Origin of the sequence: Microbacterium sp. NPDC056057, from assembly GCF_042266945.1 — a bacterium.
Taxonomy (GTDB): domain Bacteria; phylum Actinomycetota; class Actinomycetes; order Actinomycetales; family Microbacteriaceae; genus Microbacterium; species Microbacterium trichothecenolyticum_C.
Window position 1 is genome coordinate 343,878 of sequence record NZ_JBHJWS010000003.1, and the last position, 57,134, is coordinate 401,011.

A 57,134-nucleotide genomic window follows, 5' to 3' on the forward strand; every position below is an offset into this window, starting at 1 on the left:
CGGGCACGCAGGGTCCCGCTCGGCCGCGATTTCGGAAAGCTGTGGACCGCGGCCGCGTTCAGCAACCTCGCGGATGGCCTCGGACGCGTGGCGGTTCCACTCATCGCCACCACCCTGACCCGCGACCCGCTCGCGATCTCGGCGATCACCGCGCTCGCGTTCCTCCCGTGGCTCGTCTTCGGCCTGCCGGCCGGCATGCTCGTCGACCGGTTCGATCGCCGCTGGATCATGGCGATCGCCAACGGCATCCGTGGACTCGCTGCGGTCGGGCTCGCCCTGCTCACCGTCTCAGGCGCTCTCGACATCTGGTGGCTGTTCGCCGGCGTGCTGGTCTTCGGTCTCGGCGAGACGCTGTTCGACAACGCGACGAACGCGATCATGCCGGCGGTCGTCAAGCGCCCGGCGCTGGATCGCGCGAACGGCTGGATGCAGGCCGCGCAGATCACGATCGACAGCTTCATCTCGTCGCCGATCGGCGGCGTCCTGTTCGCGATCTCGCTCGCGCTGCCGCTCTGGGTGGGCGCCGCGGGCTACCTCATCCCGATCGTGCTCGCCGTGATGCTCCCGCTGTCGGCCGCTCGTCCGCTGCACGATGCGCGCGCCACGGCGGTGCGGGCCGAGGCGGCTGTCGCAGCCGGCGACCCGCTGGCGGCGTCCGAAGAGGCGGCGGAGACGGATGCTGCCGCCACCGCCCGTCCGAACGTCTCGGCTCGCGACGCCTTCGTGTACCTCTGGAATCACCGGTTCCTGCGCTCGATGGTGATCTTCACCTCGATCGTCGGTTCGGCCTTCGCGTTCGCCCAGGCACCGGTGTACCTGTACTTCCTCGACGTGCAGCACGTGCCGGCGGCCGCGATCGGCGTCGTGACCGCCGGAATCGGGCTCGGGGGACTCGCGGGGTCACTGGTGGCCTCATCGCTCGTCGCGAAGTTCGGCCGCGGCCCGGTGATGCTGGGCGCCAACGTCGTCGCGGCCATCAGCCTCGCGGCGGTGTGGGCGGCACCCGAGGCGATCACGGGAACGATCGCGTACGGCCTCATGGCCGCGGCCGTCTCCGTGTGGAACGTGCCGTGGGGCGCGCTGCGCCAGACGATCGTCCCGGGTCACATCTTCGGTCGCGTGCTGGGGATCACCCGCACCTTCACGTGGGGCATCTTCCCGTTCGCGACGCTTCTCGGCGGCTGGGTCGCCCGCATCGATCTGCGGCTGCCGTTCCTCATCGCCGCGGGCGTGACACTCGTCGCGACGCTGTTCGCCATCCGATTGCTCCTCTCGGCGTCGCATCACGACGCGCCCGAGGAATGAGCCGCTGAGGCTTATGCGAAGCCGTCGTCCGGATCGTGCCGGACGACGGCTTCGCCGTCGCCGTCCAGCGACACGGTCACTCCCGTGTCGAGCTCCGCGATCGGCTTGCCCTCCAGCCACGTGAGCGTCCAGCGCGGGCGCGGCTGACCGAGCTGGTCGGCGGGGATCGTCTCATCGACGGAACGGATGCCGCGCACCAGCGCGGCCGGGACGGCCTTCGGCGGTTCGTCGCCCGAGGTCCAGCGCGTTCCGAGCTGCATGTCACACCTCCTGCGGGGCGAGCTCGATCTCCGTGACGGAGACGGCGTCGGCCTCGACGTATTCGATCTCGGCGATCCGGCCGACCGCCTTGAGATCGCCTTCCGCGAGCCGCAGCGCATCGAGCGCGGCGGCCGGTCCGGCGAGGACGGCGCGGGCGACCGCGGTCTTCTGCGAGGCCTTCGCCTCGGTCTTCGCGCGGCGGATGCCGATGAGCGCCGCGCTCACGGCGGTCAGCACGGCGGGATCGCCCCACTCCTCCTCCGGTGCGACGGGCCAGTCTGCGGTGTGCACCGAGCCGTCGTTGAACCACGACCAGGCCTCTTCGGCCGTGAACGCCAGCACGGGGGCGAGGAGCCGCAGCAGCGCCGACATCGCCAGGCGCAGCGCGAGCGCGGCGGAGGCCTGACCGGCGTCCGTCTGGTTGTAGGCGCGCTCCTTGACGAGCTCGAGGTAGTCGTCGCAGAACGTCCAGAAGAACGACTCGGTCACCTCGAGCGCACGGGCGTGGTCGTAGTTCTCGAGCGCCTTCGTGGCGTCGCGCACGACGCCGTGGAGCGTCGCGAGCATCGATGCGTCGAGGGCATGGGTCACCTCGGCACCCTCGGGCACCGGGAACGACAGCACGAACTTCGCGGCGTTGAGAACCTTGATCGCGAGGCGGCGGCCGATCTTGATCTGCGTCGGGTTCTGCGGGTCGAACGCCGCGTCGGTGCCGAGGCGGCTCGAGGCCGCCCAGTACCGCACCGCGTCCGAGCCGTGCTGCGCCAGGATGTCAGCCGGCGTGACGACGTTGCCCTTCGACTTCGACATCTTCTTGCGGTCGGGGTCGACGATGAAGCCCGAGATCGCGGCATCCATCCACGGCGCACGGTCGTCCTCGAGGGCGCTGCGCAGCATCGTCGAGAACAGCCAGGTGCGGATGATGTCCTGACCCTGCGGGCGCATGTCGAACGGGGCAACGAGGTTCCAGAGCTCCGGATCGCGATCCCAGCCGCCTGCCAGCTGCGGCGTGAGCGACGAGGTCGCCCACGTGTCGAAGATGTCGTTCTCGCCGTCGAAGCCACCCGCGACGCCGCGCTGGTCTGCGCTGTAGCCCGGGGGCACGTCGGTCGACGGATCGACCGGAAGCGACGCCAGGTCGGGGGTGAGCACGCGGTCGTAGTCGCGCTCGCCGTTCTCGTCGAGCCCGTACCAGAGCGGGATCGGCACGCCGAAGAAGCGCTGGCGCGACACGAGCCAGTCGCCGGTGAGACCGTTGGTCCAGTTCTCGTAGCGGACCCGCATGAAATCGGGATGCCACGACATCTGCTGTCCGAGTGCGATGAGCTTGTCGCGCAGCTCGGCGTCGCGTGCGCCGTTGCGGATGTACCACTGGCGCGTCGAGACGATCTCCAGCGGACGGTCGCCCTTCTCGAAGAACTTCACCGCGTGGCTGAACGGCTTGCCGACGGCGGTGATGTCGCCGGTCTCCTGCAGCTTCTCGACGAGGGCCTTGCGGGCGGAGAAGACGGTCTTGCCCGCCATCTCGGCCTCGTACCACGCGCTCGCCTCGGCGTTCGCGACGATCGAGGGCGCCTGGGGCAGGAAGCGCCCGTCGAGGCCGATCGTGGTCATGTTCGGCAGGTGGCGGCCGTCGGTGGTGCGCAGCTCCCGCCACCACACGATGTCGGTCACGTCGCCGAAGGTGCAGACCATCGCCGCGCCCGTGCCCTTGTCGGGCTGGGCGAGGTGGTGGCCGTGGATCTCGATGTCGGCGCCGAAGAAGGGGCTCCGCACCTTCGTGCCGATGAGGTGCTTGTGGGGACCCTCGGGGTGGGTGACGATCGCGACGCACGCGGGCAGCAGCTCCGGACGAGTGGTCTCGATCGTGATCGCGCCCGAGCCGTCCGCGAACGGGAAGTCGATGGTGTGGAACGACGCCTGCTGTTCGCGGTCCTCGAGTTCTGCCTGGGCCACGGCGGTGCGGAAGTCGATGTCCCACATCGTCGGCGCGAGGTCCTGGTACGCCTCGCCGCGCTCGAGGTTGCGCAGGAACGCGCGCTGGCTCGTGCGGATCGTGTCGTCGGAGATGGTGCGGTAGGTCTGCGTCCAGTCGACACTGAGGCCCAACTGGCGGAAGAGCGCCTCGAACTGCTTCTCGTCCTCGACCGTGAGCTTCTCGCACAGCTCGATGAAGTTGCGGCGGCTGACGGGCACCTGGTCGGCGGCGCGGCTCGACTTGTTGTCGCCGCCCTCGAACGGCGGCGTGAAGTCGGCGTCGTAGGGCAGCGACGGGTCGCAGCGCACGCCGTAGTAGTTCTGCACGCGGCGCTCGGTGGGCAGACCGTTGTCGTCCCAGCCCATCGGGTAGAACACGGTCTTCCCGCGCATGCGCTCGTACCGCACCTTGAGGTCGGTGTGCGTGAACGAGAACACGTGCCCGATGTGCAGGCTCCCGGACGCCGTCGGCGGGGGAGTGTCGACCGAGTACACGCCGGCGCGACCGACCTGTGCCGCACGAGCACGGTCGAACAGGTACGTGCCCTGCCCGGACCAGGCGGCATCCCACTTCTCCTCGAGGCCCTCCAGCGCGGGCTTGTCCGGGATCTGACCCTGTGCGGGGCGGGCGTCGGTCATGGCGTCTCCTCGAGGCGATATGTGCGGCACTGTGTGAGCGTGCCTGAGTGTGGGATGTCGCTCGATTCTACCCGGGTGTCCATGCACCGGGAGAAGCGAGCGGATGCCGGGGGTTCCGGCATCCGCTCGCTTTCAGGCGACTTCGCTCAGGCGTAGGCCGTCGCGGTCGCCGGGTCGCTCGCGAGCTCGGGCTCCACGGTGCGCCGGGAGGCCAGCCACGCGGAGACCAGCGTGATGACCGACATGATCGCGAGGATCACGCCCGGGTGCCACCACGCGAAGCCCGTGGCCACGCCGAGCTCGAACGTGAGGTAGGGCACGAAGCCGCTGATCGTCGCCGCCAGGGCGTACGCGAACGACAGCGCCGAATAGCGGAAGCGATCAGGGAAGAGGTCGTTCATGAGACCTCCGAGCGCGGCCCAGGCCATCGTCGGCAGGATGCCGCCGACGAGCATCGTCGCGATGAGGATCGGGAAGGTCGCGAACTGGAGCAGGAAGTACATCGGGAAGGTGATGAGGAGCGTGCCCAGCGCGCCCCACACCACGACGTTCGCGGAGCCGACGCGGCTCGCCCATGCGCCGAAAACCGGGATGGTGACGAGCTGCAGCAGGCCGCCGATCGTGGTCGCGATGAGCAGGTCCTGGAAGCTGAAGCCCAGCTGCTCCACGCCGTAATTGACCGTGTACGTGTTCATCAGCGAGTACGACCCGATGCCGAGGAGGGCGGCGCCGATGGCGATGGCCATGGCACCGGGGCGCTTCGCGAACATCGTGAGGAAGGGGACGCGGTCGCGGCGCCCCTCGGAGACGACGCGCTCGAACACCGGCGTCTCGGTGATCGACCACCGCAGGTACAGCGACACCAGCAGCAGTGGGATCGCGAGGAGGAACGGGATGCGCCAGCCCCACGCCGCGATCTGGTCCGCCGGGAGGACGGTCGTCAGCACGATGAACACCGTCGCGGACAGGATCGAGCCGACGGGGGATCCGAGCTGGGGGACCGCGGCGTAGAAGGCGCGCTTGACGGGGCCGGAGTTCTCGGTGGCGATGAGGATCGAGCCGCCCCACTCGCCGCCGAGCGACAGGCCCTGCACGATGCGGAGGAGGATCAGCAGGATCGCGCCCAGCCAGCCCGCCTGCGCATAGGTGGGGAGGAGGCCGATGAGGCCGGTCGCGACACCCATGATGGCGACGGTCCACAGCAGGGTCGCTCGGCGGCCGAGCCGGTCGCCCATGTAGCCGAAGATCACGGCGCCGATCGGGCGCACGACGAACGCGAGGGCGATCGTGAGGAACGCCGCGCTGGTCGCGCCGAACTCGCCCAGCGGGTCGAAGAACAGCGGGCCGACGAAGAACGCCGAGAAGTAGGCGAACAGGTAGAAGTCGAAGGACTCGAGGGAGGTGCCCACCATCGACGCCCACGCGACGCGACGCGTCGGGGCGGTCTCGAGGGCGAGCGCGGGTTCGGGTGCTGCTGCGGTCACGGGCGTCAATCTTGGCACGAGTCCAGAAACCTCCACGACGGTCACCGCATTCCCTCTTGCACAGCCACGGTAGACTCGTCGGACCAGCGCGGATCCGGCCATCACCGGGGAGCTCTCGGAAGAACAGGACCCCACGCACGTGGCGCCCCAGTAGAACCGAGCGGGTCAGGCCCGTCACAGCCGCAGTGAGAGAGGGCGTCTCGGTCCCTGAGCCTGTCGAAGGGCCGAGCGTCAATGCAGGGTGGTACCGCGGTACGTCTGGTCAGGGATCCAGGCAGTGTCGTCCCCGCAGGAAGCACACGAGCGAGCACCTGCGAGAGAACATGACCTACCCCCGACCCTCCGCCTTCGGGCCCGCGGCCGACGCCGCGCCGGCCGCCGTCGTTCCGAGCCCCCGCTTCCCCGAGATCGAGCAGCAGACGCTCGCGTTCTGGGAGACCGACCGCACCTTCCGCGCGTCCATCGACCAGCGCGACGGCGCCGAGGAATGGGTCTTCTACGACGGCCCGCCCTTCGCCAACGGGCTGCCGCACTACGGCCACCTCCTGACCGGCTACGCGAAGGACGTCTTCCCGCGCTTCCAGACCATGCGCGGCAAGAAGGTCGATCGCGTCTTCGGCTGGGACACCCACGGCCTCCCGGCCGAGCTCGAGGCGATGAAGCAGCTCGGCATCACGGAGAAGAGCGAGATCGAGGCGATGGGCATCGCCACGTTCAACGCCAAGTCGCGCGAGTCGGTGCTGGCCTACACCCGGGAGTGGGAGGACTACGTCACCCGCCAGGCGCGCTGGGTCGACTTCGAGCGCGGGTACAAGACGCTCGACCTCACGTACATGGAATCCGTGCTGTGGGCGTTCAAGACGATCCACGACAAGGGCCTCGCCTACGAGGGGCACCGCGTGCTGCCGTACTGCTGGCGCGACGAGACGCCGCTCTCGGCCCACGAGCTGCGCATGGACGACGACGTCTACAAGATGCGCCAGGACCCGTCGGTCACGATCACGTTCCCGCTCACCGGCGTGAAGGCTGAGGCGCTCGGGCTCACCGGCGTGCGCGCCCTCGCGTGGACGACGACCCCGTGGACCCTGCCCACGAACCTCGCCCTCGCGGTGGGGCCCGACATCCGGTACGCCGTCGTTCCCGGTGGTCCGCTCGGGGCGGCCGACGTCCCGGCGGGGGACGACCCCGAGGGCGCCACCGCGCACCGGTACCTCCTGGCCGAGGATCTGCTCGCGGGCTACGCGAAGGACCTCGGGTACGACTCCGTCGAGGCCGCACGCGAGGCCGTCGAGCAGACGGTGCTGGGCGCCGACCTCGAGAACGTCACGTACGACCGCCTCTTCGACTACTACGCGGATGCCTCGATCTGGGGCACGCAGACCGCGTGGCGCATCCTCGTCGACGACTACGTCACGACCGGCGACGGCACGGGCATCGTCCACCAGGCACCGGCCTTCGGTGAGGACGATCAGCGCGTGACCGAGGCCGCCGGCATCCCGCTGATCATGAGCCTGGACGACGGCGGACGCTTCCTCCCGCAGGTGACGGATGTCGCCGGCGAGCTGTGGATGGACGCGAACCGTCCGCTCATCCGCCTGCTCAAGCAGGAGGGGCGCCTGCTGCGCGAGGCGAGCTACGAGCACTCGTACCCGCACTGCTGGCGCTGCCGGAACCCCCTCATCTACCGGGCGGTGTCGAGCTGGTTCGTGCGCGTCACCGACATCAAGGACCGCATGCTCGCGGGCAACGAGCAGATCACGTGGGTGCCCGAGAACGTCAAGCACGGCCAGTTCGGCAAGTGGCTCGACGGCGCACGTGACTGGTCGATCAGCCGCAACCGGTACTGGGGCTCGCCGATCCCGGTGTGGAAGAGCGACGACCCGGAGCACCCGCGCGTCGACGTCTACGGGTCGCTGGAGGAGCTCGAGCGCGACTTCGGGCGTCTCCCGACGAACGCGGACGGCGAGGTCGACCTGCACCGTCCGTACATCGACGACCTCACGCGCCCGAACCCGGACGACCCGACCGGCAAGAGCACGATGCGCCGGATCGAGGACGTGTTCGACGTCTGGTTCGACTCGGGGTCGATGCCGTACGCGCAGGTGCACTACCCGTTCGAGAACCAGCAGTGGTTCGACGAGCACTCGCCTGCCGACTTCATCGTCGAGTACATCGGGCAGACGCGCGGCTGGTTCTACGTGATGCACGTGCTCTCGACGGCGCTGTTCGACCGCCCGGCGTTCACCGGCGTGTCGTGCCACGGCATCGTCCTGGGCAGCGACGGGCTCAAGATGTCGAAGTCGCTGCGCAACTATCCCGACGTCAGCGAGGTGTTCGACCGCGACGGATCCGACGCGATGCGATGGTTCCTGATGTCGAGCTCGGTGCTGCGCGGCGGCAACCTCGTCGTGACCGAAGAGGGCATCCGCGCGGGCGTGCGGGAATTCCTGCTCCCGCTGTGGAACGCGTGGTACTTCTTCGCGACGTACGCCAATGCGGCCGGCGGCGCGGGTGGCGAGGGCTACCAGGCGTCGTGGCGCACCGACTCCACGGATGTGCTCGACCGCTACATCCTGGCGCTCACCGGCGACCTCGTGCGCGAGGTCGCCGCCGACCTCGAGGTGCTCGATTCGACGCTCGCCGCGGCGAAGGTCCGCGACTTCGCCGAGGCCCTGACCAACTGGTACATCCGTCGCTCGCGCGACCGGTTCTGGGTGGGCGTCTCCGCCGACGGCAGCCCCGATCACGCCAAGAGCCGCGAGGCGTTCGACACGCTCTACACCGTGCTCGAGACGCTCACACGCGTCGCCGCCCCGCTCATCCCGCTGGTCTCCGAGAAGATCTGGCAGGGCCTCACCGGCGGCCGCAGCGTCCACCTGCAGGACTGGCCCGACGCCGACGCCTTCCCCGCGGCGGACGACATCCGCGCCGCGATGGACGCTGTCCGCGAGGCATCCAGCGTCGCCAACGCCCTGCGCAAGAAGGAGGGCCGTCGCGTGCGCCTGCCGCTTCCCACCTTGACGGTGGCGGTTCCGGATGCTGCGTCCCTCGCGCAGTTCGACGGCATCCTGCGCGACGAGCTCAACGTGAAGTCGGTCGAGCTCATCGAGCTCGGCGACGACGTCTCGGAGCGCTACGGCATCAGCAAGCGACTCAGCGTGAACGCGCGCGCCGCGGGCCCGCGCCTGGGCAAGCAGGTCCAGCACGTGATCTCGGGCGCGAAGGCGGGCGTGTGGGAGGAGCGCGACGGTGTCGTGGTCGTCGACGGCATCGCCCTGGAGCCAGGGGAGTACGACCTCACGCTCGAGGCCGGCGGCATTGCCGACGGCACGGCGATCGCCCTCCTCGCGGGCGACGGCTTCGTCCTGCTCGACACGACGACGACGCCCGAGCTCGAGGCGGAAGGGCTGGCCCGCGACGTGATCCGCGCCGTCCAGGACACCCGTAAGGCGGCCGGGTTCGACGTGAGCGACCGCATCCGCCTCGGTCTCGTGTTCGACGACGAGGCCGACGGCGAGGCGGTGTCGGCAGCCTTCGACATCGCCGACGTGGCAGGCGAGACGCTCGCGCTCGCCCACAGCGTGCGCACGCGGACGGCCGAGCTCGCAGCATCCGGTGATTCCGGGACACCCATCGAGTTCGAGGCGGTGGTCGATGCGGGAACCTATGCGAACCGCGGCGCCTTCACCGTCTCGGTCGGCCGGACGGGGGCCACGGCATGAGCGATCGCGACCGCAAGCGCGCCGACGCCGTCTACGAGGCGCTCCTCGAGCGCCAGGGGGAGCGGTGGGTGCAGCCGCGAGTGGAGCGCACGCGGCGCGTGCTCGAGCTGCTCGACGATCCCCAGAAGACGTACCGCGTCGTCCACGTCACCGGAACCAACGGCAAGACGTCGACCAGCCGGATGATCGAGACCCTCGTGCGCGCGCACGGCCTGCGCACGGGTCTGTTCACCAGTCCCCACCTCGAACGGTTCACCGAGCGGATCATGGTCGACGGCGAGCCGATCGACGACGCGGCGGTCGCCGACGCGTGGGACGAGATCGCACCGTTCGTGGATCTGGTGGATGCGGAGCTCGCCGCCGCCGACGACGCGCCGCTGACGTTCTTCGAGCTGCTGACGGTGCTCGCGTTCGTCGCGTTCGCCGACGCGCCGATCGACGTGCTCGTGCTCGAGGTCGGCATGGGCGGGTCGTGGGACTCCACCAACACCGCCGACGGCGACGTGGCGGTGTTCGCGCCCATCGACCTCGACCACGCGGACCGGCTCGGCGACACGATCGCCGAGATCGCGCGCGTCAAGGCGGGCATCATCAAGGACGGCGCCGCGGTCGTGTCGGCACGGCAGGATGCCGCCGCCGAGGCGGTGCTGCGCGAAGCCGCGGCAGCCCACGACGCCTCGATCGCCTTCGAGGGCTCCGAGTTCGCACTCGCGCAGCAGCGACTCGCCGTCGGCGGGCAGCAGATCAGCGTGCGCGGCCTCGCCGCCACCTACGAGGACGAGTACCTGCCGCTCTACGGGGCCCACCAGGGCTTCAACGCGGCGCTCGCGATCGCGGCCGTCGAGTCGCTCGTCGGCGGCGCGTCGCAGCCGATCGCCGGGGACGTGCTGGCGGAAGGGCTCGCCGGAGTGACTTCACCCGGACGCCTCCAGCTCGTCGGCGCCGCCCCGACCGTGCTGGTCGACGCGGCGCACAATCCGCATGGCGCCCGCGCCCTCGTCACCGCGCTGCGCGAGGCGTTCGACTTCGACGAATGGGGTGTGGTGCTCGGCGTGCTCTCCGACAAGGATGCCGCCGGCATCGTGTCCGAGATCGCACCGGTCGCCGCCCACGTGTTCGCCACCGCCCCCGACTCCGAGCGGGCCGAGGACGCGGATGCCGTCGCCGACCTCGCGGAGGCTCACGATCTGCGCGTCTCCGTTCACCGCGACCTCGCCGATGCCGCGGAGGCGGCGCGCGCGTGGGCCTCAGCATCCGATCGACGTGCCGTCGTGATCGCGGGGTCGGTCGTGCTCGCGGGGGAGGCCCTCGCCCTCGCGGCGGACGAGGACTGGAAGGCCGGGTGGAACGCGTGACCGACGAGAAGCAGCCGAAGCCCCGGCGCCCCCGCGGTGCAGCGGAGTCGCTCGCGACGATCGTGCTCGGCTTCGAGTCGATCGTCGTCTTCCTCGGCGGCCTGGTCGTCTACGGTCTGAAGGCGCTTCCCGCGTCGATCGCGCCGTGGTGGGGGATCGTCGCCGGCGCCGGACTGGCCGTGCTGATGATCCTCACGACCCGGGTCGTGCGCTACCGGTGGGGCATCGTGCTCGGGTGGGTGCTGCAGGTCGTCGTCCTGCTGGGCGCCTTCCTCGTGCCGGCGCTCGCCATCGTCGCACTCATTTTCGGCGGCATGTACGGGTATGCGACGATCAAGGGGGCCGCTCTCGACCGGCGCAACGCGCGCCTCGCGGCGGATCCTCCTCCCCACGCCTGAACAGCAACGAAAGGTCCCGCATGCCCATCGAAGAGACCCTCGTCCTCGTCAAGCCCGACGGCGTCGCTCGCGGCCTCACCGGCGCGATCCTCGCCCGCATCGAGGCGAAGGGGTACGCCCTCGTCGACATCCGCCTCGTCGAGCCCGACCGCGAGACGCTCGAGCGCCACTATGCCGAGCACGAGGGCAAGCCCTTCTACGAGCCGCTGCTCGAGTTCATGATGTCGGGCCCGTCGGTCGCGATCCGCCTCGCCGGCAACCGCGTGATCGAGGGCTTCCGCTCGCTCGCGGGCACGACCGACCCTACGACGGCCGCGCCCGGCACGGTCCGCGGCGACTTCGGCCGCGACTGGGGCCTGAAGGTGCAGCAGAACCTCGTGCACGGCTCCGACAGCCCCGAGTCCGCCGCGCGCGAGCTCGAGATCTGGTTCGGCTGATCGCTCGGTCGGCTGACCCTGGACGCGCCTCCGGGGTCAGCCGAATAGCGTCTGCCAGATGTTCACGACGGCGTTCATCTCGAGCTGCGCCAGCAGCAGGATGATCGCGTAGCTCACGATCGCCGCCAGCGGGACCCACACCATCAGCCGATCGGCGATGTCGCGGACCCGGTCGGATGCCGGAACGAGGCCCGCACGGAGCATGTGGAGCGTGACCGCGTAGAACGTCGGGATCGTGACCGCCCAGGTCACCATGCACCACGGGCACAGCGTGTGCAGATTGGGCGCGTAGATGCTCTGGCTGATGAGCCAGATCACGAACCCGAACGCGAAGGCGATGCCGGCCCAGAAGCACCACCAGAACCACCGCGCGAACCGGGCCCGCGCGAGGAGCGCCGTGCCGACGACGATCGGGGCGACCCAGCCGGTGAGCCCGAGGATCGGATTCGGGAACCCGAACGCGCTGCCCTGCCACGACTCGAGGTTCGCGCTGCACTGCACCAGCACGCTCAGGTCGCACGATGCGATCGCGTCGGGGTTCGCGAGCTTCTCCAGCTTCTCCACCGTCAGAGAGAACGCCGCCCACCAGCCGATCGCCCCCGCGATGACGAGCCATACGGCGAGTCCGGTCGGACGGGTGTGGGTCTGCTGCTCGGGCATGCCTCGGATTATGACATCGAGTTCTGCACGGATGCCGCACCCCCGCGCCGTGGCAAATCGCCGATCCGCGGCGTGGGGAAGGCGCAGTCGCCGGGCGAATGGGCATTCTGGCGGTGTAAGTGCGATAATGGGGGGCGATGACTCACGGCCGCGCTGTGACGATCATCACCAGAAGACTTCAGGGCGACGAATGCCCTTGGCAGCGCGAGCATCCGCCTAGCGCCGGACGACCGCTGCAGACCGAGTGAGTTCGCGGCACCGCCCCGTCCGGAGGGGCATGGGCGGCGCTGCACGAGATTTCGCCGGGCGACGCGCGGTGTCGCCCCGCTAGGAGTACGCCAGTGATGGCTGATGGAAACGATGCAGAATTCACACCTCAGACCGAACCGGACGCGCCGCTGACCACAGCGGGCGACGAGGCGACACCCGCGGCAGACGCGGACTCGCCGGTCGAGGAGCCGCAGGAGACCGTCGAGGTCCCCGCGCAGACCGAGGAGAGCCCGGCCGAGGCGACCGACGCGGTGCCCGAGCCGGCCGCAGAGGCTGAGCCCGCCGCAGAGGCCGAGCCCGCCGCAGAGGCCGAGCCCGCCGCAGAGGCCGAGCCCGCCGCAGAGGCCGAGCCGGCCGCAGAGGCTGAGCCGGCCGCAGAGGCCGAGCCCGCTGCGGAGGCTGAGCCCGCCGCGGAGGCGGCGGCTGGGCCTGAGGGCGAGCCCGCGGCGGAGGCCGAGGCATCGGCCGACGGCGATGCCGAAGCCTCGTCCGGCGAGGCCGAAGCGCCCGTCGAGCCGGAAGCGCCTGCCGAGCCCGAAGCCGTGACCGCGGTGACCCTGGGGCTTCTCCCCGAGGTCTTCGTGTCGGCCGTGTCGACGCAGCTCATGTTCTACGCGCCCGAGATCGCGCCGCTTCCGGCACGTCCGGGCCGCCAGCAGCCCGAGCCGGAGCCCGAGGCCGCGGCGTCGTCGAGCACCTCGCGCCGCCGCAGCCGTCGTCGCGGCGAGGGCCGGGACGAGGCATCCGCGCCTTCCGAGCCGCCGCAGCCGCGTCAGCGCGCCGTCGAGCTCATCACCGAGCCGCAGCGCATCAAGGGATCGACGCGTCTCGAGGCCAAGAAGCAGCGCCGCCGCGACGGCCGCGAGGCAGGTCGCCGCCGTGCGGTCGTGACCGAGGCGGAGTTCCTCGCCCGCCGTGAGGCTGTCGACCGCGACATGATCGTGCGCTCGCGCAACGGCCGCATCCAGATCGCCGTGCTCGAGGACAACGTGCTCGTGGAGCACTACGTCGCGCGCAACCAGGACGCGTCGCTCATCGGCAACGTCTACCTCGGTCGCGTCCAGAACGTCCTGCCGAGCATGGAGGCCGCGTTCGTCGACATCGGCCGTGGCCGCAACGCCGTGCTGTACTCCGGCGAGGTCGACTGGGACGCCGTCGAGACCGGCAACCAGCCGCGCCGGATCGAGCTCGCGCTCAAGACCGGCGACCGCGTGCTCGTCCAGGTCACGAAGGACCCGGTCGGACACAAGGGTGCCCGCCTCACGAGCCAGATCTCGCTCCCCGGTCGCTACCTCGTGTACGTGCCGGGCGGCAACATGAACGGCATCTCGCGCAAGCTGCCCGACACCGAGCGTGCGCGCCTCAAGAAGATCCTCAAGGAGGTGCTGCCCGAGTCGTCGGGCGTCATCGTGCGCACCGCCGCCGAGGGCGCCACCGAGGACCAGCTGACGCGCGATGTGCAGCGCCTCACCAACCAGTGGGAGCACATCTCGAAGCAGATCGAGACGATCCAGGCGCCGGCGCTGCTGCACTCGGAGCCCGACCTGCTCGTCAAGATCGTCCGCGACGTCTTCAACGAGGACTTCTCGAAGATGCTCATCCAGGGCGACGACGCGCACCACACCATCTCGAAGTACCTCGAGTCCGTGGCGCCCGACCTGCTCGAGCGCGTCGAGCGGTACGAGGGCGAGCACGACCCGTTCGACGTGTTCCGCGTCACCGAGCAGATCGAGAAGGCCCTCGACCGCAAGGTGTGGCTGCCGTCCGGCGGCTCGCTGGTCATCGACCGCACCGAGGCGATGACCGTCGTCGACGTCAACACCGGAAAGTTCGTCGGCTCGGGCGGAAACCTCGAAGAGACGGTCACGAAGAACAACCTCGAGGCCGCGGAGGAGATCGTCCGCCAGCTGCGCCTGCGCGACATCGGCGGGATCATCGTCGTCGACTTCATCGACATGGTGCTCGAGTCCAACCGTGATCTCGTGCTGCGCCGTCTCGTCGAATGCCTGAGCCGCGACCGGACGAAGCACCAGGTCGCCGAGGTCACCTCGCTCGGTCTCGTGCAGATGACGCGCAAGAAGCTCGGACTGGGTCTCCTGGAGACGTTCAGCGAGGCGTGCGAGGTCTGCGCGGGGCGCGGCCTGATCGTGCACCACGACCCGGTCGTCAAGCACCGCGTGCCCGCCGCGAGCGGTGCGCCGTCATCCGGCCGTCGCCCGCGTGGCGGCGCGCAGGCTCCCGCTTCCGGCGGCGGCTCGAACGGCACGCACGTGATCACGGAGGGCGTGAAGTCGGCGCTCGCACAGATCGCGGCATCCACGATCCACCACAGCGAGGAGGCTCCGCACGTCGAGGCAGCCCCCGTCGTCGAGCAGGCTCCGGCGGAGCGCCCCAAGAAGCCGCGCAAGAAGCGTCAGGATTCCGGCGCGAAGAAGGAGAACCGCACCGAGAAGGACCTCCTCCTCGACTCGGTGCTGAACGCCCTTCCCGAGCCCAAGGCTCCGGGGCAGGGCCGCGCGCGTCGTCGCGTGACGACCGCGGCTCTCACGGGCACCCCGGTGCCCCACACGCCGTCGGAGGACTGAGCATCGCGCGCTGTCCCGGCCCAGGCCGGGGCAGCGCCCCTCTGTCGGCCCGCACACCCCCTCGATAGGCTGAATCCCGGGAGCTGGGGATCGGGGGCGCGATGGCGCGCTACGTGTTCGTGACGTGGGACGGCGGCGGCAACCGCATGCCCACCATCACCATCGCGCGTGCGCTCGTGAGGCGTGGGCACGACGTCCGCGTCCTCGGCCACGACTCCCAGGCGAGCGCCTACCGCGCCGCCGGTCTGTCCTTCACGGCGTTCGCGAGCGCACCCGGCTTCGTGCTCGATCCACGCCCCGCGGGCCTCTTCCGACTGTTCACCGACACCGGCCTCGCCGACGACACCGTGGCGCTGCTCGCGGCGTTCCCCGCCGACGTCGTCGTGGTCGACTGCACGCTGTTCGCGGTGATGGACGTCCTCGATCGGATGGATCAGCGCATCGTGGTGCTCGAGCACACGCTGCACGACTTCCTGGCCTCGGGCGCGCGCGTGGCGGGATCGGTGCTGTGGACGCGGGGGATACGGGTGCAGGCGCCGCGCCGACGCGCGGCACCGATCCTCGTGGCATCTGTGCCCGGGTTCGGGCTGCCGTTCCCTGCGCAACATGCGCTGTCGGCCGCGCCGGGCGAGGTCGTGTACACGGGAGCGATGACGCGCGCCGTCGCCGCACAACCCGCCGCGCCGACGGTCGTGCTGAGCCTCAGCACCTTCCGGTTCGCCGAGCTCGTCGGGACCTGGCAGCGGCTGCTCGACGCCGTCGACGGCCTCGACGTGCGGGTGATCGCCACACTCGGCCCGGCGGTCGCGGTGGGGGAGGTGCGCGTTCCCCGCGGCATCGAAGTGCACGAATGGATGCCGCACGACGAGCTCTTCCCCGAGGCCTCCCTCGTGGTGGGTCACGGCGGACACGGCACCACCCTGGCCGCGCTGGCCCACGGCGTACCGGTGCTCACGCTGCCCCTCGAGCCGACCTCCGACCAGCCGCGTATCGGCCGTGCCGTGGCCCGCGCGGGTGTGGGAGCGACGATGTCGCGGCGGACGGACCCCGCCACGATCCGTCGCGCGATCCGGCGGACGCTGGCCGATGGTCCCACCCGCGTGCGCGCCCAGCGGCTCGGCGACGCGATCCGCGCCTTCGACGGTCCCGGCCGCGCGGCCGACGTCCTCGAGCTGTCGGCGGCGGCAGCCCGGTGATTCAGCGGCGGTCGCGCCCCCGCACACGAAGACCGGATGCGATGAGGCGTCGCACCAGCTCGTGCCCGCTCACGTGCAGCGCGCCGGCCGCGACCAGACGCGCGTGCGCCTCTTCGGGCACGTCGTAGTGGTCGAGGTCGAAGCCGCGCGCAGGGATGCCGTTCGCAGCGGCGAAGGCGTGAAGCTCCGCGAGGTCGGTGTCGGTCACCAGATGCGCCCACAGCCGACCGTGCGCCGGCCACAGAGGATCGTCGATGAGGATCGCCACGTCCAGATCCTACGCACCCGATCCCGCGACACGGCCCGGCGCGCTTTCGCGGACTGTTCCGGCATCTGATAAAGTAGACCCTTGGTGCGTCGAGATATCCGCACCAAGTCTTCGTTGACGTCCCCGAGTGCGTGCGCGCGCTCCCAGAAGAAACAGGTGTGAAGTGGTTTACGCAGTTGTGCGCGCCGGCGGCCGGCAGGAGAAGGTCGAGGTCGGCACGATCGTCGTTCTCGACCGTCAGGCCGCGAAGATCGGCGACAAGATCGAGCTCCCCGCGGTGCTCTTCGTCGACGGTGACACGGTCACGACCGACGCCGACAAGCTCGCGAAGGTCACCGTGACCGCCGAGGTGCTCGGCGAGGAGCGCGGCCCCAAGATCGTGATCCAGAAGTTCAAGAACAAGACCGGTTACAAGAAGCGCCAGGGGCACCGTCAGGACCTCACGCGCGTCAAGGTCACCGGCATCAAGTAAAGCCACAGGAGACGCAGAGATGGCACACAAAAAGGGCGCAAGCTCCACCCGTAACGGTCGTGACTCCAACGCTCAGCGCCTCGGCGTGAAGCGCTTCGGCGGCCAGGCCGTCAACGCCGGCGAGATCCTCGTCCGCCAGCGCGGCACGCACTTCCACCCCGGCGCCAACGTCGGCCGCGGTGGCGACGACACGCTGTTCGCACTCGCTGCGGGCTCGGTCGAGTTCGGCCAGAAGGGCGGCCGCAAGGTCGTCAACATCGTGGCGGTCGCGGAGTAATCCAGCGAGTCTCACAGACTTCAGGAAGGGGCGGGCTTCGGCTCGCCCTTTCCCTTTATCTCCTTCCCGGCACACCGGGGAGCATCCAGACCTGAGGGGGACCCTATGGTCACGTTCGTCGACCGGGTGACACTGCACCTGCGTGCCGGCAAGGGCGGCAACGGCTGCGTGTCCGTCAAGCGCGAGAAGTTCAAGCCGCTGGCCGGCCCCGACGGCGGCAACGGCGGCCACGGCGGCGACGTCGTCCTCGTCGCCGACCCGCAGGTCACCACGCTGCTGTCCTACCACCACTCGCCGCACCGCTCGAGCGGCAACGGCGGCTTCGGCATGGGCGACCACCGATCGGGTGCCGCAGGTGAGCCGCTCGAGCTGCCCGTGCCCGTCGGCACCGTCGTGAAGGACACCTCCGGCGACGTGATCGTCGACATGATCGAGCCGGGCATGCGCTTCGTCGCCGCCCCCGGTGGTCTCGGCGGGCTCGGCAACGCCGCCCTCGCCAACCCCAAGCGCAAGGCGCCGGGCTTCGCACTGCTGGGCACGCCCGGCTGGGAGGGCGATGTCCTCCTCGAGCTGAAGACCGTCGCCGACGTCGCGCTCGTCGGCTTCCCTTCGGCCGGCAAGTCGAGCCTCATCGCCGCGGTCTCCGCCGCACGGCCCAAGATCGCCGAGTACCCGTTCACCACACTCCACCCGAACCTCGGGGTCGTTCAGGCGGGGGAGCAGCGCTTCACCGTCGCCGACGTGCCGGGGCTCATCGAGGGAGCGAGCGAGGGAAAGGGCCTGGGGCTGGAGTTCCTCCGCCACGTCGAGCGCTGCACGGCGCTCGTCCACGTCCTCGACTGCGCGACGCTCGAGCCGGGCCGCGACCCGCTCAGCGACCTCGACGTCATCCTCGCCGAGCTCGCCGCCTACCCCGTGCCCGACGGGCAGCTGCCGCTGCTCGAACGTCCGCAGCTGGTGGCGCTCAACAAGGTCGACGTCCCCGAGGCGAAGGATCTCGCCGACCTCGTCCGCCCCGACCTGGAGGCGCGCGGCTTCCGCGTGTTCGAGATCTCGACCGTGAGCCACGAGGGACTGCGTCAGCTCACCTTCGCACTCGGCGACATCGTCGCGAAGCACCGCGCCGAGCAGGCGGCGGCTCCCGCGCCCGAGCGCATCGTCATCCGGCCGAAGGGCTCGGAGAAGGAGTTCTCGGTCCGCGTCGAAGGCGGCACGTACGGCAACATCTACCGCATCCTGGGCGACAAGCCGCTCAAGTGGGTGCAGCAGACCGACTTCCAGAACGAGGAGGCCGTCGGCTACCTGGGTGACCGCCTCGAGAAGCTGGGCGTCGAGGTCGAGCTGTTCCGCGCCGGCGCGACCCCCGGCGCCACCGTCGTGATCGGCGAGGGCGACGGCATCGTCTTCGACTGGGAGCCCTCGATCTCGTCGAACGCGGAGCTGATGACCGCCCCGCGCGGCACCGACCCGCGACTGCTGCGCGACACCCGTCGCACCACGTCGGAGCGCCGCGAGCGGTACCACGACATGATGGACGCCAAGGCCGACGCGCGCGCCGAGCTCGAGGCCGAGCGGATCGCCGAGCGCTACCGCGACCACGAGGACGACGAGTGAGCGCGCGGGAGCGCAGCGACCTCCCGCTCGCCCGACGCGTCGTCGTCAAGGTCGGATCCTCTTCGATCAGCGGCGACAACGCCCACAAGATCAAGCCGATCGTCGACGCCCTCGCCGCTGCCCACGGGCGTGGCACCGAGGTCGTGCTCGTCTCATCGGGCGCCATCGCGACAGGGATGCCGTATCTGCTCCTCGACGAGCGACCGAGCGACCTCGCCACGCAGCAGGCCGCGGCTGCGGTGGGCCAGAACGTGCTCATCTACCGCTACCAGGAGTCGCTGCGGCCCTTCCGCATCGTCGCCGGCCAGGTGCTCCTCACCGCGGGCGACCTCGAGAACGCGACCCACCGCTCCAATGCGCGGCGCGCCATGGAGCGGCTCCTGGGCCTGCGCATCCTCCCGATCGTCAACGAGAACGACACCGTCGCCACGCACGAGATCCGCTTCGGCGACAACGACCGCCTTGCCGCGCTGGTCGCCCAGCTGATCGGCGCCGACGCCCTGGTGCTGTTGAGCGACATCGAGTGCCTCTACACGCGTCCGCCGGACGAGCCCGGCGCGCGGCCGATACCGCACGTCACGTACGGCGACGACCTGCACGGGTTCGAGTTCGGCTCGGTCGTCGTCAACAGCGTCGGCACCGGGGGAGCAGCGACCAAGGTGTCCGCCGCGCGGCTGGCCGCAGCATCCGGGATCGGCGTCCTCGTCACGAGCGCGGACCTCGTCGGCGAGGCGCTGTCGGGCGACGAGATCGGCACGTGGTTCCAGCCCAACCCCGAGCCCACGGCGCCCGCCGCGACCGGTCCCGTGCGCACGGCGGTCGATACACTGGGCGGATGACCACCACCGCCACGACGGCACGCGAACGGATGCTCCTCGCCAAGGACGCCGCGCGCAGCATCGGCCTCCTCGGAGACGAAGCGAAGCGCGATGCGCTCCTCGCGATCGCCGACGCGATCGAGGCCGCGGCGCCGGAGATCGTGGCGGCGAACGCGGAAGACCTCCGCCGCGGAACAGAGACCGGGCTGTCGACAGCACTGCAGGATCGACTGCGTCTCGACGAGCCGCGCGTCGCGTCCCTCGCCGCGGCGGTGCGCGAGATCGCCGCGCTGCCCGACCCGGTGGGCCGCGTCCTCGACGAGCGCACCCTGGCGAACGGCGTCTCGCTCACCAAGGTCGCCGTCCCCTTCGGCGTGGTGGGCTCGATCTACGAGGCGCGACCCAACGTGACGGTCGACATCGCGGCCCTCGCCCTGCGTTCCGGCAACGCGGTCGTGCTCCGCGGCGGCACCGCGGCCGAGCACACGAACGCGGCGCTGGTGCGCGCGATGCGCGGCGCACTGGCAGACCGGGGGATCGACCCCGAGGCCATCCAGACGGTGGACGAGTTCGGCCGCGAAGGAGCGCGCGAGCTGATGCACGCCCGGGGCGTCGTCGACGTGCTCGTTCCGCGCGGCAGCGCGCAGCTGATCGAGACGGTCGTGACCGAGTCGTCGGTCCCGGTCATCGAGACGGGCGCGGGTGTCGTGCACATCGTCCTCGACGAGACGGCGCCCCTCGAGTGGGCGCGCGACATCGTGGTGAACGCCAAGACCCAGCGGCCGAGCGTGTGCAACGCGGTCGAGACGGTCCTCGTGCATCGCGGCGCCGCCGATCGTCTGGTCGGCCCCGTCGTCGAGGCGCTGCAGCAGAGCGGCGTCACCGTCCATGGCGACGAGACCGTCGAGCGCCTGGCTGCGGGCGTCACACCCGCGACCGACGAGGACTGGGCGACCGAGTACCTGAGCCTCGATCTGGCGATGCGCGTCGTGGACGACCTCGACGACGCGCTCGCGCACATCCGCCGGTACTCGACCCACCACACGGAGTCGATCGTGACGCAGGATGCCGCCAACGAGGCGCGCTTCCTCGCCGAGGTCGACTCGGCCGTGGTGATGGCCAACACCTCGACGCGGTTCACCGACGGCGGCGAGTTCGGCTTCGGCGCCGAGGTCGGCATCTCGACCCAGAAACTGCACGCGCGCGGCCCCATGGGCCTCGCCGAACTCACGAGCTCGAAGTGGCTCGCGCGGGGTGCCGGGCAGGTCCGCGCATAACGGAATAGACTTGTCCCGTCCCGCGCCCCAGAGGCGAACCCGAACGGAGCCCGAATGACACTCGCCACGATCATCGCCTTTGCCGCCGAAGAGTCGGAGCACCACGGCAACGTCGCCCTCGAGACCGTCGGGTACGGCATCACCGCGATCGTGGTCTTCGCCGCGCTGGCGATCGTGACGCTGTCGTACCGCAACGTGGCGAACCGCCACGCGCACAAGGCCGAGGCGTACGCCAAGGCGCACGCGAACGACGTCCAGCGAGCGGGGCACGGCCACTGAGGCTGCTGGATGTCCTTGGCGACAGCCCCGAGGATCGGGGTCATGGGCGGCACCTTCGACCCCATCCATCATGGGCACCTGGTCGCCGCCAGTGAAGTGGCGCAGTGGTTCGACCTCGACGAGGTCGTCTTCGTTCCGACAGGCGAGCCCTGGCAGAAGGCTGACGTCTCGCCGAGCGAGCATCGCTATCTCATGACCGTCATCGCCACGGCATCCAACCCCCAGTTCACCGTCAGTCGCGTCGACATCGATCGCGACGGCCCCACCTACACCATCGACACGCTCCGCGATCTGAAGGCCCAGCGCCCGGACGCGGAGCTGTTCTTCATCACCGGTGCCGACGCCATAGCGCAAATTCTCAGTTGGAGGGACCATGATGAGTTGTGGGACCTCGCCCACTTCGTCGCGGTGTCCAGGCCTGGACACGTACTGAACACGGATGGCCTGCCCAGCGACGACGTCAGCCAGCTCGAGATCCCCGCCCTCGCCATCTCATCGACGGATTGCCGCGACCGAGTTCAGCGAGGACACCCCGTGTGGTACCTCGTCCCCGACGGGGTCGTCCAATACATTGCGAAGCACCATCTCTACCGGAGCAAGGAATGAGTACACCCGAGCACCCGGCGACGCCAGCCCTCACACGTAAGCAGATCCGTGAACTGCGCAACACGGGGTCCACCCCCGTGATCACGGCGACCCCAGACGACGACGAGGCCATCGAGACCGCGGCCGCGCCCGTCGTGGCGCCGCCTGTCGACGCCGCGGTGTCGGCCCCGCCTCCCGCACCCATCGCCGCCGCGCCGTTCCCGCGCCCGTCCGAGCCCGCCGCCGTGGCGCCGGCGCCCGTTCCCGACTCCGCCGTGGACCTGGGCGTGTCTCCGCTCACCCGCCGCCAGGCGCGCCAGCAGGAGCGCATCCGCACCGCTTCGGTGCCGGTGATCACGCCGGAGGTCGTCGCCGCCCACGCGGCCGCCACCGGCGGCACCGCCCCGACGTTCGCGTTCCCCGTCGCCCCGCCGCCCGTGGCGCCGTTCGACGAGCCCGCGCCGTCGCTGTTCACCCCTGCCCCTGACGAGTCGCCGGTATCGACCGACAGCGGCATGCACGCGCTGTTCGGCCTTCCGCGCGAGGCGGAGCCCACGCCGGCCCCCGCGCCGAGCTGGCAGCAGGCCGCGCCCGTCGCCCCCGTCCCGGTTCCCGCGTTCGCGGAACAGCCTCCGGTGCCCGAGGTCGAGGACCGCCCGTTCGACAGCGTGTTCGGCGCCTCCGCCGATGAAGAGCCCGACGCCGAAGCGGTTCCTGCGGCGCCGAAGGCCGTCAGCCCGCTCCTCGGCGCCAGTCTGCTCGACGCCGCGCCCGGCGCGGGCGAGCCCGCTGCCGTCGAGTTCCCGCCGTCGTTCGACCAGCTGCTCACGCGCACGACCGGTGCCATCGCGATCCCCAACGCGCTGATCGTGTCGCAGGCGCCGGAGGTGGCGCCCCTCGTGGCGCCCGTCACCGCCACGGGCGAGGTCATCGTCACCGGCACCTTCAACCTGCCCGAGGGCCTCGGCTCCACCGGCCACGCGAAGGGCACCGCCGACGGCAAGGAGATCGACGCCACGCTGGTCGACGGCGAGCTGCCGTCGCACTCGTCGCCGACGCCGATCGCCGCGAGCGCCGCGGTGAGCACCGCGAAGGCGCCGGGCGACGTCATCAAGCCCCCGGTGCCCGAGAAGGGCGGCAAGCTCATGATGTCGCTCGCGATCACCGCGGGCGTGCTGGCCCTCGCCCTGGTCGGCGTTCTCATCCTCGCCTTCGTGACAGGAGTCTTCTGATGGTGGCGAGCGCGCAGTCGCACGACATGGTCCAGATCGCCGCGGCCGCGGCGGACGCCAAGGGCGGCGAGGATCTCGTCGCCCTCGACGTGTCCGAGCCCCTTCCGCTCGTCGACATCTTCCTGCTCGTCACCGGACGCAGCGAGCGCAACGTGGCGGCGATCGCCGACGAGATCGAGGACAAGCTGCTCGAAGCCGGTCACAAGCGGCTGCGCCGCGAGGGCCGTGAGGAGTCGCGGTGGATCCTCATCGACTTCGGCGACCTGGTGGTGCACGTGTTCCACGAGCAGGAGCGCGTCTACTACGGCCTCGAGCGGCTGTGGAAGGACTGCCCGGTCGTGCCCATCGCCCTCCCGGCCCGGGCCACCGTCGAAGAGTGATCCTGGTACGGAGCACCCTTCGGAGTGTTGTAAGCTAGACGAGTTGCCCCGCGCGAGCGGGAACAGCGTCTGGGCCTGTGGCGCAGCTGGTAGCGCACCTGCATGGCATGCAGGGGGTCAGGGGTTCGAGTCCCCTCAGGTCCACCGAAAAGGCCGCCCGATCAGGGCGGCCTTTCGCTTTACCTGGACATCGCGACGCCTGCCGTCACCCGCCCATGCGCGGGTCATGGGTCGGGTCGGCGTAGGGCGCCGGACAGCCGTGATCGATCGCTTCCGGTCGCAGCTCGAAGTGCCAGGACTCGTTCCCGTAGGTCTGGCAGAGCCCGTAGGCGGCGCCGTGCGCGGTCAGCCAGTCCACGGCGTCGTACGAACCGACGTCGACCGCGTCGCCCGCCACGTGGGCAGAGGTGGTTGACGACGCCACCCAGCGAGCGGCCTCCTCCGCCGAGCCGTACTGAGACACGGCCTCCTGCAGCAGCCGGTCCTGGTACTCCGCAGAACGCCAGCCGCTGTTGACGAGGACGACGATGTCATCGGCGGCCGCGTCGTGCGACGCGCGCTGCAGCGCCTCTCGCAGACCGTGCGACAGACCCGCGATGCCCGGGTACGCCTCATCGAACGCCGTCGCACCGGAGGGAAGGAGCCCGTCGTCCTGGGCGACCGCACCGTCGGGAGCCGGCGGCGCGTCGGCGAGCGACGTGCCATCGACGATGCTGCCCGTCGGCACGGCGGCCGACGCCGACCGGTACACCGTGACACCGGCGATCGCGAGCGCGGCGACGAGGAGCGACACGAGCACGGCGCGGAGCACGCGCCGGGTTCTCGCAGGGACGGTTGCTGTGGGGATCATGCTCCCAGCTGACGCGCGCGCGTGTTGCGAGGGCGTAGGGGTTTTCGGATACGCGGACGATACGCGCCGGCTCGTACCATCGAGGGCATGCGCGTGCTGGTGGTGGAGGATGAGCCTCTGATGGCGGAAGCGATCCGCGACGGGCTGCGCCTCGAGGCGATCGCGGCCGACATCGCGGGCGACGGCGACACCGCGCTGGAGCTCCTGAGCATCAACGGCTACGACATCGCCGTGCTCGATCGCGACATTCCCGGCCCCTCGGGCGACGAGGTGGCGGCGCACATCGTGAGCTCGGGCAGCGGCATCCCGATACTGATGCTCACGGCCGCGGACCGTATCGACGACAAGGCGACCGGATTCGAGCTGGGCGCCGACGACTACCTCACGAAGCCGTTCGACCTGCAGGAGCTCGTGCTGCGGCTGCGGGCATTGGATCGTCGCCGCGGCCACAGCCGGCCGCCGGTCCGGGAGCTCGCGGGGCTCCGACTCGATGCGTTCCGGCGCGAGGTCTACCGCGACGACCGCTACATCGCCGTGACGCGCAAGCAGTTCGCCGTGCTGGAGGTGCTGATGAGCGCCGAAGGCGGCGTCGTGAGCGCCGAGGAGCTGCTCGAACGCGCGTGGGACGAGAACGCCGACCCCTTCACGAATGCGGTGCGCATCACGGTCTCGGCCCTGCGCAAACGACTGGGGGAGCCCTGGGTCATCGCCACGGTCCCCGGCGTCGGCTACCGGATCGACGTCGACGACAGCGCGCGGCATGACTAGGGCGCCCGGCATGAGCGTGCGGCTCAAGCTCACCCTGAGCTACGCCGGATTCCTGATGGTGGCCGGCGGGCTGCTGCTCGCCGTGGTGTGGGTCTTTCTTCTGAGATACGTTCCGGACGGGCAGATCACCGGCCCGGGGCCCTTCGTCCCGAATCGCGGCGACCTCATCCGCGCCTTCACGCCGGCGGCTTCCTGGGCGCTGGTCTTCCTCCTCGTGTTCGGACTGCTCGGCGGCTGGATCCTCGCCGGACGGATGCTGGCGCCGCTGGCGCGGATCACGGAGGCCACGCGCCTCGCCGCGAGCGGTTCGCTGTCGCATCGGATCGCTCTCCCCGGTCGCGAGGACGAGTTCCGCGAGCTGGCCGACAGCTTCGACGCGATGCTGTCGCGCCTCGAGGCGCACGTCGCCGAGCAGCGACGGTTCGCCGCGAACGCCTCGCACGAGCTGCGCACGCCGCTGGCGATCACCCAGACCCTGCTCGACGTCGCCCGCACCGACCCCGACCGGGACGTCGACGCGCTCATCGGGCGGCTCCGCGCGGTCAACACGCGCGCGATCGACCTCACCGAGGCGCTGCTGGTGCTCAGCCGGGCGGAGCAGGGCTCATTCGCCCGTGACGCGGTCGATCTGTCACTCGTCGCCGAGGAGGCCGTGGAGACGCTGCTGCCGCTCGCCGAGGCCCGAGGCGTGACCGTCCACGCGAGCGGCGTCGCCGCCTGGACCAGCGGCTCTTACGCGCTGCTGCTCCAGCTCGTGTCGAACCTGCTGCACAACGCCATCGTCCACAACCTCCCCGAGCACGGCACGGTCGACGTGATCACCTCCGCACGCGGCGACGTGGTGGAGCTCGTCGTCGAGAACACCGGCGAGGTGCTCAGCCCGGCGCGCGCAGCCACCCTGGTCGAGCCGTTCCAGCGCGGCAGCGAGCGTGCCCGCACCGGCGATCACGCCGGGGTCGGGCTGGGACTCGCGATCGTCCGGAGCATCGCGGAGGCCCACGGCGGGACGCTCGCGCTCATGGCCCCGCCGGAAGGAGGCTTGCGCGTCACGGTGCGGCTCGGCGCGCAGCATCCGTAATCCGCCCATTGCGCGGGTGCGGCGCGTCGACAAGGGTGGAACGCATGAGCGCTGTGACCCCGTTCCTGTGGTTCGACGATGCCGCCGAGGAGGCCGTCACGTTCTACACCGCGCTGATCCCGGACTCCGAGCTCGTCACGATCGACCGCTACCCGGACGAGGTGCCGGGCATGGGCGGCAAGGTCATGCACGTGCACTTCCGGCTCGGCGGCCGCGACTACTTCGGGATGGATGCCGGCCCGCAGTTCCCCTTCACCGAGGCCGTCTCGCTGTACGTCGCGTGCCACGACCAGGCCGAGGTCGACCGCTACTGGGATGCCCTCACCGCGCAGGGCGGTCAGGAGCAGCCGTGCGGCTGGCTCAAGGACCGGTGGGGCCTGTCATGGCAGATCATCCCCGACCGGCTGGTCGAGCTGATCCGCCACCCCGACCCCGACATCGCCCACCGCGCGGTGCAGGCGATGCTCCGGATGCGCCGCATCGACCTCGCGGCCCTCGAGGCGGCCGTGGCGGACGGATGAGACGCGACGCCCGGTGGGCGGCGGTCGGATGCCTCGTCCTGGCGCTGACCGCGTCAGCCGGGTGCACCGCCCCGGCTCCGTCGCCGGCGCCCTCGTCGCAGGCGCCCACGATCGGCCCGAGCACGGCTCCGGCAGCCGACACGTGGTGGCGTGCCGGATCGGTCACGGGAACCCTCGCGTCGGATCTGGTGGCGCCATGGTCGGTCGTGCCCCTCGACGGCGGGGGCGCGCTCATCTCCGAACGCGGCGACGGCACGGTGCTCGAGCTCACCGCGGACGGTGAGGTCCGCACGGTCGGCGTCATCCCCGGTGTGGTGTCCGGCGGCGAATCCGGCCTTCACGGCCTCGCCCTGCACGAGGCCGACGGCGCGCGCACGCTCTTCGCCTACTTCGGCGCGAGCGACGACAACCGCGTGGCACGGATGCCGCTGCTCGGCGAACCGGGATCCTTCGAGCTGGGCGAGCCCGAAGTCATCCTCGACGGCATCGCGCGGGCGAGCACCCACGACGGCGGACGCCTCGCGTTCGGGCCGGACGGCTACCTTTACGTCACGACGGGGGATGCGCAGCGCCGCGACGCCGCCCAGGACCGCGACGATCTCGGCGGCAAGATCCTGCGCGTCACCGTCGACGGCGACCCTGCCCCCGGAAACCCCTGGAGCACGCGCGTCTGGTCCATGGGACATCGCAACGTCCAGGGGATCGCGTGGACGGCGGACGGCACGATGTGGGCCAGCGAGTTCGGTCAGAACACCTGGGACGAGCTCAATCGCATCGAACCCGGCGCGAACTACGGCTGGCCGATCGTCGAGGGCATCTCCGGCCGGGAGGGCTTCACCGATCCCGTGGCGCAATGGCCGACGAGCGATGCGAGCCCGAGCGGGATCGCCACCCGCGGCGACACGGTCTTCATGGCGGGGCTCCGCGGAGAGCGGCTCTGGCAGATCGACACCGATGCCGGCGTGATGCGCGGCGAACCCGTCGCCGCGCTGGTGGGCGAGTACGGGCGACTGCGCGACGTGGTCGCGCCGACCGACGGGTCGCTGTGGCTCTTGACCAACAACACCGATGGGCGCGGCTCGCCGCGACCGGGCGACGATCTGCTCCTGCGGGTGGAGCTCGTCGAGGCGCCGTGACACGTGCGTCCGCGCGCACCCCGGCACGCTACGGTGAGAGCGTGACCTCGCAGCCCCGCTGTCCGCATTGTCGCCACTTCGTCTACCTGGACACCCTGAAGTGTCCGAACTGCGAAGCCGAGATCGGCTACCACATCCCGACGCGCGAGTTCTTCGGGCTCCGTCACGGCCAGGCCGTCATCGACGGCGAGACCTGGTACACCTGCTCGAACCGCGAGTGGGCGTGCAACTGGCTGGTGTGGGAGAACGCGCCCGCCGGTCGCTGCTTCTCCTGCCGGCTCACGCGCCGCCGTCCCGCGGCGGACGACACCGTCGCGCTCGAGAAGCTCGCGAAGACCGAAGAGGCGAAGCGCCGGCTCCTCCTGCAGCTCGCCGATCTGGGCCTGCCCATCGTCGGCTGGGACGTCGAGAAGGGCGGGCTCGGGTTCGACCTGATCTCCAGCCTTTCCGACGGCAAGCCGGTCACCATCGGGCACGCCAACGGCATCATCACGATCGACCTGGCCGAGAGCCTCGACGACCGCCGCGAGGCTCTGCGGGTACGGCTGGGCGAGCCGTACCGCACGATCCTCGGCCATCTGCGGCACGAGGTCGGTCACTACTACCAGAACGTCCTCCTCGCCGACGACGAGCTCTGGGCGCGTTGTCGCGAGCTCTTCGGCGACGAGCGCACGAGCTACCGCGACGCCCTGAAGCGCCACTACTCGTTCGGGGCCCCCTCCGACTGGCACGAGGCCTTCATCTCCGAGTACGCGACGATGCACCCGTGGGAGGACTTCGCCGAGACGTTCGCCCACTATCTCCACATCACCGGCACGCTGCAGACCGCCGCGGTCATCGGCATCCATCTCGATGCGTCCGTGACGAACCTCCGCGACACGGATGTCGTCCCGCTCGAGTCGTACGAGAACGAGCCGATCCAGCGGCTGCTCACCGATTGGGAGTGGCTGTCGCAGGCGTTCAACCGCATCAACCGGTCGATGGGCTTCGGCGACCTGTATCCGTTCACGATCGTCACGCCGGTGCGGCACAAGCTCGCCTTCGTCCACGACATCGTGACGCGCGCGCCGCTCAGCCCGGGGGAGCAGTACACGCTCGCGATGGCGGGTGCCGGGGCGGGGGAGACGGAGACGTCATGACCTCGTTCGCGCGGGGGCAGCGGGTGATCGGTGCGGCGACGCACTACGTCGAGAACCAGCCGCCCTGGCGCGTCGACGTCGACGAGTACGGACTGAACGCGCCCCTCGGCACGGCGGTGCGCGCGTTCGGGGCGGAGTGGGCCGAGGACGGCCTCCGCGAGGCCGGCGCGCTCGTCGGCTCGGGGCCGTTTCAGCGCGACGCGCATCTCGCGAACGTTCACACCCCGGTCGCCCACGCCCACGACCGGTGGGGCTTCCGCCTCGATGAGGTGGAATACGACCCGTCCTACCACCGCGTGATCGCCGAGGCGGTCGCGCGTGGCGCGCACACCTCGGCATGGGCGCAACCGCGGCCGGGGGCGCACGTCGCCCGCGCGGCGATGTTCATGCTGTTCGCGCAGGTCGAGCCGGGTCACGCGTGTCCGGTGTCGATGACGCACGCCGCGGTCGCCTCGATCGAGGGCTCTTCGTGGGTCGCCGACGAGTGGCTCCCGCGTCTGTACTCGCGCGAGTACGACCCCAGGCTCATCGTCGAGGGGGGCAAGGGGAGCGCCCTCATCGGGATGGCGATGACCGAGAAGCAGGGCGGCTCCGACGTCCGCGCCGGCACCACCGTCGGCGAGTCGATGGGCGGACACGCCTACCAGCTCACGGGGCACAAGTGGTTCTGCTCCGCCCCGATGTCGGACGGCTTCCTCGTGCTCGCCCACACGCGCAGCCGAGGCGTCGACGAAGGTCTCACCTGCGTCTTCGTGCCGCGCATCCTGTCGCCGCACGGCATGCGCAACGCGTTCCGCATCCAGCGGCTCAAAGACAAGCTCGGCAACCGCTCGAACGCCTCAGCGGAGGTCGAGTTCGACGGCACCATCGGGTTCTTGGTCGGCGAGCCCGGCCGGGGAGTCCGGGCGATCATCGAGATGGTCCAGCGCACGCGCCTCGACTGCGTCCTGGGCACCGCCGCGGGCATGCGGCAGTCGGTCGCCGAGGCGGTCTGGCACGCGCGCGGGCGTGAAGCCTTCGGCGCGCTCCTGGTCGACCAGCCCGCCATGACCGGCGTGCTCGCAGACCTCGCCCTCGAGTACGAAGCCGCGATGCTCACCGGCCTGCGCCTCGCGCAGCTCTTCGAGGCCGAGGCATCCGATCGCGACATCGCGCTCCGCCGTCTCGCCACGCCGGTGTCGAAGTACTGGGTGTGCAAGCGTGGCCCGCACCATGCCTACGAGGCGCTCGAGTGCCTCGGCGGCAACGGCTACACCGAGAGCTTCCCGCTCGCCCGCCGGTACCGCGAGCAGCCCGTCATGGCGATCTGGGAGGGCTCGGGCAACGTCATCGCCCTCGACGTGCTGCGGGCGCTCACGCGCGACCGCGAGTCGGGCGAGGCCTTCGCCGACGAGCTCGCGACCACGGCAGGCTCCTCGGCGGTCCTCGACCGGCACGTGGAACGCACCCTCGCCCTGCTGCGGCGTCTCGCGGCCGATCCGGACGAGGCACCGTCACAGGCGCGCCGACTCAGCGAGGACCTGGCGCTCGCGTTCCAGGCGTCCCTCATGCTGCGCCACGCGCCGGGGCAGGACGCCGACACGTTCATCGCCGCCCGCCTGGGCGAGGAACGCGGCGCGCAGTACGGTGTGCTGCCTTCGGGGACGGATGCCGCGGCCATCGTCGCGCGCCACTGATCGCCGTCCGCGCTTAGGCTGTTCGAGTGACTGCGGCGCGACGTTCCCTTCTGCTCGCCGCGGTCGTCGCAGCCGCGGCGATCGTCTGCGCGTCGTGTGCCGCGACCCCCACCGCGAAGCCGTCGCCGACCTCGTCGCCCTCGGTCACGATGACCTCGACGCCCGATGCGGCAGGTCTCTCGCCGGCCGAGCAGGCCGTCTCGTCGATGACGCTGCGGGAGCGCGCGGCGAGCGTCGTGATGGGGCACATTCCGACGACGGATGCCGCGGCCCTGCGCTCGTACATGGAATCCACCGGCGCCGGGGGCTTCCTGCTCATGGGCGCGAACATCCCCGAGGACGAGGCGGCACTCGAGGAGATCACCGCATCGCTCACCGTAGACCCGGCACAGCCGCCGCTCATCGCCATCGACCAGGAGGGCGGCGACGTGTCACGGCTGCCGTGGGACGATCTCCCGTCACCGCTCGAGCTGCAGCAGGCCGATCCCGCCACGGTGGAGGCGGCGTACGCGGGGCGCTCGGCGCTCGTGCGCCAGGCGGGCATCCCCGTCAACTTCGGCATCGTGGCGGACGTCACGGCCGACCCGGACTCGTTCATCCATCGTCGCGTCCTCGGCACGACCCCCGACACCGCGGCCGCCCACGTGGCCGCCGCGGTGAACGGCGAGAAGGGGAACGTCTTCTCGACGCTCAAGCACTTCCCGGGTCACGGCGCGGCCCCGGGGGACTCGCACTCCTCGATCCCGTCGACCCCGATGCCGCTCGATCAGTGGCGCGCCACCGACGCGTTGGCGTTCCAGGCGGGGGTCGATGCCGGCGCCGAGCTGCTGATGTTCGGTCATCTCGCCTACACGGCCGTCGATCCGGCGCCCGCGAGCCTGTCGCCCGAATGGCACCGCATCGCGCGGGACGAGCTCGGCTTCGACGGGGTGACGATCACCGACGACCTGGGCATGCTGCAAGGCTCCGGCCTTCCCGAATACGCCGACCCTGTGGCGAATGCCGTCAACGCCCTCGCGGCCGGCAACGACATGCTGCTGACCGTGGTCTCGTCAACGCCGGACACGGCCCCGCAGATCGTCGACGGCATCGTCGCGGCGGTGGAGTCGGGGGCGGTGCCGGCCGAGCGCCTCGAGGAGGCGGCGACTCGTGTGATGGAGCTGCGTCTCGCGGTCGCCCAGGCCGGGGACGACGAGCTCCCGTGCACGACCTGCGCCGATCCCGCCGAGTGACTCAGCTGCCCGCGATCTCGATGAGCCTGGCGCGGACGACCTGTCCGCGCTCGGCGAAGCCGCGCTGCTCCCGTACGTACGCCGCCTTGCCCTCCGCGGTCTCGATCGGGACGGGCGCGTAGCCCCAGTCCGCGAGATCGTACGGCGACGCCCGCATGTCGACAACACGGATGTCCCTGGCGAGCTCGAACGCGTCGAGCATCACCTCGCCCGGCACGAGGGGCCCGAGCTTGACCGCCCACTTGTACAGGTCCATGCCGGCGTGGAGGCAGCCGGGTTGCTCGAGCGCGGGCTGGGTCTCACGCGTGGGAGTGTCGCGGTTGCGCGGGACGGCGTCAGGCGTGAAGAAGCGGAACGCGTCGAAGTGCGTGCAGCGGAGGTCGTGCGCCTCGACCACCGCGTCGGTCGCGTCCTGTCCCAGCCGGAGCGGAACGGGATGCCGGTGCTCGCGCTGCCGGTACACCATGGCCCACTCGTGCAGGCCGAAGCACCCGAAGCCGGGTGCGCGGCCGGCGGTGGCCCGGAGGATCCGCCCCACGTTGGCCACGAGCGCGCCCCGCTCGGCGCGGAAGCCTTCACCGTCCACGGCGAGAGCGCCGGGCACGGTGCCGGGCCGGTACCAGCGCCATTCGGCGCGGGCGTCGGAGGCGGCATCCGCCAATTCGATGCCCTCACCGGGATGCCAACGGTGCAGGACGGCGGGCTTGTACGAGTAGTACGTGAAGAGGAAGTCCTCGACGGGGTGCTTCTCGCCGCGCGCGGCCCGGACGCGGTGCGCGGCCGTGAGCTCTCGGGCACGCTCCTCGTGCGCCGCCTCTCGCGCGCGCCAGACGCCGCCGGCGAGCACCGGGGCTTCAGGGGGCGCGATCGTCACCGTTCGAGGATACGCGGGCGCGCCTCGGCGGGCCCCGGGTGCGGATCAGGCCTCGACGGGCTCGATGAGTTCCGGAGAGTTGTTGCGGACGTTGCCGACATCCTTCGACACCTCGTGGTCGTCGAGGGTGTCGGCGAGGGCGGGAGCCGCGTCGATCGCCGCGTCGAGCACATCGCGCACGTTGTCGGTGGTCGGGTCGAGCCAGGCATCGGCGTGGTCGGGGTCGAGGAACAGCGGCATGCGGTCGTGGATCGAGCCGAGGTGGCCGATCGAGTCGCGGGTGAGGATCGTGAAGCTCAGCAGCCAGCGCTCGGGGTCGTCATCGCCCTTGGTCTTGTCGCGCCACCACTCGTACAGCCCGGCGAGGAACAGCGGCTCACCGTCGGCGGGATGGATGTAGTGCGGGATCTTCGTGCCGTCGACGTTCTTCCACTCGTAGTAGCCCGACACCGGCACCACCGCGCGGCGCTTCTCGAGCGCGCTGCGGAACATGGGCTTGTCTTCGAGTTCCTCCGCCCGGGCGTTGAACGCCCGCGCACCGATCTTGGTGTCTTTCGCCCACGACGGGATGAGTCCCCAGCGAGCGGCCTCGAGCCGGCGGGTCGGCGGCTCGGTCTTCGCCGAGTCGAGCACGATCGCGGCGCTGGCGGTCGGCGCCACGTTGAAGGACGGAGCCGGGAGATCGTCACCCTCGACGTCGACGCGCAGCACCCCGACGAGGTCGGAGCCGGCGCTGGCCACTACGAAGCGTCCGCACATGCGGCCAGCCTACGCGGGGCCACCGACGTCGGTGCAGGAGGGACCGATCAGGCCTCGAGTGCTCCGGCGGCACCGAGGACGCCGACATCCTCCAGCCGCTCCAGCAGGCCGGCGCCGTCGCTGTCGCTCACCCACGGCACCTCGGCGGCGGCGTGGTCGTTGACGGCGGTGCGCCCGCCCGCGAGGACCGCCTCGGCGGGGGAGAGGCGGCGGATGGCGACGGCCACGACCCGCGAAGGGTGCTCGTCGGTGAAGGTCGTGTAGATCGCGTCGTCGTGCTGGCCGTCGTCGCCGATGAGGAGCCACCGCACATGGGGGAACTCCTCGGCGAGGCGACGGAGGTTGGAGAGCTTGTGCGCCCTGCCGCTGCGGAACCAGCGATCGTGGGTCGGGCCCCAGTCGGTGAGCAGCAGCGAACCCGGCGGGAAGACGTGGCGGCTCAGGAACCGCATGAGGGTGGGCGCGATGTTCCACGCACCGGTGGAGAGGTAGATGAGCGGGGCGCCGGGGTTCTCGCGCACGACACGCTCCATCAGCACCGCCATGCCGGGGACCGGCTGGCGCGCGTGCTCGTTCACCACGAACGAGTTCCACGCCGCGAGGAGCGGGCGGGGGATGGCCGTGACCATGACGGTGTCGTCGACGTCCGACACGATGCCGAACGTGACATCCGGCGCGACGATGTAGGCCCGTGTCTCGACCGGCGTGCCGCCCTCCACCGACACCGTGAAGGTCTGCCAGCCGGGCTCGAGGTCCGCCGGGAGCTTCGTATCGATCACACCGCCCCGATCGGCGACCACGTCGTGGTCGACGCCCGCGATCGTCACCGTGACCTGGGCGTACCCGATGGGGACCGCCGCGAAGCTGCGCCAGCCGCGCACTCCGGCGTACTCGCCGGTGGTCGTCTGCTTCGCCGGCGGGACGATCATCACGCGTCCGAGGACGCGCACCCAACCGGGGCCCCCGTAGCCGGGGAAGGGCGTGACGGTGGGCGTCTGGCCCCGACGGCGCGCGCGCCGCTCACGCCACGCGTGGAACCGGTACTCCAGACGTGCGAGCCACAGGACCTTGGCGCGCGTGTTCTGGGCGTCGGTGTGGGGCACCCCTTCAGTCTTTCATGTCCGCCACAGGGGACTCGTCCGGGCCGTCGTGCTCGAGGTGCTTGCGCTCGGCCCGCTCGATGACCTTCTTGCTCACGAACACGAGCACCAGGAACAGCACGATGACGCCCACGAAGATGTAGCCCGCATAGTGCAGCTGGTCCGCGAGCTCGCGGTACGTGCCCGCGGCCACGGCCGCGACCGAGATGTAGAGCGTCGACCAGATCAGGCACGCCGGGATCGTCCATGCGAGGAAACGCCGGTACGGGTAGCCGCTCATTCCGACGGTGAGTGGCACGAGCGAGTGCAGCACGGGCAGGAACCGTGAGATGAAGATCGCGGGGCCGCCGCGACGTCGCAGGTATCTCTCCGAGCGCGCCCAGTTCTCCTCGCCGATACGGCGTCCGAGCTTCGAGTGCTGGATGCGCGGGCCGAGGTAGCGTCCGAGCCAGAACCCGATGCTCTCGCCGATGAGGGCGCCGATGACCACCGCGATGCCGAGGATCACGCCCTCGAGCACCGACGAGACCGCGGTGCCGGCGACGATCACGATCGTGTCGCCGGGAACGACGAGCCCGATCAGCACGCTGGTCTCGAGCATGATCGCGAATCCGGCGAGGAGCGTCCTGACGATCGGGTCGACGCTCTGGACGGCGTCGAGCAGCCACGTCAGGAACTCGTTCACGCCATGAGCCTAGAGCTCTGTGCACCCCTCTAACCTGGGAACATGACGGAGCCCCTCGCCGCCGCGGACGTCGCGCACTGGGTGGATCCGGCATCCGTCTTCAGCGCCGTCTTCAGAGGCGAGCCGCACTCCTTCTGGCTGGATGCCGGACCCGACGCCCGCGAGGGATGGAGCTGGATGGGCGCGGGGTCTCCGGACGACCCGGCGCAGGTGAAGGCGACGATCTGCACGGGCGTCACGGCTGCCGATGGCGAGAGCCCGTTGCGCGGGGGATGGGTGGGCTGGACCGGCTACGACGACGCCGCGGCGCGCGCGGGAGGGCCGGCGTCCCGCGAGGCCGACGGAGTCCCGCAGGACCTGTGGCTGCGGGTGGGACGTCTCGTCGCATTCGACCACGCGCATCAGAGCGTCCGCGTGTACGGCTCAGCGACGGAGGTCGATGAGCTCGCCGCCTCGGTCGCCGCGGCGACCGGCGCGCCCGTCCTGCCCTCACCTGCCCGGCGCGAGGCGGTCGCGCACGCCCGGCACCGCCCCGATGAGTACGCCGCCCTCATCGAACGCTGTCGCGACGCGATCCGCGAGGGCGACGCCTACCAGCTGTGCCTGACGACGCGCTTCGAGGTCGAGGCATCCGTCGATCCCGTCGCGGTCTATGCCCGCCTGCGGGCGGCCACGCCCGCACACCACGGGGGATTCATCCGCTCGGGCGACACCGCTCTGCTCAGCGCGAGCCCGGAGCAGTTCCTCCACGTAGAGGGAGCAGCCGACGGCAGTGCGGTGGTGCGCACGCGCCCGATCAAGGGCACCCGCCCGCGCGGCGCGGACGCGGGGGAGGACGCCGCGCTGGCGACCGAACTGCGCGCGAGCGAGAAGGAGCGCGCCGAGAACGTCATGATCGTCGACCTCATGCGCAACGACCTCTCGCGCGTGTGCGTGGCAGGCACCGTGGGCGTCGACGCGCTCCTCGAGGTCGAGTCGTACCCCGCGGTGCACCAGCTCGTGAGCACTGTGTCGGGCGAGCTCGCGACCGGCACGACCCTTGACGACCTGCTCGCGGCGACCTTCCCGGCGGGCTCGATGACGGGGGCGCCGAAGCTGTCCGCGATGACCATCCTGCACGGCCTGGAGGGCGCCCCGCGCGGTGTGTTCTCGGGCTGCTTCGGGTGGATCGGCGACGACGGCGCGCTCGATCTCGCGATGGTGATCCGCTCGATCGTCGTCAGGCCCGAGCGCGCGTACGTGGGTGCCGGCGGCGGCATCACGTGGCGATCGGATGCCGCGGCAGAGGTCGCCGAGGTCGGGATCAAGGCGCGCGGGCCCCTTGCCGCGCTGGGCGCCGCATTGCCGCCGGGCTGGTGAACCGCCCGTTCCGCTAACCTGGAAGACGCGCTTCGCGCGCTGCGCGCGCTTTCCGGCTTCCATGATTGGCACTTTCCACGTGAGTCAGACCGAAACCTCCGACACCTCTGCGCCCACAGAGGGCTACGACGCCTACTCGATCCAGCAGAAGTGGCAGGCACGCTGGGCCGAGGCCGACCCGTTCCGCGCCGGCGGCGCCGACGACACGCGCCCCCGCAAGTACGTGCTCGGCATGTTCCCGTACCCCTCCGGGGACCTCCACATGGGCCACGCCGAGAGCTACGCCTACGTCGACATCGTCGCGCGGTTCTGGCGTCACCGCGGCTACAACGTCCTGAACCCGATCGGGTGGGACTCGTTCGGCCTCCCCGCCGAGAACGCGGCGATCCAGCGCGGGGCCGACCCGCGCGAGTGGACCTACGCGAACATCGAGCAGCACAAGAAGAGCTTCCGCGAGTACGGGTCCTCGTACGACTGGAGCCGCATCCTCCACACGAGCGACCCCGAGTACTACCACTGGAACCAGTGGCTGTTCCAGCGCCTCTACGAGCGCGGCCTGGCCTACCGCAAGGAGAGCCCGGTCAACTGGTGCCCCAACGACCAGACCGTGCTCGCCAACGAGCAGGTCGTCGACGGCCACTGCGAGCGCTGCGGCGCCGAGGTGATCAAGAAGAAGCTCACGCAGTGGTACTTCAAGATCACCGAGTACGCCGACCGCCTGCTCGACGACCTCAACCAGCTCGAGGGCTTCTGGCCGCAGAAGGTCATCCGCATGCAGCGGAACTGGATCGGCCGCTCGGTGGGCGCCGACATCGACTTCGAGATCGAGGGCCGCGCCGAGAAGGTCACCGTCTTCTCGACCCGACCCGACACCCTGCACGGCGCGACCTTCATGGTCGTGGCCCCCGACAGCGACCTGGCCGCCGAGCTCGCCGCCGGCTCGTCGGCCGACGTGCGCATGCGCTTCCAGGACTACCTCGAGAGCGTCCAGCGCGAGACCGAGATCGAGCGCCAGAGCACCGATCGCCCGAAGACCGGCGTCTTCCTCGACCGCTTCGCCGTCAACCCCGTCAACGGGGAGCGCCTGCCCATCTGGGCCGCGGACTACGTGCTGGCCGACTACGGCCACGGCGCCGTCATGGCCGTGCCCGCACACGACCAGCGCGACCTCGACTTCGCGCGGGCGTTCGACCTGCCCGTCAAGGTCGTCGTCGACACCACGGCGCCGATCACGGGCGCGATCCCGGTCATCGAGCTCGACGAGGAGGGTGTGCCGATCGATCCGGGCCCTCTCGAGACACTGTCCGACCTGGACCCCGCGACGACCGGCATCGCGCTGACCGGCGAGGGGCGCCTCATCAACTCGGGTTCGCTCGACGGACTCTCCAAGCGCAACGCCATCGCGCGCATCATCGAGCAGCTCGAGGCCGCCGGTGCCGGGCGCGCCGCGAAGTCGTATCGCCTCCGCGACTGGCTCATCTCGCGCCAGCGGTTCTGGGGCACGCCGATCCCGATGATCCACACCGAGGACGGCCGCATCGTGCCCGTCCCCGAGGACCAGCTGCCGCTGCGCCTGCCCGACGCGCACGGACTCGACCTCGCACCCAAGGGCACGTCGCCGCTCGGCGGCGCGACGGAGTGGATGAAGGCCACGGACCCGGAGACGGGCGAGCCTGCGCTCCGCGACCCCGACACGATGGACACGTTCGTCGACAGCTCGTGGTACTTCCTCCGCTTCCTGGCGCCGAACGACCCGAACGAGGCGTTCCCGTCGCGCGAGGCGGACCGCTGGGCCCCCGTCGACTCGTACATCGGCGGCGTCGAGCACGCGATCCTGCACCTGCTCTACGCGCGGTTCATCACCAAAGTCCTCTTCGACATGGGCCTCATCGACTTCACGGAGCCCTTCTCGAGCCTCATCAACCAGGGCATGGTGCTCCTCGACGGCTCGAAGATGTCGAAGTCCAAGGGCAACCTCGTCGAGTTCGCGTCGAGCATGGTCGACCCCGGCGCCGACGCGGTGCGCACGGCGATCGCGTTCGCCGGACCGGTCGAGGACGACATCAACTGGGAGGACGTGTCGACCACGGGTGCCCAGAAGTTCCTCGCCCGCGCCTGGCGTGTCGCCTCGGACGTCACGAGCGATCCCGACGTGGTGTGGGCCGAGGGCGACGTCTCGCTGCGTCGTGTGACCCACCGCCTCCTCGCGGACGCTCCGGGCCTCGTCGAGCAGACCAAGTTCAACGTCGTCGTGGCGCGCCTCATGGAGCTGGTCAACACGACGCGCAAGGTCATCGACACCGGCGCCGGACCCGCCGACCCCGCCGTTCGCGAGGCCGCCGAGGCCACGGCGATGATCCTCGACCTGTTCGCTCCGCACCTCGCGGAGGAGATGTGGGAGATCCTCGGGTACGACCGGTTCGTCGGCCTGGTGCCGTGGCGCACCGCCGACCCGACCCTCCTCGTCGAGGAGAGCGTCACCGCGGTCGTGCAGGTCGACGGCAAGGTGCGCGGCACCCTCAGGGTGCCCGCCCGCATCGACGCCGCCGAGCTCGAGCGACTCGCCCGCGCCGATGAGAAGGTCGTGCGCTCGCTCGCAGGGCGCGAGATCACGCGGGTGGTCGTCCGCCCGCCCAAGGTCGTGAGCTTCAGCACGCACTGAGCCTCCTCCACAGGAGGACCGGGTCCCGGGGGTATGCACATCCCCGGGACCCGCTGCGTCTCCGGCCCCTCTCGCCTCCTAGCGTGGGTCCGTGACAGCCGGCGACCGCTCCGAGGGCGCGTCGCCCGAGCACCTCGCCGCGCGGCGCCGTTTCGGGATCGGCGCCGTCGTCGTGCTCGTGATCGCCGCGCTGGCGATCACCGTCGGGATCGGCATCCTTCGCGGCGCGATGGCACCTGTCGACGAGGTGGTCATCGACCAGACGCCCGCGGCCGCGGTGACACCCGCGTCCAGGCTCTACGTGCACGTCTCGGGTGCGGTGCGCACCCCTGGCCTGTTCGTGCTCCCGATGGGCTCCCGCGTCGTCGATGCGATCGCGGCCGCCGGCGGGTTCGCCGATGACGCGGACCGCGACGCGGTCAACCTGGCGCGCACGCTCGACGACGGCGAACAGCTGCCGGTGCCGCGCGAAGGGGAGGCGCCGTCGACCACGGGCGCACCCGGACCCGCAGCACCGGCCGACGCGCGCGTCGATCTCAATTCGGCGGACGCGACGGTCCTCGAGACGCTGCCTCGCATCGGTCCGGCGCTGGCAGAGCGCATCATCGCGTGGCGCGACGACAACGGCGGGTTCACGAGCATCGAGGATCTGCTCGCCGTGCCCGGCATCGGCGACAAGATGCTCGAGTCGCTGCGCGACCTCGTGACGGTGTGACGTGCGTCGCCGGCTCGGGCTGCGGCTGGTCCCGGTCGCGGCAGCATGCTGGGCTGTCGCCGCCGCCGCGATCCTCGCTCCTGCAGCATCGCCCTGGATCGCTCTGACCCTCTGGGCGCTCGTCCTCGGCCTGACCACGGCTGTCCTGAGCCTGAGCACACGCGATGGCCTTCCGTCTCGCCACGGCGGCGCACAGGCGCGCTTCCGGATGCCTCGGGCCGCTGTGCGCCGTACGCTCGTGGTCGTCGTGCTCGCGGGGGCGGCTTCCGCGGCCGCCGCGTCGCACGTCGCCCTCGCACAGCCGGCCCGGACCGCCGTCGAGGATCTCGCCCTCACCGGCGGCCGGGCCGTCGCCATCCGCGCGGACGTCACCGGCAAGATCGAGCGACGCGCCGACGGCTCGCTCGCCTTCGATGCCGTGGCGTCGCGCGTGACGATCGGCGATGAGATCTACGGCGCAGGGGTCGAGATCGCCGTGCGCGTCTCGCCTGCCGACGTCGACCGCCCCTGGCAGCTCGACGTCGGCTCCACCGTCGACGCCCACGGCACCGCGAAGCCCGGGCGCCCGGGGGAGCGAGCGGTGCTCGAGGTGTGGGCGTCGCGCGGGGTCGAGGTGGTGCAGCCGCCGGGCGGCGTCTCAGCGGTCGCCGGCGGCTTGCGTCGAGGCCTCGTCGCGGCGGTGCACGGTCTGCCCGGCGAGGGCGCGGGGCTCGTCCCGGGTCTCGCAGTGGGCGACACATCGATCGTGTCGCCGTCCCTGGATGCGGCGATGAAGGAGTCCTCGCTGTCGCATCTCACCGCCGTGTCGGGCGCCAACTGCGCGCTCGTCGTCGGCATCGCGTTCGCCCTCGCCGCCGCACTCGGTGCCTCGAGGAGGCTTCGCGTCGCCTGCGGAGTCGCGGTCCTCGCCGGCTTCGTGATCCTGGTCACGCCCGAGCCGAGCGTCGTGCGCGCGGCGGCGATGGCCGCGATCGCGATGCTCGCCGTGCTGCTCGGCCGCGCCGGTGCGGGTATGGCCTTGCTGTCGGTCGCTGTCGCCCTGCTCCTCGTGCTGGATCCGTGGCTCGCCGCTTCGCTCGGATTCGCGCTGTCGGCCGTGGCGACGGCGTCTCTGCTGCTGTGGGCGCGCCCGCTCGCCACCGGCCTGGCCAGAGCAGTCCCGCGGCCGCTGGCACTCGCCCTCGCGGTGCCGCTCGCCGCCCAGCTCGCGTGCGGCCCGCTCCTGATCCTCATCGAGCCGACGGTGCCCGTCTACGGTGTGCTCGCGAACCTCCTCGCCGGTCCCGCGGCACCAGCGGCGACCGTGCTCGGGCTCGCGGCGTGTCTCAGCGCCCCGCTGCCGTGGCTGCAGTCGGGTCTCGCGGCACTCGCCTGGCTGCCGGCATCGTGGATCGCCGCGACGGCGACGACCGCATCGGCGCTCCCCGCCGACGCACTGCCCTGGCTGGAGGGCATCCCCGGCGCGGTGGCCCTCGCGGGGGTCGGCCTGGTGATCGGGCTCGCGATCGCGCTCGACCGCGGCGGCTCACGGGCTCGACGGGCCACACGCGGGACCGCGATCGTGGTCGTCGCCGTGCTGACCGGTGGCGGGCTCGGCGCCGGAGCCCTGACCAGGGTCGCCGGGCGATGGACACTGCCCGGCACCTGGGCGGTGCTCGCGTGCGACGTCGGCCAAGGAGATGCCGTCCTGCTCCGCTCGGAGGGTGCCGTCGCGCTGATCGACACCGGGCCCGACCTCGAACCGCTCGCCGCCTGCCTCTCGCGTGCCGGCATCGATCGCATCGACCTGCTCGTCCTCACCCACTACGACCTCGACCACATCGGCGGGCTCGACGCGGTGCGCGGTCGTGTCGGCACGGTGCTCCACGGACCGGGCGACGGGACGGGGCAGGCCGCGATCGCCTCGCTGACGGCGCGGGGAGCGCGGGCGACCGAGGCGTCGGCCGGGCTCAGCGGATCGCTGGGAGGTGCACGGTGGCGGGTGCTCTGGCCGAAGGCCGGCAGCCGCGCCTTCCCGTCCGGGAACGATGCGAGCGTCGTACTCGACGTCCGAGGCGGCGGCATCCCGCCGACCCTCCTGCTCGGCGACCTCTCTGCCTCGCCACAGCGGCTGCTGACGGCATCGGGGGCGCTGGATCCCCCCTACGCGATCGTCAAGACCGCTCATCACGGCAGCGCCGATCAGGACGCAGGACTCTACGCCGCCGCACGGCCGTCGATCGCGCTCGTCACAGTGGGCGCCGACAACGACTACGGGCATCCGCGCGACGAGGCGCTGAAGATCCTGGCTGACGTCGACGCGAAGATCCTGCGCACCGACCGCGACGGCGCGATCGCGCTGTGGAGCGCCGAGACCGGCGCGGTGTCCATGTGGCGCGACAGCGGCGGATGAGGGGGGAGGCGGCCGCCGTCGGTGGGCCTCGGTAGGCTGGGGGAATGGCTTCCCCCGCACGCCGAGCACCCGCGAAGGCCGCGCGCAGCGCCATTCCCCAGCTGTCCTGGCGGGCTCCGCAGCCGGCGCCGATCGTGCTCGTCTCCGGGCCCGAGGAGGTCTGCGCCGAACGGGCGATCGCGGGCGTGCGCGACTATCTGCGCGCCGAAGACCCTACGCTCGAAGTGTCCGACATCCGTGCCGACGACTATGCCGCCGGCACACTCCTCGGCGTCACGTCGCCGTCGCTGTTCGGCGAGCCTCGACTGGTCCGGGTGAGCGGGGTCGAGAAGTGCTCCGACACGTTCCTCGCCGAGGCCGTCGCCTACCTCGCCGCGCCGCAGGACGGCGCGACGGTCGTGCTCAGGCACACCGGTGCGAGTGTGCGCGGCAAGAAGCTGCTCGACGCGATCCGTGCGGGGGAGGGCTCGGGCGTCGAGATCGCGTGCCCGGCCGTCAAGCGCGACTCGGACCGCTTCGACTTCGCCGCAGGCGAGTTCCAGACCGCGAAGAAGCGCATCGCGCCGACCGCGCTGCGCGCGCTCGTCTCCGCGTTCGCCGACGACCTCACCGAACTCGCGGCGGCGTGCCAGCAGCTCATCGCGGACGTCCCCGGCGACATCACCGACCAGGTCGTCGAGCGCTACTACGGGGGCCGCGTCGAGACGTCGGCCTTCACGGTCGCCGACACGGCGATCGCGGGGCGCTACGGCGAGGCGCTCATCGCGCTCCGGCACGCCCTGGCCTCCGGCGCCGACCCGGTGCCGCTCGTGGCGGCCGTCGCCATGAAGCTGCGCACGATGGCGCGGGTCGCGGGCAACCGCGAGCCGGCGAAGGCCCTTGCCTCGCGGCTGGGCATGAAGGACTGGCAGATCGATCGCGCGCGCCGCGACCTGGTCGGCTGGAACGAAGAGAGTCTCGGCCGCGCGATCCAGGCGGCGGCACGGGCGGATGCCGAGGTCAAGGGCGGCTCGCGCGACGCGGTGTTCGCCCTCGAGCGCATGATCACGGTGATCGCCACGCGCGCACCGTACGGCGCCTGACATGCGCCCGCGAACGCAAGCGAAAGGCCCGCCCCTTGCGGGACGGGCCTTCACGCGACTCGGAGTCGCGGAGCGTGTCAGAGGCTCAGAGAGCGGCGACCTGCTTGGCGATGGCCGACTTGCGGTTCGCCGCCTGGTTCTGGTGGATGACGCCCTTGCTGACGGCCTTGTCGAGCTTCTTGGTCGCCGTGCCCAGCGCCTTCTCGGCCGCGGCCTTGTCGCCGGCCGCGATCGCCTCGCGGGTGCGACGGACGTGCGTCTTCAGCTCGCTCTTGACGGCCTTGTTGCGCTCGCGCGCCTTCTCGTTGGTCTTGTTGCGCTTAATCTGCGACTTGATGTTCGCCACGTGTCGACGTCTTTCGTTCGAAGGTGAATCGGATTTGTGTGCCGGTCAGCGAGAGAGGGGCGCTTCGCGGCGGTCGTGAGGGCGAACCCACACGCAAGCCAAACAAGGATTCTACCAGGTGAACCGGTGACTCATTGACGTCCACAGGCGTGCACGGCAGAGCCCTTCGATGATGCATGATCTACGCGTGGGTGCGCGCGCCGCTGGGGATGCGCGCTCCGTGACGAAGGAGTCCGCCGTGCCGCAGCATCCGTCTGTCGATCTCTCGCCGTTCCCGCCGGGCTTCCGGTGGTCGGCGGCGACCGCCGCATTCCAAGTCGAGGGGTCGCGCGCCGCCGACGGGCGGGGCCGGTCGATCTGGGACGACTTCGTCGGCACGCCCGGCGCGGTGCGCGGCGGCGCGACCGCCGATCCCGGTCCTGACAGCTACCGACGTCACCACGAAGACGTGGCGCTGCTCGCTGGGCTGGGCGTCGACCGCTACCGCTTCTCGATCTCGTGGGTGCGCGTGCAGCCCGAGCCCGGCGGTCCTGTCCTGCAGGCGGGCCTCGACTACTACCGACGCCTCGCCGACGATCTGCTCGAGGCGGGGGTGACGCCCTTCGCGACGCTGTACCACTGGGATCTGCCGAGCGTTCTGGAAGAGCGCGGCGGATGGCTCGACCGCGACACGGCGCTGCGCTTCGGCGAGTACGCCGAGATCGTCGCGGAGGCGTTGGGCGACAGCATCCGCCACTGGTACACGCTCAACGAGCCGGTCTCGACGTCGCTGCAGGGCTATGCCGTCGGCACGCTCGCGCCGGGCAAGCAGTTGCTGTTCGGCGCGCTGCCGACCGTGCACCACCAGCTGCTCGCGCACGGCCTCGCCCTCCGCACACTGCGCGCGTCGGGCGCCGAGGAGGTCGGGATCGTCAACAATCACACCCTCGTGCTCCCGGCGGGTGAGACGGATGCCGACCTCGCGGCCGCGGCCGTGTATGACCTGCTCCACAATCGCGTCTTCGCCGACCCCGTGCTGACGGGCGCCTACCCCGACCTCGAGGCGTTCGGCATCCCGCCCATGCCGGTCGAGGAAGGCGATCTGGAGCTGATCTCCGCGCCGGGGGACTTCTACGGGATCAACTTCTACAACCCGACGACGATCGCCGCCGCGCCCGAGGGCAGCCCCGTCCCGTTCGAGATCGCGCCCACGCCCGGCGCGCCCGTCACCGGTTTCGGATCCGAGTGGCCGATCGTGCCCGCGGCCCTCACCGGCCTCCTGCTCGATTTCCGCGCACGCTACGGCGACCGCCTGCCGCCGCTCGTGATCGGCGAGAACGGGGCGTCCTTCCCCGAGCCTGACCACGTCGACGGACCCGTCGCAGACGCCGACCGCATCTCGTACCTCGCGGGACACATCGACGCCGTCGGCGCGGCCGCCGCTGCGGGCGTCGACGTGCGGGAGTACACGGTGTGGTCGCTCCTGGACAACTTCGAGTGGGCGGACGGCTGGTCCCAGCGGTTCGGTCTCGTCCACGTCGACTTCGACACCTCGGCACGCACGCCGAAGGCGTCGTTCGACTGGTACCGCGCCCTCATCGCGGAGGCACGCGCGTGAGCGTCCGGCAGGGCGCCAAGGTCGGCGTCGGCTGGTTCACGCTCTTCACGCTCGCGTGGCTCGCGCTGTGGACGGTGCAGCTCACGCCGCTGCAGCTGCTCATCCCGCTGCAGCTCAACACGCCCGACGATGCCGACGGGTGGGTGTCGGGCGTGGTGTCGTCCGGCCTCGTGCTGGCGATGGGCGGCGTCGCCGGCGTGATCGCCGCCCCGGTCGCCGGCGGCCTTTCCGATCGCACCCGCGGCAGGATGGGGCGCCGGCGCCCCTGGGCGCTCGGCGGAGTGTGGCTCGGCACCGCGTCGCTTGCCGCGATCGCCTTCGCATCGGGTCCGTGGGGCGTGGGACTCGCCTGGGTCGGCGTCTCGGTCGGCGTCGCCGTCGCCTCCGCGGCATTCACCGCCCTCATCGCCGATCAGCTCACGACGCAGCGGGGCGCAGCATCCGCCGCCGTCTCCTCGTCTCAGGCCCTCGGCATCGTCGTGGGCGTCGGTGTCATCGTGCTGCTCGAGCTCGGCGTCGTGGTCGGGTACCTCGTGCTCGCCGGCTTCCTCGCGATCGTCGGCACGGCGGCGGCGCTCCTCCTGCCGGACCCGCCGGCGCGCGGCGACACGGCCGCGGCCCGCCAGGTGCGCACTCTCGGGGAGCGACTCGCCGCATTTCGTGATCGCGACTTCGCGTGGCTGCTCGCCGGGCGCCTCACCGTGAACATCGGCAACGCGCTCGGAACCGGCCTGCTGCTCTTCTTCCTACTCTACGGCCTGCACCGCGACCCCGCGACGGCCGAGGACGAGCTGCTGCTCCTGATCCTCGTCTACACCCTGTTCGTGGTGGGCTCCTCGATCGCGTCGGGGTGGATCTCGGACCGCACCGGGCGACGGATCCCGTTCGTCGTGTGGTCGGCCGTCGTGCAGGGGCTCGCGTCGATCATCCTGGTGGTGGCGCCGTCGCTCACCACCGCGATGATCGCGGCGGCTCTCCTCGGCGTCGGCTACGGCGCGTACATGTCGGTCGGACTCGCCCTCGGCACGGACCTGCTCCCGTATCCCGAGGACCACGCCCGCGACCTCGGCTTCGTGAACGTCTCGGCGAGCCTCGGCCAGCTCATCGGCCCGCTCCTCGGCGCGGGTCTCGTCGCCCTCGTGGGCGGCTTCTGGCTGCTGTTCCTCGTGGGAGGCATCCTGTCGATCGCGGGCGGCTTCATGACGTACGCGATCCGCAGCCGCGAACGGCAGCCGTCAGGCGTGTGACGCCTCGAGCGTGCGGAGGGCGACTTCGAGCAGGGCGTCGAACACGCGCGGGCGCATCACCGTCACGTGATGGGTCGTCCGCGGCACGACGATCAGCTCTGCGTGCTGCGCGACCCTCATGAACAGCTTCTCGTTCAGGCGGAGCTGGTCCCACTGTCCGTTGACGAACCACAGCGGCACGTCGATGCGATGGAGGGCCGCGAGCAGATCGAGCACCGAGAGGCTGCGCAGCGCGATGTCCTGCGCATCGAGTGCGTAGCCGCCGGCGCCGAAGTCGGCGCGGGTCTCGTCAGGAAGGATGCGGTCGAGCATGCGGTCGGTCAGCCACATCCCGCGGTCGGGAAGGGAATCGAAGCCGCGGGCCAGCACGCGGTACGTCGCGAGCCCCACGCCGCGCGGGATCGCGGTGCACGAAGCCGCGATGAACCCCGCGACCGGTGGGGGATCCTCCGCACCCACGTATTCGATGCACAGCAGGCCGCCCATCGAGTGACCCGACAGCAGCACCGGGCCGCGCTCCGCGGCGGCGCGCACCGCGGAATCGATCGTGGCGAACGCGGACTCGAGGGTGAACTCCTCACTCATGCGGGAACCGTGCCCGGGGAGGTCGACCGCCGTCACCGGGTTGCCCCGCTCCGTCAGGTACTCCACCTGCGCGCGCCACATCGTCGCGGACGTCCGGATGCCGTGCACGAGCACGACCTGGACGACCATGACGCCAGGCTAGCCGTGCGCGCCCGCTTAGCATGGCGGCATGCCCGAGATCGCCCCGCACATCGCGCGCATGCCGGGTTCCGGTGTGCGTCACATCCTCGAGCGCGCACTGCGCCGCCCCGGCACGATCATCCTCGCGGTGGGGGAGCCGGGCGAGGTCGCGGGGGAGGGGATCAGGGATGCCGCGTCCCAGGCGTGGCGCGAGGGTGCGATCCGCTACACCCCCAACGGCGGCATCCCGGCGCTTCGCGAAGCGATCCGCGACAAGCTCGCTCGTGAGAACGCCCTCGACGTCGACCTCGAGCAGATCTGGGTCACGGTCGGCGCCACCCAGGCGCTGCACCTGGCGATGGCGCTCACCCTGTCGCAGGGCGACGAGGTGCTGGTGCCCGATCCCGGGTACACCACCTTCACGATGAACGCCCATCTCCTGCAGGCCACGCCGGTGCCGTATCCGCTGCGTCCCGAGCGCGCGTTCCAGCCCGATCTCGCCGAGCTCGAGTCGCTGGTCACCCCGCGGACGCGCGCGATCATCGTGAACACCCCCTCCAACCCCCTCGGGTCGACGTTCGACCGCCCGACGCTGGAGGCGCTGATCGGCCTGGCGCGCCGCCACGATCTGTGGCTCATCAGCGACGAGGTGTACGAGCGCTTCACGTGGGGTGAGCCGCACGTGAGCCCCGCGACGCTCGACGACGACGGCCGCGTGCTGTCGGTGTTCTCGATGTCGAAGACCTACGCGATGACCGGAGCGCGGGTCGGGTGGCTGGTCACGCCCCCGGGATGGCGGCAGACCATGCTGCGGGTGCAGGAGTCCGTGGTCAGCTGCGTCGACGAGCCGTCGCAGCGGGCGGCCGCAGAGGCGCTCATCGGCGACCAGGCGGCGGTCGGCCACAGTGCGGCGCACTACCGCGACAACCTCGCCGCCGCGACGGCGCTCCTCGACGCCCGGGGGCTCCGCTACCTCGACCCCACAGGGGCCTTCTATCTCTGGATCGACGTCGCACACGTCTCCGGCGGCGACGTCGTCGCCTGGTGCGAGCGGTTCCTCGACGAGCAGGGCGTCGCCGTCGCTCCAGGAAGCGCATTCGGCGCCTCGGGCGAGGGCTGGATCCGCGTGTGCGTGGCCAGCGACCGCGACGAGCTGCTCGACGGTCTGAGCCGCATCCCGTCCCCGGCCTGACCCGCACGCCGTCGCCGGGGTTCGTCGAGCGGCGCGCACCCGTACAATCGTCTGGACATGTCACCGCGCGCCCTGAAGCCCCTCGAGCCCTCTGCCACGCCGCCCGAGCTGATCCGCAACTTCTGCATCATCGCCCACATCGACCACGGCAAGTCGACGTTGGCCGACCGCATGCTGCAGATCACCGGCGTCGTCTCCGACCGCGACATGCGCGCGCAGTACCTCGACCGCATGGACATCGAGCGCGAGCGCGGCATCACGATCAAGTCGCAGGCCGTGCGCATGCCGTGGGCCACGGCTGACCAGACCTTCGCGCTGAACATGATCGACACCCCCGGTCACGTGGACTTCACGTACGAGGTCTCGCGTTCGCTCGCCGCCTGCGAGGGTGCGATCCTGCTCGTCGACGCTGCGCAGGGCATCGAGGCGCAGACCCTCGCGAACCTCTACCTCGCGCTCGAGAACGACCTCCACATCATCCCGGTGCTCAACAAGATCGACCTGCCGGCCGCCGACCCCGAGAAGTACGCCGCAGAGCTTGCCGGCCTCATCGGCGGCTCGCCCGATCACGTGCTGCGCGTGAGCGGCAAGACCGGCATGGGCGTCGAGACACTGCTCGACCGCATCGTCGAGCAGATCCCCGCTCCGAAGGGGAACCCGGATGCCCCGGCCCGCGCCATGATCTTCGATTCCGTGTACGACTCCTACCGCGGTGTGGTGACCTACGTCCGGATGGTCGACGGCAAGCTGGAGCCGCGCGAGCGCATCCAGATGATGTCGACCAAGGCGACGCACGACCTCCTCGAGATCGGAGTCTCGAGCCCCGAGCCGGTCCCCACCAGGGGGCTCGGCGTCGGCGAGGTCGGCTACCTGATCACCGGTGTGAAGGACGTCCGCCAGTCCAAGGTCGGCGACACGATCACCAACCACCGCAAACCCGCGACCGAGCCGCTGGCCGGCTACACCGACCCGAAGCCCATGGTCTTCTCGGGGATCTACCCGATCGACCAGAGCGACTACGCCGACCTGCGTGAGGCGCTGGACAAGCTCAAGCTGTCGGACGCGTCCCTCCAGTACGAGCCCGAGACGTCGGTGGCGCTCGGCTTCGGCTTCCGCTGCGGCTTCCTGGGCCTCCTGCACCTCGAGATCATCACCGAGCGCCTCTCGCGCGAGTTCGACCTCGACCTCATCACGACCGCGCCCTCGGTGACGTACGAGGTCACGACCGACACCGGCGAGACCGTCGTCGTGACCAACCCGAGCGAGTACCCGGACGGGCGCGTCGCCGAGGTGTCCGAGCCGGTCGTCAAGGTCGGCATCCTGCTCCCCAAGGACTACGTCGGCACCGTCATGGAGCTGTGCCAGTCCCGCCGCGGGTCGCTTCTGGGCATGGAATACCTCAGCGAGGACCGCGTCGAGCTGCGCTACCACATGCCCCTCGGCGAGATCGTGTTCGACTTCTTCGACCACCTCAAATCCAAGACGCAGGGCTACGCGAGCCTCGACTACGAGCCCGCCGGGTCGCAGACGGCCGACCTCGTGAAGGTCGACATCCTGCTGCAGGGCGACAAGGTCGATGCGTTCAGCTCGATCGTGCACCGCGACAAGGCGTACGCCTACGGCACGATGATGACCGAGCGCCTGCGCAAGCTCATCCCTCGTCAGCAGTTCGAGGTGCCGATCCAGGCCGCCATCGGCGCTCGCATCATCGCCCGCGAGAACATCCGCGCGATGCGCAAGGACGTCCTCGCCAAGTGCTACGGCGGTGACATCTCCCGTAAGCGCAAGCTCCTCGAGAAGCAGAAGGAGGGCAAGAAGCGCATGAAGATGGTCGGTCGCGTCGAGGTCCCCCAGGAGGCGTTCATCGCCGCGCTCTCAGGCGACGTCGAGGGTCCTGCCAAGAAGTGATGCGACTCGCGAAGTAGGCTGGAATCCATGCGTCGAGGAACCTTCCGTGACGACACCGTCGACTACGCCGCTGTCGGGGCGACCCAAGCGCCGGATCTGATGCAGTATCCGCCGGAGCGCAGCATCCCTGCAGAGCAGTCGTGGCGGATCGGCAGCGGCGAAGCGCGCTTCCGCGCCGCGAGCGAGGCGCTGATGTCGTGGACCGCCCAGCGCGGTGCCGGGCTCGACGTCACCGACGTGCGCCCTGCCTCCGGCCCCATGTACTCGGGGGTGAGCTTCGACGCCGAGGGCAACCCCGTCAAGCCCAGCCGCTCCGAGGCCGAGCAGCGCTTCGACGCGGACGGCACCCCGTTCGTCGGCGCGGGCACGACGATCCGCGTCGACGGCCGCGTCAGGGGGCTCCGCGCCGACGCGGAGCTGCGCGTCATCTTCGCCGTCGAGGAGCCTCGGCGGGTGGGCTTCGCGCTCGGGACCGTGAGTGACTCCGTCGTGAGCGGCGAGGAGTCGTTCATGCTCGACTGGTACGACAACGACGAGGTCTGGTTCACCGTCCGCGCGTTCGACGCTCCCCGTGCCGTGCTGTACCGGATGCTTCCGGGGCTCACGAAGCGCCGTCGTCGCGAGCTGTTCACGCGATACCTGCGCGCGATCTCGCCGCTGTACACGACTCCCGCGTGAGGCGCTGATGGGCTCCGCTCTTCCGCTCGGCGAGCCCGTTCCCTCGGACGGCTCGCTGCCGGCCGGCACGCGCATCGATCCGGCCGCAGAGTTCAGCGTGTATCTGCACGTCCCCTTCTGCCGCGTCCGCTGCGGGTACTGCGACTTCAACACGTACACGTCGTCCGAGCTGCGCGGCGCCCGCCAGGACGAGTACGCCGACACGCTCCTTCGTGAGATCGAGCTGGCGGCGCCCGTGCTCGAGCGCGCCGGCGGGAACCGTCCCGCGTCGACGGTGTTCTTCGGCGGCGGCACCCCGACGCTGCTCCCGCCCGGCGACCTCGCACGCATGCTCGCCGGCGTGCGCGACACGTTCGGTGTCGCCGACGGGGCCGAGATCACCGTCGAAGCCAACCCCGACACGGTGACGCCCGCGGTCGCGGCCGAGCTCGCGGCATCCGGTGTGACGCGCCTCTCCATCGGCATGCAGTCGGCCGTCCCGCACGTTCTCGCGGCCCTCGATCGCACGCACGATCCCGACAACGTCCGCACGGCGGTGGCCGCGGCGCGCGGGGCCGGGCTCGACGTCAGCGTCGACCTCATCTACGGCGCGCCGGGTGAATCGCTCGACGACTGGCGCACTTCGCTCGAGGCGGCGGTGTCCCTCGAGCCCGACCACATCTCGGCGTACGCGCTCATCATCGAGGACGGCACCAAGCTCGCTCGCCAGATCCGCCGTGGCGAGGTCGTCGCACCCGACGACGACCTGCAGGCCGACATGTACGAGCTCGCAGACGACCTGCTCGCGGACGCGGGGTTCGAGTGGTACGAGGTGTCGAACTGGGCGCGCGGTGACGCGCACCGCTCCCGCCACAACCTCGCATACTGGGTCGGCGCGGACTGGTGGGGCTTCGGCCCCGGCGCGCACAGCCATGTCGCCGGCGTGCGGTTCTGGAACGTCAAGCACCCCGCCGCTTACGCCCAGCGGCTGGCCGCGGGCGAGTCGCCGGCCGCGGGTCGCGAGATCCCGGATGCCGCGGCCAGGAACCTCGAGAGCGTCCTGCTGCGCACCCGCATCCGCGAGGGCCTCCCCGTCGAGGAGCTCCTCGGCGAAGGCCGTCACGCGGTCGCCGCGCTGATCGCGGACGGGCTCATCGAGGGTCCTTCCGCGCTGCGCGGGAGGGTCGTGCTCACGCGGCGCGGCCGCCTGCTCGCCGACGCGGTGGTGCGGGCGCTCACCGACTAGCCCCGGCGCGATCGCGGGTCGGACGACGATCGCGATCCATCCCGGCGTCGCTCGACGATCCTGGCAGGGGCATCGGATAGAATTGGCACTCCAGTCGTGCGAGTGCCAGCTGCGGCGTGAGGAGGCGGGATGGTCAGCGAACGAGGTCTGCAGGTGCTGCGGGCGATCGTCCAGGACTACGTCGACACGCGCGAGCCGGTCGGCAGCAAGGCGATCGTCGAACGGCACGCCTTCGGCGTGTCCGCCGCGACGATCCGCAACGACATGGCGCTGCTCGAAGACGAAGAGCTCATCGTCGCGCCCCACACCTCGTCGGGCCGCGTGCCCACCGACAAGGGCTACCGCGTCTTCGTCGATCATCTCGCAGAGCTCCGGCCGCTCTCGCCGGCCCAGCGGGCGGCCATCGCCTCGTTCCTCGACGGCTCCGGCGATCTGGACGACGTCCTCGTGCGCACCGTGCGCGCGCTCACGCAGCTGACCGGCCAGGTCGCGATCGTGCAGTACCCGTCGTTCGCGCGCGCGACGGTCACCCACGTCGAGCTGGTCCAGCTCGGCGGCGGACGGATGCTGGTGATCGTGGTCACCGACACGGGACGCGTGTCGCAGCGCCTGACGTTCGTCGGCGAGGACTTCGACGACGTCGACCTCGCGCACATCCGCGCGGGGCTCGGGACCCTTCTGGTCGGCCGGCCCGTCCGCGAAGGACTGCAGCGCATCGCCGAGCGCCTCGAGGGACCGGATGCGCAGGCTCCGGCGCACGAGCGCGCGACGGACGAGATCGTCCGCGCCGTCGCCGAGGAGCTCGAGGAGTTCCGCCAGGACAAGCTGGTGATGGCCGGCAGCGCCAACCTCGCACGCCGAGAATCCGACTTCCGCGGCAGCATCTATCCGCTTCTCGAGGCGATCGAGGAGCAGGTGACCCTGCTGCGGCTGATGGGCGAGATGGTCGCCGACGAACACGGCCTCGCCGCGAGCATCGGCCGTGAGAACGAGGCGTTCGGCCTGGCCGAGGCATCCGTCGTCGCCAGCGACTACGACGCGACGGGCTCTCTCGCCCGCGTCGGCGTGCTGGGCCCGACGCGCATGGATTACCCCACGAACCTCGCGACGGTCCGCGCCGTCGCGCGCTATCTCACGCGCATGCTCGAGCAGGACGACAGCTCCCGCTGACGCACGCGCGCACACACGATCCCGCGGCGCGGCCGCGGCAGGAAGGCGAAAGTGGCTGACCACTACGAGGTCCTCGGCGTCTCACGCGACGCCTCCACCGACGAGATCAAGAAGGCGTACCGGCGGCTGGCCCGACAGCTGCACCCGGATGTGAACCCGGGCGAGGAGGCATCCGAGCGCTTCAAGCTCGTGACGCACGCGTACGACGTCCTCAGCGACCCCGAGCAGCGCGCCCGCTACGACATGGGCGGCGGCGACTCGCCGTTCGGCGGCGGGGCCGGTGGCTTCGGCGGGTTCAACGACATCTTCGAGACCTTCTTCGGCGCGGCGGGCGGATCGCGCGGCGGCCGGCCCCGATCGCGTCGTGAGCGCGGCCAGGACGCGCTGGTCCGCGTCACCCTCGAGCTCGGCGATGTCGTGTTCGGCACGCATCGCGACATCGAGGTCGACACGGCCGTCGTGTGCGAGACCTGTCAGGGCTCGTGCTGCCAGCCCGGGACGAGCCCGGTGACGTGCGACATCTGCCACGGCACCGGCAACGTGCAGCGCCAGGTGCGCAGCCTCCTCGGCAACGTCGTCACGACGCAGCCGTGCAACGTCTGCCAGGGCTACGGCACGACCATCCCGTACCCGTGCGCGACCTGCCAGGGGCAGGGCCGCGTGCGCGCCCGCCGCACGGTGTCGCTCGACATCCCGGCCGGCGTCGAGACCGGACTCCGCCTGCAGCTGCCGGGTTCGGGCGAGGTCGGCCCGGCCGGCGGCCCCAACGGCGACCTGTACATCGAGGTCACGGTGCAGCCGCACGAGGTGTTCAGCCGTGACGGCGACGACCTGCTGGCGACGCTCGAGGTGTCGATGCCCGACGCGATCCTCGGCACGACGACGACCATCCAGTCGCTCGACGGCCCGGTCGACCTCGAAGTGCGGGCAGGCGTGCAGGCCGGCGACATCCTCACGATCAAGGGAAGGGGCATCACGCCGCTGCGCGGCACGCAGCGCGGCGACCTCAAGGTCGGCGTGCACGTGGTCACGCCCACACGCCTCGACCACAAGGAGCGCGCCCTCATCGAGGACTTCGCGAAGCGCACCAAGGCGCCGGCACCCAGGCTCGCAGAGTTCCACCAGGGCCTGTTCGCGAAGCTCCGCGACCGCTTCCGGAACAGCTGACCCGTGGCACTGCACTTCCTCCTCGACGAGCCCGTCGGCGCCGCTCCCGGCGACGCCGTGACGCTCACCGGCGCGGAGGCCCACCACGCCTCGACGGTGCGCCGGGTGCGCGTCGGCGAGGAGGTCACGGTCGGTGACGGCCGCGGCGCGTGGCTCACCGGCACGGTGGAGTCGGTGGCGCCCCGCGAGGTGGTCGTGCGCATCGACGGACGGACGGATGCTGCGCCCCCGAGCCCACGCATCGTGCTCGTGCAGGCCCTGGCCAAGGGGGATCGGGACGAGCTCGCCGTGCAGGCGGCGACGGAGCTCGGCGTCGACGAGATCGTGCCGTGGCAGGCTGCGCGCAGCGTGTCCCGCTGGGACGCGGCGAAGGCCGCGAAGGGCCGTGCCCGCTGGGCGACCATCGTGCGGGAGGCCGCGAAGCAGGCCCACCGCGCGTGGGTGCCGGAGGTAGCGGAGCTGACCACGACCGCGGAGCTCGCGCGCCGGGCAGCAGCATGCCTCGTCCTGATCCTCGAGCCGACGGCGACCGAGCGGCTCGGCGCACTCGCGGTGGACCCGGGTGACCAGCGCGACATCGTGCTCGTCGTCGGTCCCGAAGGCGGCATCGCCCCCGAAGAGCTCGACGCGCTCACGGCCGCGGGCGCGCGACTCGTGCGCCTCGGCGACACGGTGCTGCGCACCTCGACCGCGGGTCCCGCGGCGCTGGCCGTCGTCAGCACCGCGCTCGGGCGGTGGTGACGACTCGACAGGCTCACCGACCGGGAGGGGTCGCCGACTGCTCCCGGAGCCGGTCGCAAGGCCCCGTCGGTAGACTTGCGGCATGAGTGAACCTTCGATCTTCACGCGCATCCTGGACGGGGAGATCCCGTCCGAGATCATCGCAGAGACCGAGAACGCATTCGCCATCCGTGACATCGCCCCGAAGGCGCCTGTGCACCTGCTGGTGATCCCCAAGACCGAGGAGTACCGCGACGTCGTCGAGCTCGCCGCCGGCGACCCGGACCTCATGGCGGAGCTCGTGGGACTCGCGAACACCGTCGCCGCCGAGCATTCGGACGGGGATTTCCGCCTGGTCTTCAACACCGGCCCGAACGCGGGCCAGACCATCTTCCACGTGCACGCCCATGTGCTCGCGGGAGGCCTCGAAGAGAAGAGTATCGGTGCCTGATCAACCCGGTCATGAGACGGTGAGCGACCACGTCGAGGTCGACGGCGTCGCGATGGTGCAGCTTCTCGGTCCGCAGGACCGGCTGCTGCGGGTCGTCGAGAAGGAGCACCCGGGTGTCGACGTGCATGTGCGCGGCAACGAGATCACGCTCACGGGCGAGGCGCCGGCCGTCGCGGCGGCACGGACGCTGGTCGACGAGCTCGTCGCGATGACCCGAGCGGGTCACTCGCTCGGCGAGGACGACGTCGCGTCGTCGAACCGCATCCTCCGCACCGAAGGCGGGCCGCGCCCCTCGGAGGTTCTCGGTGAGGCGATCCTGTCATCGCGGGGCAAGGTCATCCGGCCGAAGACCCTCGGCCAGAAGGCCTATGTCGACGCGATGGAGGAGAACACCATCGTCTTCGGCATCGGCCCCGCCGGTACCGGCAAGACGTACCTCGCGATGGCGAAGGCCGTCCAGGCGCTGCAGCGCAAGGAGGTCAGCCGCATCATCCTGACGCGGCCGGCCGTCGAGGCGGGGGAGCGGCTCGGCTTCCTCCCCGGCACGCTCACCGACAAGATCGACCCGTACCTGCGCCCGCTGTACGACGCGCTCAACGAGATGATGGACCCGGAGCTCGTGCCCAAGCTCATGGCGACCGGGACGATCGAGGTCGCGCCGCTGGCCTACATGCGCGGCCGCACGCTCAACGACTCGTTCGTCGTGCTCGACGAGGCGCAGAACACCACCCCCGAGCAGATGAAGATGTTCCTCACGCGCCTCGGCTTCGGCACGCGCATGGTGGTGACCGGCGACATCACGCAGATCGACCTGCCGCAGGGCGCGTCGGGCCTGCGGCTGGTGACCCGCGTGCTCGGCGACATCGACGACATCCACTTCTCGTACCTGACCAGCGACGACGTCGTGCGCCACACCCTGGTGGGCCGCATCGTCGACGCCTACAGCGAATACGACGAGCGCCGGATGACCGCTCGTCGCGAACGGGACGAGGCATCCGAGTTCGCCAACCGCGCCGAGCGCCGCACCGCCACCGTGCGCGGCGGCGGACCCCGTGATCACCTTCCGAAGCGAGGACGCCCATGACCATCGAGATCGGCAACGAATCGGGGATCGCCGTCGATGAGACGGTCCTGCTGCGCCTCATGGAGCACAACCTCGCCGAACTGCACGTCAGCCCCGACGCCGACGTCGCGATCCTCCTCGTCGAC

Annotated in this window: 52 protein-coding genes and 1 tRNA gene (2 of these 53 cut by a window edge); 41 read left to right on the forward strand and 12 right to left on the reverse strand. The window is 70.9% G+C overall.

The features are described 5' to 3' along the window. A protein-coding gene (locus ACFC1K_RS13705; protein ID WP_375872044.1) for an MFS transporter crosses the window boundary here: on the forward strand, nt 1–1,305 show its 3' portion. Its footprint begins 48 nt before the window's first position; only the last 1,305 of its 1,353 coding nucleotides appear in the window; its start codon lies off the left edge, out of view; its stop codon occupies nt 1,303–1,305. An 11-nt stretch (nt 1,306–1,316) separates the two neighbouring features. Here ACFC1K_RS13705 and ACFC1K_RS13710 read toward each other — a convergent pair whose 3' ends face one another. The 3 genes from ACFC1K_RS13710 to ACFC1K_RS13720 all read right to left on the reverse strand — a co-directional run bounded on the left by ACFC1K_RS13710 (nt 1,317) and on the right by ACFC1K_RS13720 (nt 5,666). Then, nucleotides 1,317–1,565, reverse strand: coding sequence for a hypothetical protein (locus ACFC1K_RS13710; protein WP_375872045.1), 249 nt, complete (start codon nt 1,563–1,565; stop codon nt 1,317–1,319). A 1-nt stretch (nt 1,566) separates the two neighbouring features. Next, on the reverse strand, nt 1,567–4,182 hold the full coding sequence (gene valS, locus ACFC1K_RS13715) for a valine--tRNA ligase (protein WP_375872046.1): 2,616 nt from the start codon (nt 4,180–4,182) through the stop codon (nt 1,567–1,569). 146 nt (nt 4,183–4,328) lie between these two features. Then, the gene (locus ACFC1K_RS13720) at nt 4,329–5,666 is read right to left on the reverse strand and encodes an MFS transporter (protein WP_375872047.1); all 1,338 of its coding nucleotides are present in this window, start codon (nt 5,664–5,666) and stop codon (nt 4,329–4,331) included. 323 nt (nt 5,667–5,989) lie between these two features. Between ACFC1K_RS13720 and ileS the strand changes: the two genes are divergently transcribed. From ileS to ndk, 4 genes are read left to right on the forward strand one after another with little or no spacing between them, the layout of a single operon-like run. Continuing rightward, a complete protein-coding gene (gene ileS, locus ACFC1K_RS13725; protein WP_375872048.1) occupies nt 5,990–9,388 on the forward strand; it encodes an isoleucine--tRNA ligase in 3,399 nt (1,132 codons plus the stop codon). Beyond that, the gene (locus tag ACFC1K_RS13730) at nt 9,385–10,743 is read left to right on the forward strand and encodes a bifunctional folylpolyglutamate synthase/dihydrofolate synthase (protein ID WP_375872049.1); all 1,359 of its coding nucleotides are present in this window, start codon (nt 9,385–9,387) and stop codon (nt 10,741–10,743) included. Before ileS ends, ACFC1K_RS13730 begins: the two co-directional genes overlap by 4 nt. Continuing rightward, a complete protein-coding gene (locus ACFC1K_RS13735) occupies nt 10,740–11,141 on the forward strand; it encodes a DUF4233 domain-containing protein (protein WP_375872050.1) in 402 nt (133 codons plus the stop codon). The genes ACFC1K_RS13730 and ACFC1K_RS13735 overlap by 4 nt, the downstream gene beginning before the upstream one ends. 20 nt (nt 11,142–11,161) lie before the next feature. Next, on the forward strand, nt 11,162–11,578 hold the full coding sequence (gene ndk / locus ACFC1K_RS13740) for a nucleoside-diphosphate kinase (RefSeq protein ID WP_045302747.1): 417 nt from the start codon (nt 11,162–11,164) through the stop codon (nt 11,576–11,578). A 36-nt stretch (nt 11,579–11,614) separates the two neighbouring features. On the opposite strand, the gene ACFC1K_RS13745 is transcribed toward ndk, so the two are convergent. Then, complete coding sequence (locus ACFC1K_RS13745; protein ID WP_375872051.1) at nt 11,615–12,238, reverse strand: vitamin K epoxide reductase family protein; 624 nt, start codon at nt 12,236–12,238, stop codon at nt 11,615–11,617. Nucleotides 12,239–12,582: 344 nt separating this feature from the next. Here ACFC1K_RS13745 and ACFC1K_RS13750 point away from each other — a divergent pair, with 344 nt between their 5' ends. Both ACFC1K_RS13750 and ACFC1K_RS13755 read left to right on the forward strand, forming a co-directional pair. Further along, nucleotides 12,583–15,093 carry an Rne/Rng family ribonuclease gene (locus tag ACFC1K_RS13750; protein WP_375872052.1) on the forward strand — a complete coding sequence of 837 codons (2,511 nt, stop codon included), beginning with the start codon at nt 12,583–12,585 and terminating at the stop codon, nt 15,091–15,093. Nucleotides 15,094–15,194: 101 nt separating this feature from the next. Beyond that, nucleotides 15,195–16,289, forward strand: coding sequence for a glycosyltransferase (locus tag ACFC1K_RS13755; protein ID WP_310291061.1), 1,095 nt, complete (start codon nt 15,195–15,197; stop codon nt 16,287–16,289). 1 nt (nt 16,290) lies between these two features. Here ACFC1K_RS13755 and ACFC1K_RS13760 read toward each other — a convergent pair whose 3' ends face one another. Further along, a complete protein-coding gene (locus tag ACFC1K_RS13760) occupies nt 16,291–16,557 on the reverse strand; it encodes a DUF4031 domain-containing protein (protein WP_310291060.1) in 267 nt (88 codons plus the stop codon). Nucleotides 16,558–16,720: 163 nt separating this feature from the next. On the opposite strand from ACFC1K_RS13760, the gene rplU reads away from it, so the two are divergent. The 10 genes from rplU to ACFC1K_RS13810 all read left to right on the forward strand — a co-directional run bounded on the left by rplU (nt 16,721) and on the right by ACFC1K_RS13810 (nt 23,635). Then, nucleotides 16,721–17,029 (forward strand): 50S ribosomal protein L21, encoded by a 309-nt coding sequence (gene rplU, locus ACFC1K_RS13765; protein ID WP_026059456.1) that lies wholly within the window; start codon nt 16,721–16,723, stop codon nt 17,027–17,029. A 19-nt stretch (nt 17,030–17,048) separates the two neighbouring features. Continuing rightward, nucleotides 17,049–17,306, forward strand: a complete 258-nt coding sequence (gene rpmA, locus ACFC1K_RS13770; protein WP_045302739.1) for a 50S ribosomal protein L27 — start codon at nt 17,049–17,051, stop codon at nt 17,304–17,306. 105 nt (nt 17,307–17,411) lie between these two features. Further along, nucleotides 17,412–18,920: a GTPase ObgE gene (gene obgE, locus ACFC1K_RS13775; protein ID WP_375872053.1), complete on the forward strand. Its 1,509-nt coding sequence runs from the start codon at nt 17,412–17,414 to the stop codon at nt 18,918–18,920. Next, nucleotides 18,917–19,759: a glutamate 5-kinase gene (gene proB / locus ACFC1K_RS13780; RefSeq protein WP_310291058.1), complete on the forward strand. Its 843-nt coding sequence runs from the start codon at nt 18,917–18,919 to the stop codon at nt 19,757–19,759. Before obgE ends, proB begins: the two co-directional genes overlap by 4 nt. Continuing rightward, nucleotides 19,756–21,015, forward strand: a complete 1,260-nt coding sequence (locus ACFC1K_RS13785) for a glutamate-5-semialdehyde dehydrogenase (RefSeq protein ID WP_375872054.1) — start codon at nt 19,756–19,758, stop codon at nt 21,013–21,015. The genes proB and ACFC1K_RS13785 overlap by 4 nt, the downstream gene beginning before the upstream one ends. A 54-nt stretch (nt 21,016–21,069) precedes the next feature. Next, on the forward strand, nt 21,070–21,294 hold the full coding sequence (locus ACFC1K_RS13790) for a hypothetical protein (RefSeq protein WP_056367436.1): 225 nt from the start codon (nt 21,070–21,072) through the stop codon (nt 21,292–21,294). A 9-nt stretch (nt 21,295–21,303) separates the two neighbouring features. Continuing rightward, on the forward strand, nt 21,304–21,900 hold the full coding sequence (nadD, locus tag ACFC1K_RS13795) for a nicotinate-nucleotide adenylyltransferase (protein WP_310291056.1): 597 nt from the start codon (nt 21,304–21,306) through the stop codon (nt 21,898–21,900). Further along, nucleotides 21,897–23,111, forward strand: coding sequence for a hypothetical protein (locus ACFC1K_RS13800; RefSeq protein WP_375872055.1), 1,215 nt, complete (start codon nt 21,897–21,899; stop codon nt 23,109–23,111). Before nadD ends, ACFC1K_RS13800 begins: the two co-directional genes overlap by 4 nt. After that, entirely contained in the window at nt 23,111–23,491 is a 381-nt protein-coding gene (rsfS, locus tag ACFC1K_RS13805) for a ribosome silencing factor (protein WP_310291054.1), read from the forward strand. The genes ACFC1K_RS13800 and rsfS overlap by 1 nt, the downstream gene beginning before the upstream one ends. Before the next feature lie 71 nt (nt 23,492–23,562). Continuing rightward, nucleotides 23,563–23,635: transfer RNA gene (locus ACFC1K_RS13810), tRNA-Ala, on the forward strand. Nucleotides 23,636–23,696: 61 nt separating this feature from the next. Here ACFC1K_RS13810 and ACFC1K_RS13815 read toward each other — a convergent pair. After that, a complete protein-coding gene (locus ACFC1K_RS13815) occupies nt 23,697–24,341 on the reverse strand; it encodes a M15 family metallopeptidase (protein ID WP_375872056.1) in 645 nt (214 codons plus the stop codon). 87 nt (nt 24,342–24,428) lie between these two features. Between ACFC1K_RS13815 and ACFC1K_RS13820 the strand changes: the two genes are divergently transcribed. Genes ACFC1K_RS13820 through ACFC1K_RS13850 form a run of 7 tightly spaced genes read left to right on the forward strand, consistent with a single transcriptional unit; the run spans nt 24,429 to nt 31,891 of the window. Then, on the forward strand, nt 24,429–25,109 hold the full coding sequence (locus ACFC1K_RS13820) for a response regulator transcription factor (RefSeq protein ID WP_375872057.1): 681 nt from the start codon (nt 24,429–24,431) through the stop codon (nt 25,107–25,109). 10 nt (nt 25,110–25,119) lie between these two features. Next, nucleotides 25,120–26,187 carry a sensor histidine kinase gene (locus ACFC1K_RS13825; protein ID WP_375872058.1) on the forward strand — a complete coding sequence of 356 codons (1,068 nt, stop codon included), beginning with the start codon at nt 25,120–25,122 and terminating at the stop codon, nt 26,185–26,187. A gap of 44 nt (nt 26,188–26,231) precedes the next feature. Then, nucleotides 26,232–26,708, forward strand: coding sequence for a VOC family protein (locus tag ACFC1K_RS13830; RefSeq protein ID WP_375872059.1), 477 nt, complete (start codon nt 26,232–26,234; stop codon nt 26,706–26,708). Continuing rightward, nucleotides 26,705–27,844 carry a PQQ-dependent sugar dehydrogenase gene (locus ACFC1K_RS13835; protein WP_375872060.1) on the forward strand — a complete coding sequence of 380 codons (1,140 nt, stop codon included), beginning with the start codon at nt 26,705–26,707 and terminating at the stop codon, nt 27,842–27,844. Before ACFC1K_RS13830 ends, ACFC1K_RS13835 begins: the two co-directional genes overlap by 4 nt. A 41-nt stretch (nt 27,845–27,885) precedes the next feature. Next, nucleotides 27,886–28,983, forward strand: coding sequence for a putative zinc-binding metallopeptidase (locus ACFC1K_RS13840; protein WP_375872061.1), 1,098 nt, complete (start codon nt 27,886–27,888; stop codon nt 28,981–28,983). Beyond that, the gene (locus ACFC1K_RS13845; protein ID WP_375872062.1) at nt 28,980–30,659 is read left to right on the forward strand and encodes an acyl-CoA dehydrogenase family protein; all 1,680 of its coding nucleotides are present in this window, start codon (nt 28,980–28,982) and stop codon (nt 30,657–30,659) included. Before ACFC1K_RS13840 ends, ACFC1K_RS13845 begins: the two co-directional genes overlap by 4 nt. A gap of 26 nt (nt 30,660–30,685) precedes the next feature. Continuing rightward, nucleotides 30,686–31,891 (forward strand): glycoside hydrolase family 3 N-terminal domain-containing protein, encoded by a 1,206-nt coding sequence (locus tag ACFC1K_RS13850; RefSeq protein ID WP_375872063.1) that lies wholly within the window; start codon nt 30,686–30,688, stop codon nt 31,889–31,891. A 1-nt stretch (nt 31,892) separates the two neighbouring features. Here ACFC1K_RS13850 and ACFC1K_RS13855 read toward each other — a convergent pair whose 3' ends face one another. The 4 genes from ACFC1K_RS13855 to ACFC1K_RS13870 are packed head-to-tail and all read right to left on the reverse strand — an operon-like array spanning nt 31,893 to nt 35,309. Beyond that, nucleotides 31,893–32,765: a 3-methyladenine DNA glycosylase gene (locus ACFC1K_RS13855; protein ID WP_375872064.1), complete on the reverse strand. Its 873-nt coding sequence runs from the start codon at nt 32,763–32,765 to the stop codon at nt 31,893–31,895. Between the two features lie 45 nt (nt 32,766–32,810). Next, entirely contained in the window at nt 32,811–33,524 is a 714-nt protein-coding gene (locus ACFC1K_RS13860; protein ID WP_310246825.1) for an SOS response-associated peptidase, read from the reverse strand. Nucleotides 33,525–33,571: 47 nt separating this feature from the next. After that, nucleotides 33,572–34,627 (reverse strand): phosphatase domain-containing protein, encoded by a 1,056-nt coding sequence (locus tag ACFC1K_RS13865; protein WP_310291034.1) that lies wholly within the window; start codon nt 34,625–34,627, stop codon nt 33,572–33,574. Between the two features lie 4 nt (nt 34,628–34,631). Further along, complete coding sequence (locus tag ACFC1K_RS13870; RefSeq protein WP_375872065.1) at nt 34,632–35,309, reverse strand: DedA family protein; 678 nt, start codon at nt 35,307–35,309, stop codon at nt 34,632–34,634. Nucleotides 35,310–35,351: 42 nt separating this feature from the next. Here ACFC1K_RS13870 and ACFC1K_RS13875 point away from each other — a divergent pair, with 42 nt between their 5' ends. The 5 genes from ACFC1K_RS13875 (at nt 35,352) to holA (ending at nt 43,519) form a co-directional block, all read left to right on the forward strand. Beyond that, on the forward strand, nt 35,352–36,668 hold the full coding sequence (locus ACFC1K_RS13875; protein WP_375872066.1) for an anthranilate synthase component I family protein: 1,317 nt from the start codon (nt 35,352–35,354) through the stop codon (nt 36,666–36,668). A 61-nt stretch (nt 36,669–36,729) separates the two neighbouring features. Then, on the forward strand, nt 36,730–39,330 hold the full coding sequence (leuS, locus tag ACFC1K_RS13880; RefSeq protein ID WP_375872067.1) for a leucine--tRNA ligase: 2,601 nt from the start codon (nt 36,730–36,732) through the stop codon (nt 39,328–39,330). A 157-nt stretch (nt 39,331–39,487) separates the two neighbouring features. Continuing rightward, a complete protein-coding gene (locus ACFC1K_RS13885) occupies nt 39,488–40,045 on the forward strand; it encodes a helix-hairpin-helix domain-containing protein (protein WP_375872408.1) in 558 nt (185 codons plus the stop codon). Between the two features lies 1 nt (nt 40,046). Then, nucleotides 40,047–42,437, forward strand: coding sequence for a ComEC/Rec2 family competence protein (locus tag ACFC1K_RS13890; RefSeq protein WP_375872068.1), 2,391 nt, complete (start codon nt 40,047–40,049; stop codon nt 42,435–42,437). A 44-nt stretch (nt 42,438–42,481) separates the two neighbouring features. Then, entirely contained in the window at nt 42,482–43,519 is a 1,038-nt protein-coding gene (gene holA / locus ACFC1K_RS13895) for a DNA polymerase III subunit delta (protein WP_310291022.1), read from the forward strand. A gap of 85 nt (nt 43,520–43,604) precedes the next feature. Here the strand turns inward: holA and rpsT are convergent, their stop codons facing one another. Continuing rightward, nucleotides 43,605–43,865: a 30S ribosomal protein S20 gene (gene rpsT, locus ACFC1K_RS13900; RefSeq protein WP_310291020.1), complete on the reverse strand. Its 261-nt coding sequence runs from the start codon at nt 43,863–43,865 to the stop codon at nt 43,605–43,607. 220 nt (nt 43,866–44,085) lie between these two features. Here rpsT and ACFC1K_RS13905 point away from each other — a divergent pair, with 220 nt between their 5' ends. Further along, nucleotides 44,086–45,462: a GH1 family beta-glucosidase gene (locus ACFC1K_RS13905; RefSeq protein ID WP_375872069.1), complete on the forward strand. Its 1,377-nt coding sequence runs from the start codon at nt 44,086–44,088 to the stop codon at nt 45,460–45,462. Then, a complete protein-coding gene (locus tag ACFC1K_RS13910; RefSeq protein WP_310291015.1) occupies nt 45,459–46,709 on the forward strand; it encodes an MFS transporter in 1,251 nt (416 codons plus the stop codon). Before ACFC1K_RS13905 ends, ACFC1K_RS13910 begins: the two co-directional genes overlap by 4 nt. Here the strand turns inward: ACFC1K_RS13910 and ACFC1K_RS13915 are convergent. After that, nucleotides 46,698–47,423: an alpha/beta fold hydrolase gene (locus ACFC1K_RS13915; protein ID WP_375872070.1), complete on the reverse strand. Its 726-nt coding sequence runs from the start codon at nt 47,421–47,423 to the stop codon at nt 46,698–46,700. The genes ACFC1K_RS13910 and ACFC1K_RS13915 overlap by 12 nt on opposite strands. Nucleotides 47,424–47,463: 40 nt before the next feature. On the opposite strand from ACFC1K_RS13915, the gene ACFC1K_RS13920 reads away from it, so the two are divergent. From ACFC1K_RS13920 to ybeY, 10 genes are all read left to right on the forward strand, one after another. After that, nucleotides 47,464–48,606 (forward strand): pyridoxal phosphate-dependent aminotransferase, encoded by a 1,143-nt coding sequence (locus ACFC1K_RS13920; RefSeq protein WP_375872071.1) that lies wholly within the window; start codon nt 47,464–47,466, stop codon nt 48,604–48,606. Nucleotides 48,607–48,663: 57 nt separating this feature from the next. Then, on the forward strand, nt 48,664–50,514 hold the full coding sequence (gene lepA, locus ACFC1K_RS13925; RefSeq protein ID WP_375872072.1) for a translation elongation factor 4: 1,851 nt from the start codon (nt 48,664–48,666) through the stop codon (nt 50,512–50,514). 27 nt (nt 50,515–50,541) lie between these two features. Beyond that, nucleotides 50,542–51,192: a DUF1990 family protein gene (locus ACFC1K_RS13930; protein WP_375872073.1), complete on the forward strand. Its 651-nt coding sequence runs from the start codon at nt 50,542–50,544 to the stop codon at nt 51,190–51,192. Nucleotides 51,193–51,199: 7 nt separating this feature from the next. After that, complete coding sequence (gene hemW / locus ACFC1K_RS13935) at nt 51,200–52,417, forward strand: radical SAM family heme chaperone HemW (RefSeq protein ID WP_375872074.1); 1,218 nt, start codon at nt 51,200–51,202, stop codon at nt 52,415–52,417. Nucleotides 52,418–52,546: 129 nt separating this feature from the next. After that, nucleotides 52,547–53,587, forward strand: a complete 1,041-nt coding sequence (hrcA, locus tag ACFC1K_RS13940) for a heat-inducible transcriptional repressor HrcA (protein WP_310291000.1) — start codon at nt 52,547–52,549, stop codon at nt 53,585–53,587. A 51-nt stretch (nt 53,588–53,638) separates the two neighbouring features. Further along, nucleotides 53,639–54,754 (forward strand): molecular chaperone DnaJ, encoded by a 1,116-nt coding sequence (gene dnaJ / locus ACFC1K_RS13945; RefSeq protein ID WP_375872075.1) that lies wholly within the window; start codon nt 53,639–53,641, stop codon nt 54,752–54,754. 3 nt (nt 54,755–54,757) lie between these two features. Next, entirely contained in the window at nt 54,758–55,495 is a 738-nt protein-coding gene (locus tag ACFC1K_RS13950; protein WP_375872076.1) for a 16S rRNA (uracil(1498)-N(3))-methyltransferase, read from the forward strand. An 82-nt stretch (nt 55,496–55,577) separates the two neighbouring features. Further along, entirely contained in the window at nt 55,578–55,925 is a 348-nt protein-coding gene (locus ACFC1K_RS13955; RefSeq protein ID WP_310290992.1) for an HIT domain-containing protein, read from the forward strand. Nucleotides 55,926–55,977: 52 nt separating this feature from the next. Further along, complete coding sequence (locus ACFC1K_RS13960) at nt 55,978–57,009, forward strand: PhoH family protein (protein WP_310291797.1); 1,032 nt, start codon at nt 55,978–55,980, stop codon at nt 57,007–57,009. After that, nucleotides 57,006–57,134: the start of an rRNA maturation RNase YbeY gene (ybeY, locus tag ACFC1K_RS13965; protein ID WP_310246792.1), read on the forward strand. 342 nt of this gene lie beyond the right edge of the window; 129 of the gene's 471 nt are visible here — the first part of the coding sequence; the start codon lies at nt 57,006–57,008; the stop codon falls past the right edge of the window. Before ACFC1K_RS13960 ends, ybeY begins: the two co-directional genes overlap by 4 nt.

Bases quoted from the DNA above. Each gene is read 5' to 3' on its own strand.
- ACFC1K_RS13790 (WP_056367436.1), top strand. From the start codon at position 21,070: ATGACACTCGCCACGATCATCGCCTTTGCCGCCGAAGAGTCGGAGCAC.
- ileS (WP_375872048.1), top strand. From the start codon at position 5,990: ATGACCTACCCCCGACCCTCCGCCTTCGGGCCCGCGGCCGACGCCGCG.
- rsfS (WP_310291054.1), top strand. From the start codon at position 23,111: ATGGTGGCGAGCGCGCAGTCGCACGACATGGTCCAGATCGCCGCGGCC.
- ACFC1K_RS13835 (WP_375872060.1), top strand. From the start codon at position 26,705: ATGAGACGCGACGCCCGGTGGGCGGCGGTCGGATGCCTCGTCCTGGCG.
- ACFC1K_RS13745 (WP_375872051.1), bottom strand. From the start codon at position 12,238: ATGCCCGAGCAGCAGACCCACACCCGTCCGACCGGACTCGCCGTATGG.
- nadD (WP_310291056.1), top strand. From the start codon at position 21,304: ATGTCCTTGGCGACAGCCCCGAGGATCGGGGTCATGGGCGGCACCTTC.
- ndk (WP_045302747.1), top strand. From the start codon at position 11,162: ATGCCCATCGAAGAGACCCTCGTCCTCGTCAAGCCCGACGGCGTCGCT.
- valS (WP_375872046.1), bottom strand. From the start codon at position 4,182: ATGACCGACGCCCGCCCCGCACAGGGTCAGATCCCGGACAAGCCCGCG.
- ACFC1K_RS13730 (WP_375872049.1), top strand. From the start codon at position 9,385: ATGAGCGATCGCGACCGCAAGCGCGCCGACGCCGTCTACGAGGCGCTC.
- leuS (WP_375872067.1), top strand. From the start codon at position 36,730: ATGATTGGCACTTTCCACGTGAGTCAGACCGAAACCTCCGACACCTCT.
- obgE (WP_375872053.1), top strand. From the start codon at position 17,412: ATGGTCACGTTCGTCGACCGGGTGACACTGCACCTGCGTGCCGGCAAG.
- hemW (WP_375872074.1), top strand. From the start codon at position 51,200: ATGGGCTCCGCTCTTCCGCTCGGCGAGCCCGTTCCCTCGGACGGCTCG.
- ACFC1K_RS13755 (WP_310291061.1), top strand. From the start codon at position 15,195: ATGGCGCGCTACGTGTTCGTGACGTGGGACGGCGGCGGCAACCGCATG.
- hrcA (WP_310291000.1), top strand. From the start codon at position 52,547: ATGGTCAGCGAACGAGGTCTGCAGGTGCTGCGGGCGATCGTCCAGGAC.
- ACFC1K_RS13820 (WP_375872057.1), top strand. From the start codon at position 24,429: ATGCGCGTGCTGGTGGTGGAGGATGAGCCTCTGATGGCGGAAGCGATC.
- ACFC1K_RS13960 (WP_310291797.1), top strand. From the start codon at position 55,978: ATGGTGCAGCTTCTCGGTCCGCAGGACCGGCTGCTGCGGGTCGTCGAG.
- ACFC1K_RS13750 (WP_375872052.1), top strand. From the start codon at position 12,583: ATGGCTGATGGAAACGATGCAGAATTCACACCTCAGACCGAACCGGAC.
- ACFC1K_RS13825 (WP_375872058.1), top strand. From the start codon at position 25,120: ATGAGCGTGCGGCTCAAGCTCACCCTGAGCTACGCCGGATTCCTGATG.
- ACFC1K_RS13845 (WP_375872062.1), top strand. From the start codon at position 28,980: ATGACCTCGTTCGCGCGGGGGCAGCGGGTGATCGGTGCGGCGACGCAC.
- ACFC1K_RS13930 (WP_375872073.1), top strand. From the start codon at position 50,542: ATGCGTCGAGGAACCTTCCGTGACGACACCGTCGACTACGCCGCTGTC.
- ACFC1K_RS13875 (WP_375872066.1), top strand. From the start codon at position 35,352: ATGACGGAGCCCCTCGCCGCCGCGGACGTCGCGCACTGGGTGGATCCG.
- ACFC1K_RS13920 (WP_375872071.1), top strand. From the start codon at position 47,464: ATGCCCGAGATCGCCCCGCACATCGCGCGCATGCCGGGTTCCGGTGTG.
- lepA (WP_375872072.1), top strand. From the start codon at position 48,664: ATGTCACCGCGCGCCCTGAAGCCCCTCGAGCCCTCTGCCACGCCGCCC.
- ACFC1K_RS13830 (WP_375872059.1), top strand. From the start codon at position 26,232: ATGAGCGCTGTGACCCCGTTCCTGTGGTTCGACGATGCCGCCGAGGAG.
- ACFC1K_RS13955 (WP_310290992.1), top strand. From the start codon at position 55,578: ATGAGTGAACCTTCGATCTTCACGCGCATCCTGGACGGGGAGATCCCG.
- ACFC1K_RS13800 (WP_375872055.1), top strand. From the start codon at position 21,897: ATGAGTACACCCGAGCACCCGGCGACGCCAGCCCTCACACGTAAGCAG.
- ACFC1K_RS13915 (WP_375872070.1), bottom strand. From the start codon at position 47,423: ATGGTCGTCCAGGTCGTGCTCGTGCACGGCATCCGGACGTCCGCGACG.
- ACFC1K_RS13815 (WP_375872056.1), bottom strand. From the start codon at position 24,341: ATGATCCCCACAGCAACCGTCCCTGCGAGAACCCGGCGCGTGCTCCGC.
- holA (WP_310291022.1), top strand. From the start codon at position 42,482: ATGGCTTCCCCCGCACGCCGAGCACCCGCGAAGGCCGCGCGCAGCGCC.
- ACFC1K_RS13785 (WP_375872054.1), top strand. From the start codon at position 19,756: ATGACCACCACCGCCACGACGGCACGCGAACGGATGCTCCTCGCCAAG.
- ACFC1K_RS13860 (WP_310246825.1), bottom strand. From the start codon at position 33,524: ATGTGCGGACGCTTCGTAGTGGCCAGCGCCGGCTCCGACCTCGTCGGG.
- ACFC1K_RS13710 (WP_375872045.1), bottom strand. From the start codon at position 1,565: ATGCAGCTCGGAACGCGCTGGACCTCGGGCGACGAACCGCCGAAGGCC.
- rpmA (WP_045302739.1), top strand. From the start codon at position 17,049: ATGGCACACAAAAAGGGCGCAAGCTCCACCCGTAACGGTCGTGACTCC.